General features: G+C 34.0%; 42 protein-coding genes and 1 tRNA gene (1 of these 43 cut by a window edge). 14 read left to right on the top strand and 29 right to left on the bottom strand.

The window, feature by feature from the left end; translation table 11 throughout:
- Positions 1 to 457 precede the first annotated feature (457 nt).
- The 4 genes from thrS (at position 458) to rplT (ending at position 3733) form a co-directional block, all read left to right on the top strand.
- A complete protein-coding gene (thrS, locus tag AACZ41_RS09590; RefSeq protein WP_339628199.1) occupies positions 458 to 2404 on the top strand; it encodes a threonine--tRNA ligase in 1947 nt (648 codons plus the stop codon).
- A 29-nt stretch (positions 2405 to 2433) separates the two neighbouring features.
- Positions 2434 to 2985 (top strand): translation initiation factor IF-3, encoded by a 552-nt coding sequence (infC, locus tag AACZ41_RS09585; RefSeq protein WP_339628204.1) that lies wholly within the window; start codon positions 2434 to 2436, stop codon positions 2983 to 2985.
- A 109-nt stretch (positions 2986 to 3094) separates the two neighbouring features.
- Entirely contained in the window at positions 3095 to 3292 is a 198-nt protein-coding gene (gene rpmI, locus AACZ41_RS09580; RefSeq protein WP_027064530.1) for a 50S ribosomal protein L35, read from the top strand.
- A 96-nt stretch (positions 3293 to 3388) separates the two neighbouring features.
- Positions 3389 to 3733, top strand: coding sequence for a 50S ribosomal protein L20 (rplT, locus tag AACZ41_RS09575; protein WP_091623188.1), 345 nt, complete (start codon positions 3389 to 3391; stop codon positions 3731 to 3733).
- A gap of 35 nt (positions 3734 to 3768) precedes the next feature.
- Here the strand turns inward: rplT and AACZ41_RS09570 are convergent, their stop codons facing one another.
- Complete coding sequence (locus AACZ41_RS09570; protein ID WP_339628198.1) at positions 3769 to 3921, bottom strand: hypothetical protein; 153 nt, start codon at positions 3919 to 3921, stop codon at positions 3769 to 3771.
- 164 nt (positions 3922 to 4085) lie between these two features.
- Positions 4086 to 4508 carry a secondary thiamine-phosphate synthase enzyme YjbQ gene (locus AACZ41_RS09565; protein WP_339628197.1) on the bottom strand — a complete coding sequence of 141 codons (423 nt, stop codon included), beginning with the start codon at positions 4506 to 4508 and terminating at the stop codon, positions 4086 to 4088.
- A 91-nt stretch (positions 4509 to 4599) separates the two neighbouring features.
- Between AACZ41_RS09565 and AACZ41_RS09560 the strand changes: the two genes are divergently transcribed.
- Complete coding sequence (locus AACZ41_RS09560; protein ID WP_339628196.1) at positions 4600 to 5394, top strand: HAD family hydrolase; 795 nt, start codon at positions 4600 to 4602, stop codon at positions 5392 to 5394.
- Between the two features lie 221 nt (positions 5395 to 5615).
- On the opposite strand, the gene AACZ41_RS09555 is transcribed toward AACZ41_RS09560, so the two are convergent.
- The 6 genes from AACZ41_RS09555 to tgt all read right to left on the bottom strand — a co-directional run bounded on the left by AACZ41_RS09555 (position 5616) and on the right by tgt (position 12870).
- Positions 5616 to 6878: an asparagine synthetase B gene (locus AACZ41_RS09555; protein ID WP_339628194.1), complete on the bottom strand. Its 1263-nt coding sequence runs from the start codon at positions 6876 to 6878 to the stop codon at positions 5616 to 5618.
- A gap of 174 nt (positions 6879 to 7052) precedes the next feature.
- A complete protein-coding gene (dnaB, locus tag AACZ41_RS09550) occupies positions 7053 to 8603 on the bottom strand; it encodes a replicative DNA helicase (protein WP_091623174.1) in 1551 nt (516 codons plus the stop codon).
- Between the two features lie 165 nt (positions 8604 to 8768).
- Positions 8769 to 9722 carry an acetyl-CoA carboxylase carboxyltransferase subunit alpha gene (locus tag AACZ41_RS09545; RefSeq protein ID WP_339628193.1) on the bottom strand — a complete coding sequence of 318 codons (954 nt, stop codon included), beginning with the start codon at positions 9720 to 9722 and terminating at the stop codon, positions 8769 to 8771.
- A gap of 49 nt (positions 9723 to 9771) precedes the next feature.
- On the bottom strand, positions 9772 to 10671 hold the full coding sequence (locus tag AACZ41_RS09540; RefSeq protein ID WP_339628191.1) for a DMT family transporter: 900 nt from the start codon (positions 10669 to 10671) through the stop codon (positions 9772 to 9774).
- Positions 10658 to 11740, bottom strand: a complete 1083-nt coding sequence (locus tag AACZ41_RS09535; protein WP_339628190.1) for an LptF/LptG family permease — start codon at positions 11738 to 11740, stop codon at positions 10658 to 10660. The genes AACZ41_RS09540 and AACZ41_RS09535 overlap by 14 nt, the downstream gene beginning before the upstream one ends.
- Positions 11740 to 12870, bottom strand: a complete 1131-nt coding sequence (gene tgt, locus AACZ41_RS09530) for a tRNA guanosine(34) transglycosylase Tgt (protein ID WP_339628189.1) — start codon at positions 12868 to 12870, stop codon at positions 11740 to 11742. Before tgt ends, AACZ41_RS09535 begins: the two co-directional genes overlap by 1 nt.
- A gap of 237 nt (positions 12871 to 13107) precedes the next feature.
- Here tgt and AACZ41_RS09525 point away from each other — a divergent pair, with 237 nt between their 5' ends.
- The gene (locus tag AACZ41_RS09525) at positions 13108 to 13698 is read left to right on the top strand and encodes a porin family protein (protein ID WP_339628188.1); all 591 of its coding nucleotides are present in this window, start codon (positions 13108 to 13110) and stop codon (positions 13696 to 13698) included.
- Between the two features lie 62 nt (positions 13699 to 13760).
- On the opposite strand, the gene AACZ41_RS09520 is transcribed toward AACZ41_RS09525, so the two are convergent.
- A complete protein-coding gene (locus AACZ41_RS09520; RefSeq protein ID WP_339628187.1) occupies positions 13761 to 14732 on the bottom strand; it encodes an FKBP-type peptidyl-prolyl cis-trans isomerase in 972 nt (323 codons plus the stop codon).
- A gap of 77 nt (positions 14733 to 14809) precedes the next feature.
- Here AACZ41_RS09520 and AACZ41_RS09515 point away from each other — a divergent pair, with 77 nt between their 5' ends.
- Both AACZ41_RS09515 and AACZ41_RS09510 read left to right on the top strand, forming a co-directional pair.
- Positions 14810 to 15235 carry an RNA-binding S4 domain-containing protein gene (locus tag AACZ41_RS09515; protein ID WP_339628186.1) on the top strand — a complete coding sequence of 142 codons (426 nt, stop codon included), beginning with the start codon at positions 14810 to 14812 and terminating at the stop codon, positions 15233 to 15235.
- 48 nt (positions 15236 to 15283) lie between these two features.
- The gene (locus AACZ41_RS09510) at positions 15284 to 15781 is read left to right on the top strand and encodes a phosphoribosyltransferase family protein (protein WP_339628185.1); all 498 of its coding nucleotides are present in this window, start codon (positions 15284 to 15286) and stop codon (positions 15779 to 15781) included.
- On the opposite strand, the gene AACZ41_RS09505 is transcribed toward AACZ41_RS09510, so the two are convergent.
- Positions 15773 to 16297 (bottom strand): shikimate kinase, encoded by a 525-nt coding sequence (locus tag AACZ41_RS09505; RefSeq protein WP_339628184.1) that lies wholly within the window; start codon positions 16295 to 16297, stop codon positions 15773 to 15775. The genes AACZ41_RS09510 and AACZ41_RS09505 overlap by 9 nt on opposite strands.
- A gap of 131 nt (positions 16298 to 16428) precedes the next feature.
- On the opposite strand from AACZ41_RS09505, the gene AACZ41_RS09500 reads away from it, so the two are divergent.
- A tRNA-Lys gene (locus AACZ41_RS09500) sits at positions 16429 to 16501 on the top strand.
- Positions 16502 to 17091: 590 nt separating this feature from the next.
- A complete protein-coding gene (locus AACZ41_RS09495) occupies positions 17092 to 17601 on the top strand; it encodes a GNAT family N-acetyltransferase (protein ID WP_339628183.1) in 510 nt (169 codons plus the stop codon).
- A 116-nt stretch (positions 17602 to 17717) separates the two neighbouring features.
- On the opposite strand, the gene AACZ41_RS09490 is transcribed toward AACZ41_RS09495, so the two are convergent.
- The 3 genes from AACZ41_RS09490 to AACZ41_RS09480 all read right to left on the bottom strand — a co-directional run bounded on the left by AACZ41_RS09490 (position 17718) and on the right by AACZ41_RS09480 (position 22290).
- Positions 17718 to 18560: a universal stress protein gene (locus AACZ41_RS09490; protein WP_339628182.1), complete on the bottom strand. Its 843-nt coding sequence runs from the start codon at positions 18558 to 18560 to the stop codon at positions 17718 to 17720.
- A 193-nt stretch (positions 18561 to 18753) separates the two neighbouring features.
- Positions 18754 to 20982, bottom strand: coding sequence for an FUSC family membrane protein (locus tag AACZ41_RS09485; RefSeq protein ID WP_339628181.1), 2229 nt, complete (start codon positions 20980 to 20982; stop codon positions 18754 to 18756).
- 141 nt (positions 20983 to 21123) lie between these two features.
- On the bottom strand, positions 21124 to 22290 hold the full coding sequence (locus tag AACZ41_RS09480; RefSeq protein ID WP_339628180.1) for a response regulator: 1167 nt from the start codon (positions 22288 to 22290) through the stop codon (positions 21124 to 21126).
- Between the two features lie 394 nt (positions 22291 to 22684).
- Between AACZ41_RS09480 and AACZ41_RS09475 the strand changes: the two genes are divergently transcribed.
- From AACZ41_RS09475 to AACZ41_RS09465, 3 genes are read left to right on the top strand one after another with little or no spacing between them, the layout of a single operon-like run.
- Complete coding sequence (locus AACZ41_RS09475) at positions 22685 to 25774, top strand: hypothetical protein (protein ID WP_339628179.1); 3090 nt, start codon at positions 22685 to 22687, stop codon at positions 25772 to 25774.
- A gap of 1 nt (position 25775) precedes the next feature.
- Positions 25776 to 27023 carry a hypothetical protein gene (locus tag AACZ41_RS09470; protein ID WP_339628178.1) on the top strand — a complete coding sequence of 416 codons (1248 nt, stop codon included), beginning with the start codon at positions 25776 to 25778 and terminating at the stop codon, positions 27021 to 27023.
- A 13-nt stretch (positions 27024 to 27036) separates the two neighbouring features.
- Positions 27037 to 28542 carry a cellulase family glycosylhydrolase gene (locus AACZ41_RS09465; protein ID WP_339628177.1) on the top strand — a complete coding sequence of 502 codons (1506 nt, stop codon included), beginning with the start codon at positions 27037 to 27039 and terminating at the stop codon, positions 28540 to 28542.
- 150 nt (positions 28543 to 28692) lie between these two features.
- On the opposite strand, the gene AACZ41_RS09460 is transcribed toward AACZ41_RS09465, so the two are convergent.
- From AACZ41_RS09460 to AACZ41_RS09440, 5 genes are all read right to left on the bottom strand, one after another.
- The gene (locus AACZ41_RS09460) at positions 28693 to 29922 is read right to left on the bottom strand and encodes a glycosyltransferase (RefSeq protein ID WP_339628175.1); all 1230 of its coding nucleotides are present in this window, start codon (positions 29920 to 29922) and stop codon (positions 28693 to 28695) included.
- A 34-nt stretch (positions 29923 to 29956) separates the two neighbouring features.
- On the bottom strand, positions 29957 to 31225 hold the full coding sequence (locus tag AACZ41_RS09455; protein WP_339628174.1) for a sugar isomerase: 1269 nt from the start codon (positions 31223 to 31225) through the stop codon (positions 29957 to 29959).
- Between the two features lie 39 nt (positions 31226 to 31264).
- On the bottom strand, positions 31265 to 32404 hold the full coding sequence (locus AACZ41_RS09450) for a response regulator (RefSeq protein WP_339628173.1): 1140 nt from the start codon (positions 32402 to 32404) through the stop codon (positions 31265 to 31267).
- A gap of 228 nt (positions 32405 to 32632) precedes the next feature.
- Positions 32633 to 32953: a hypothetical protein gene (locus AACZ41_RS09445; RefSeq protein WP_339628171.1), complete on the bottom strand. Its 321-nt coding sequence runs from the start codon at positions 32951 to 32953 to the stop codon at positions 32633 to 32635.
- A gap of 39 nt (positions 32954 to 32992) precedes the next feature.
- The gene (locus tag AACZ41_RS09440; RefSeq protein WP_339628170.1) at positions 32993 to 34240 is read right to left on the bottom strand and encodes an oligosaccharide flippase family protein; all 1248 of its coding nucleotides are present in this window, start codon (positions 34238 to 34240) and stop codon (positions 32993 to 32995) included.
- Positions 34241 to 34463: 223 nt separating this feature from the next.
- Here AACZ41_RS09440 and AACZ41_RS09435 point away from each other — a divergent pair, with 223 nt between their 5' ends.
- On the top strand, positions 34464 to 36524 hold the full coding sequence (locus tag AACZ41_RS09435; protein ID WP_339628169.1) for a tetratricopeptide repeat protein: 2061 nt from the start codon (positions 34464 to 34466) through the stop codon (positions 36522 to 36524).
- 203 nt (positions 36525 to 36727) lie between these two features.
- Here AACZ41_RS09435 and AACZ41_RS09430 read toward each other — a convergent pair whose 3' ends face one another.
- From AACZ41_RS09430 to AACZ41_RS09380, 11 genes are all read right to left on the bottom strand, one after another.
- Positions 36728 to 37438: a LytTR family DNA-binding domain-containing protein gene (locus AACZ41_RS09430; protein WP_339628168.1), complete on the bottom strand. Its 711-nt coding sequence runs from the start codon at positions 37436 to 37438 to the stop codon at positions 36728 to 36730.
- Positions 37439 to 37759 carry an Hpt domain-containing protein gene (locus AACZ41_RS09425; protein WP_339628166.1) on the bottom strand — a complete coding sequence of 107 codons (321 nt, stop codon included), beginning with the start codon at positions 37757 to 37759 and terminating at the stop codon, positions 37439 to 37441.
- Complete coding sequence (locus AACZ41_RS09420) at positions 37756 to 38820, bottom strand: ATP-binding protein (protein ID WP_339628165.1); 1065 nt, start codon at positions 38818 to 38820, stop codon at positions 37756 to 37758. The genes AACZ41_RS09425 and AACZ41_RS09420 overlap by 4 nt, the downstream gene beginning before the upstream one ends.
- Complete coding sequence (locus tag AACZ41_RS09415; RefSeq protein WP_339628164.1) at positions 38820 to 39953, bottom strand: FIST N-terminal domain-containing protein; 1134 nt, start codon at positions 39951 to 39953, stop codon at positions 38820 to 38822. Before AACZ41_RS09415 ends, AACZ41_RS09420 begins: the two co-directional genes overlap by 1 nt.
- An 11-nt stretch (positions 39954 to 39964) precedes the next feature.
- Positions 39965 to 42328 carry a PAS domain S-box protein gene (locus AACZ41_RS09410; RefSeq protein ID WP_339628163.1) on the bottom strand — a complete coding sequence of 788 codons (2364 nt, stop codon included), beginning with the start codon at positions 42326 to 42328 and terminating at the stop codon, positions 39965 to 39967.
- A complete protein-coding gene (locus AACZ41_RS09405) occupies positions 42321 to 42863 on the bottom strand; it encodes a heme NO-binding domain-containing protein (RefSeq protein ID WP_339628162.1) in 543 nt (180 codons plus the stop codon). Before AACZ41_RS09405 ends, AACZ41_RS09410 begins: the two co-directional genes overlap by 8 nt.
- A gap of 80 nt (positions 42864 to 42943) precedes the next feature.
- The gene (locus tag AACZ41_RS09400) at positions 42944 to 43345 is read right to left on the bottom strand and encodes a response regulator (protein ID WP_339628161.1); all 402 of its coding nucleotides are present in this window, start codon (positions 43343 to 43345) and stop codon (positions 42944 to 42946) included.
- Positions 43346 to 43470: 125 nt separating this feature from the next.
- Positions 43471 to 44721, bottom strand: coding sequence for an FAD-dependent oxidoreductase (locus AACZ41_RS09395; RefSeq protein ID WP_339628160.1), 1251 nt, complete (start codon positions 44719 to 44721; stop codon positions 43471 to 43473).
- Between the two features lie 8 nt (positions 44722 to 44729).
- Positions 44730 to 45920, bottom strand: a complete 1191-nt coding sequence (locus AACZ41_RS09390; RefSeq protein WP_339628159.1) for a glucuronyl hydrolase — start codon at positions 45918 to 45920, stop codon at positions 44730 to 44732.
- 19 nt (positions 45921 to 45939) lie between these two features.
- A complete protein-coding gene (locus AACZ41_RS09385; protein ID WP_339628158.1) occupies positions 45940 to 46947 on the bottom strand; it encodes a 4-hydroxyproline epimerase in 1008 nt (335 codons plus the stop codon).
- 7 nt (positions 46948 to 46954) lie between these two features.
- Positions 46955 to 48025 carry the 3' portion of a DUF885 domain-containing protein gene (locus tag AACZ41_RS09380; RefSeq protein WP_339628157.1) on the bottom strand. The gene runs 666 nt beyond the window's last position, so the window shows 1071 of its 1737 coding nt (coding positions 667-1737); the start codon falls outside the window, past its right edge — the gene reads right to left on this strand; its stop codon occupies positions 46955 to 46957.

Below are 48025 nucleotides of genomic sequence, written 5' to 3'. Positions count from 1 at the left end.
ACATTGTCAGCAACTTATATTTGGATTAGGAAAAGAAATTCCAGACCAAACCAAACCGAATTACAAATAATATATCTCATTTCCATGCAACCGTGTTCAACTAAATTGCACCATAGCTCATATAATTCTTCACATTCATAAGTATCCTAGAAAATCAATACCAAAAAGGAACTTATAAATACTTCCACAAAAACAACAAACACCATCACATATTACTACACTATAGTAAAAGCAAACACCGAACAAAATCCACGTTCATTTTTAAAACTATTATATGTATAAAACCCTAATTAAAAAATTCACTTACCATGACTATTCTTTTAGAATTCAAAACCAATATATATGAACTCAGTTCTATTTATCAATTCATCAATACTATCACCAAAACATAACAGTATACTATTGCGGACATGAATACAACGTAGTATCTTTGGCTCCCGATAAGATTTACAGCATTATGATCAAGATTACATTGCCTGACGGCTCGATTAAGGAATTCGAAAAAGGGGCAACACCTATAATGGTTGCAAGAAGCATTAGTGAAGGTTTCGCCCGAAATGTTATATCAGCAAAATTCAACAAAACAACCGTTGAAACGGTCACCCCTTTAGAGACTGATGGAAGTTTAATTCTTTACACATGGAATGACAAGGAAGGAAAAACAGCCTTTTGGCATTCTACTTCACATATTGTAGCTCAAGCCATAGAGGAACTTTATCCTGGTGTTAAATTAACCATAGGTCCTGCAATTGATAATGGGTTCTATTATGATGTCGAACTACCGGACGGTTCTATTTCCGATAAAGATTTTCCCGCTATAGAAAAGAGGGCTTTAGAAATAGCCAGAGGTAAACATGATTATAAGCTTAGAGATGTTTCTAAAGCAGATGCCCTAAAATTTTATAAAGATCAAGGCAATGAATATAAGGTTGAATTAATAGAAAACCTTGAAGATGGCACGATAACATTTTGTGACCATGATACATTTACAGATCTTTGTCGTGGTGGGCATATACCAAATACCGGTATTGTGAAGGCTATTAAAATTTTAAGTGTTGCCGGCGCCTACTGGCGAGGAAATGAAAACAACGCACAATTAACACGTGTTTACGGTATTTCATTTCCAAAGCAGAAAGAGTTAACTGAATACCTTGAACTTTTAGAAGAGGCTAAAAAACGCGACCATAGAAAATTGGGTAAAGAATTAGAACTTTTCACATTTTCTCAAAAGGTAGGTCAGGGTTTACCACTTTGGCTACCTAAAGGAGCAGCGTTAAGAGAACGTTTGGAGCAATTTCTTAAAAAAGCACAAAAAAAAGCTGGTTATGAAATGGTGTTAACACCTCATATTGGCCAGAAGGAACTATATGTTACCTCGGGACATTATGAAAAATATGGCGCAGACAGTTTTCAACCTATACACACACCAAAAGAGGGTGAAGAATTTTTATTAAAGCCCATGAACTGCCCTCATCACTGTGAAATCTATAATGCAAAACCTTTTAGCTATCGCGAATTGCCTAAGCGCTTTGCAGAGTTTGGAACAGTATATAGGTATGAACAAAGCGGTGAATTACACGGACTGACAAGAGTGAGAGGATTCACACAAGATGATGCGCATATATTTTGTACACCGGACCAACTAGACGAAGAGTTTAAAAACGTAATTGACCTATCATTATATGTATTAAGTTCATTAGGTTTCGATAATTTCACTGCTCAAGTTTCTGTTCGTGATTTAGAGAATCCTGATAAATATATAGGTACCCTAGAGAATTGGGAAAAAGCTGAGCAAGCAATTATTAATGCTGCCGAAGAAAAAGGCTTAGATTATGTTATAGAAAGTGGCGAAGCTGCGTTTTATGGTCCTAAGTTAGATTTCATGGTTAAGGATGCCCTTGGAAGACAATGGCAATTAGGAACTATACAAGTAGATTATAATCTACCTGAACGCTTTGACTTAACTTATAAAGGCAGTGATAATGAACTACATAGACCTGTAATGATACACCGTGCTCCTTTCGGTAGCATGGAGCGATTTATAGCCCTATTATTGGAACACACAGGAGGTAATTTCCCATTATGGTTAACCCCAGAGCAAGCAATAATTCTTCCTGTTAGTGAGAAACATGAAAAATATGCTGAAAAAGTTTTAAAATCCCTAGAAAATAACGAAATTCGCGCCCTTATCGATAGTAGAAGCGAGACTATAGGTAAAAAAATACGTGAAGCAGAAATGAGCAAAATACCGTTCATGCTAATCGTAGGGGAAAGCGATGTAGTTGCTAACACCATTTCTGTACGTAAACATGGAGGTGAAGATTTAGGAGCTATCAGCGTTACAATGTTTACAGACTTGGTTAACAAAGAAATAAATAGTACCTTAAAGTCGTTCAAAGAATAAAGTTTAACATAAAATATTAAGTCATAGCAATACGTAAAAGATTCAGACCACAACCTAGAAGGGAAAATAAGAATCCCCACAATATCAATGAAAAGATAACGGCCCCAAATGTTAGGTTGGTAGGTGACAATGTAGAAGTAGGTGTATATCCTTTTCCTCAGGCTCTTGAGAAAGCAGAAGAATTAGGTTTGGATTTGGTGGAGATTTCCCCAAAGGCAGACCCTCCTGTCTGTAAAATAATGGAGTATAAAAAGTTTTTATACGAGCAGAAGAAAAGGGAAAAGGCTATGAAAGCGAAAGCTTCCAAAGTTGTAGTCAAGGAAATTAGGTTCGGTCCTAATACCGATGATCATGATTATGATTTTAAAAAGAAACATGCTGAAAAGTTCCTTCAAGAAGGAGCGAAATTAAAAGCATATGTATTTTTCAAAGGACGATCAATAGTTTATAAAGATCAAGGAGAAATTTTATTATTAAAATTAGCTTCTGAATTGGAAGAGCTAGGAAAAGTAGAACAAATGCCTAAGTTAGAAGGAAAACGGATGACTATGTTCATTGCGCCTAAAACCAAAGGAAAATAAAGATTCGGCTTCGCTAAGCGACCGGTTCTTTTTATAAAATACTAAACGCTGTTTGCATTTGTAAGCAGCGTTTAGCATGCAAAGTGAGATAATTAAATAAATTAGGAAAATGCCTAAACAGAAAACAAAATCCAGTGCCAAAAAGCGTTTTAAGCTTACAGGTACAGGTAAAATTAAAAGAAAGCACGCTTTTAAGAGTCACATCTTGACTAAAAAGTCAAAAAAGCGTAAGCTTAAGTTAACACATGATGGTTTAGTTCATCAAGCAGATGTTAACAGTATCAAAGAACAGTTACGTTTAAAGTAATCTTTTCTTTAACAAGGTAAAATTATTAACCATGGAGTTAGGCTAAAAAAGTTCCTTAAAATATTGAGGGCGCCTACTACAAAAAATTAGAAAAAAATGCCAAGATCAGTAAATGCAGTAGCTTCTAGAGCCAGAAGAAAAAAGGTGATGAAGCAAGCCAAAGGTTACTTTGGAAGACGTAAAAACGTTTGGACAGTAGCCAAGAATGCGGTTGAAAAAGCAATGTTATATGCTTACAGAGACCGTAGAAACAAGAAAAGAACTTTCCGTTCATTATGGATTACCCGTATTAATGCAGGTGCCAGACAACACGGAATGTCCTACTCTCAATTTATGGGAAAAGTAAAAGCTGAAAACATAGAACTTAATAGAAAAGTTCTTGCAGATTTAGCAATGAACCACCCAGATGCCTTTAAGGCGGTTGTAGATCAGGTAAAATAAATTAATAACAATCTCACTTTTTAAAAATCCGATTCTTACGAATCGGATTTTTTAATTTTAGCAATTACCAGTTTAAATTCTTCCCAATCAATTAGTTCATCAGGGTTTTTATCATAGCCCTCTATTAACTTAGAAGATACAATACCCCTTATAAAACCACTTATCTCAGCTTCTTTCAAGAGCTTCACAATTTATCCTTTGGTTAGTTTCCGGTCATTATCCTCGTCAAAGAAATTGAAAGCCAATTATGGCGTAGCAAAATGATTGGTGATCAATATCTATATCTTATTTAAGATAGATTCTTCGGTCGTTATACTATATATTTATCGGTTTACTCAATTTAAATAAAATTTCATACTCCCCACGCGGTCAAAACCAAGTTTCTACCCGTTGCATAATTTCTATGCTCACAAAGGTAAATACCCTGCCATATACCCATATTCAATTTACCGTTGGTAATAGGTATTTGTAATGAAGCACCCATTAATGAAGCTTTAATATGCGCTGGCATATCATCAGATCCTTCATAATCATGTTTATAATAAGGTTCATTTTCAGGAACCATAATGTTTATATGGGATTCAAAGTCATCACGAACTGTAGGATCGGCATTTTCATTTATGGTTAAACTAGCCGATGTATGCTTAATAAAAACCTGTAGAAATCCTTGATCTATATTTCTGATTTCAGGTATATTTCTAATAATCTGGTCCGTAATAATATGAAAACCTCTTTTATGTGTTGAAAGGGTAATTTCTTTTTGAACTAACTTCATTCGATAAATATTATTAAATAAAGGTAAAACTTTAACAATCCTTACATTACTTAATATCATTGAAATATCTTTACCTATAAATAAAAGTTATATGGATTTATCAAAGATAAAAATGGTAGTAACCGATATGGATGGAACACTTCTAAACTCCAATCATCAAGTTAGCGACCACTTCTTTGACCTTTTTAAAAGCTTGAAGTCTCAAGGTATTATTTTTGTAGCTGCAAGTGGCAGACAATACAATAGCATCATAGATAAATTAGATTCTATAAAAGATGATATTATAGTAATTGCAGAGAATGGTGGTTTTGCTATGCAACAAAAAACTGAACTTCTAGCTACACCACTTGAACAACAACACGTAAATGATATTCTAAAAACGTTAAATCAGATTCCAAATATTCATCCTGTACTTTGCGGGAAGCATAAAGCTTACTTAACGGGGAAGTCTAATGAATTTGTAAGCAAATTAGCTGAATACTATACAGAATTTGAAATTATAGATGATTTATCCTCCTTTGAATCTGAAGTTATCAAAATTGCCATATATCATTTTGAAAGTTCAGAGCAACATATTTATCCATTTGTAAAACACTTTGAAGATGATTTGAAGGTAAAGGTTTCAGGTGAAAATTGGCTGGATATTTCCAATAGCAACGCACACAAAGGTTATGCCTTAGAGAAAGTTATGAAAAGCTATAATCTTAAGTCAGATGAAGTAATGGTATTTGGTGATTACAATAATGACCTTGAAATGCTGGCCTTATCAGATTATGGTTTTGCAATGGAAAATGCTCATCCTAATGTAAAAAAAGCAGCTAAATATAGCACGCTAAGTAACGATGAAAATGGTGTTGAGCATATTTTAAAATTACTCATCAAATAATTGCATGTTTAAACAATAGGTGTTTTTTGATCAAGTCCTATATTTAATACTTCTTTTATAACTAGAACATATTTATTTTATGCTTAACTTTTTTTAACCTAATAAATATTTGTTCTTATACTAGCCCTCATAGATTATCACATTTTCTATGTTAATTGAACGTAACGATTTAAAGAAATATTATTGTCTAATAAATTCAGCAATCAAGCTTTTAATTAATATTAGGTTTTCTGTTTCTTTTTTCTCGCTGCCGGAAACAATACGTTATTTAAAATTAAACGATACCCTGGCGAATTAGGATGCAACTCAAGTTCAGTCTTAGGGTCCCCCACTCTATGTTGATAATCTTCTGGATCATGCCCGCCGTAAAAAGTAAAGAATCCTTTTCCCTTAATACCGTGAATATAACGTGCTTCTTCATTGATTTTATTTTCACCTAATATCAAGACTGTCGGCTTAATTTCAGAGCGTATAAAGGCTGTTGTCTGCCCCATGAAACCTTTTACCAATGAAGTATGGTTTTGACATAACATGGTAGGCACAACGTCCCACTTTGCAGAAAAATCCATAAGGGAAAAGTAATCCGATTCTTTGGCCACGTTTCCTCTTTTATTGGTCATATCAATAGAAGAAAACTCATATTTTAACGGACTTCTTTCTAAAACAAAATCAGTGAAAGCAAAAGTTTTTCCAAAATCTAAACTTGCTTGATAATTAGGATCAGATGCATCACCATCAAACATAGGTTCTACAATATCTACACCATCAGCAGCCAAGGCAATATCAAAACTATCTGTTGCAGAACACATGGCAAACATAAAACCGCCACCAATAACATAGTTCCTGATTTTTAATGCTACGGCTCTCTTTTCTTCGGATACTTTATCAAAACCTAGTTTCTTTGCCAGCTTCTCTGCATTTTTCTTTCCTTCAATATACCAAGGTGTAGCTCTATATGCACCATAAAACTTACCATACTGACCCGTAAAATCTTCATGATGCAAGTGTAACCAATCATATAACGCTAGTTTATCACCTAAAACTTCCTCATCATAAATAGTTGTATAAGGAATTTCGGCATAGGTTAATGCCATGGTAACGGCGTCGTCCCAAGGCTGTTTGTCTTTTGGAGAATACACAGCAATTCTTGGTGCTTTCTCCAATATTACAGCATCCTGATTTTTTGACGGACTACTAATCTCATCTAAAATTGAGTTTGCCTGTGCATCCGATAATATTTCAAAACTGACCCCTCTTATTTGACATTCTTTTCGAATACTTTCTCCATCTGGAAGTAAAAACGAGCCCCCACGATAATTAAGAAGCCACTGTACTTTTTGCTGTTTAGCCAAAACCCAATAGGTCATTCCGTATGCTTTCAAATGATTCTTTTGCGTATCCGCATCCATCGGTATAAGAATAGAAGTTGCAAATATTTGAATTGAGCAAAAGAGAAATAAAAATGAAATTGTAATTTTAGACATATATTATTTTCAAGGCATTGACTCAAAGATAAAGTAAAATCTTTGGTGCATAATTTAAGTAATCGTTAAAGCTATTGTAAAGTAAATAACGATAAACAGAAGAAATCACTAGTTTATAAACAAAAAAAAAGTCTCCTTTATGGGAGACTTTTTTACTTATATCAATTTTATAATTTAAAAAGGAACATCATTGTCCTCTTCAAAATCTGGACTGCTATTCATGCTACTACCAAAGGCGTCATCTGCACTCGGTAGATTTTTCGTTACAAAGGGGTTTTCTTCATTTGCGTTCATTTTTGATTGGAATTCGAATGGAGAATCGAAATCGTCCAAGTTATCGAACTTACCTTGGTTACCGATAAACTTCAATCTTATATTCTCTAAACCTCCATTTCTATGCTTCGCAACAATAAATTCTGCTTGACCTTGGGTCGGTGTATGTTCCTCATCATCCCACTCGTCGATTTTATAATATTCAGGTCTATATATAAAGGACACAATATCGGCATCTTGTTCAATCGCTCCAGACTCCCTCAAATCCGATAAAATGGGTCGTTTACTACCTCCACGGGTTTCAACGGCACGAGATAACTGTGATAAGGCAATAACTGGCACGCTTAATTCCTTGGCCAAAGCTTTTAAGTTCCTAGAAATAGTTGAGATTTCCTGTTCTCTATTCCCTCCTTTTTGACTACCACCTGCTGTCATCAACTGTAAATAATCGATCATAATCATTTTAATACCATGTTGAGAGGCAAGTCTTCTTGCTTTAGCACGTAGATCGAAAATAGAAAGTGAAGGCGTATCATCTATAAACAGTGGTGCTTTCTCTAAAGATTTTACTTTAACGTTTAATTGCTCCCATTCATGTTTTTCAAGCTTACCCGTTCTTAATTTCTCAGAAGACAAGCCGGTTTCTGATGAAATTAATCTTGTTATCAATTGAACCGATGACATCTCTAATGAGAAGAATGCCACAGGAATATTAGAATTTACAGCCATATTTCTGGCCATGGATAAGGTTAAAGCTGTTTTACCCATACCAGGACGAGCTGCAACAATAATTAAATCACTAGGTTGCCAACCAGAGGTAAGTTTATCAACCTTGTCAAATCCGGAAGGAATACCACTCATGCCCTCTTTACCAGCAATTTCTTCAATTCTTTTTTTGGCCTGAATCACCAAATCTTGAGCTGTCTCTGCAGAACGTTTTAGGTTTCCTTGAGTTACATCATATAATTTAGCTTCAGCAGCATCTAACAAGTCAAATACATCGGTTGCATCATCATAGGCATCCTCAATAATTTCCCCTGAAATTTTGATTAAACTACGTTGAATATATTTTTGAAGAATAATACGTGCATGAAACTCAATATGAGCAGATGATGCAACTTTTTGGGTAAGTTTTATTAAATAAAAATCACCTCCACAAACCTCTAATTTACCCGCTTTCTTCAATTGTGACGAAACGGTTAATAAATCCACTGGTTGGGACTCTTCGAAAAGAATAAAAATCGCTTCATAAATGAACCTGTGGGCATCCTTATAAAATACATCTGGATGTAAAATATCGATGACTTCATCTACACCTTTCTTATCTATCATCATCGCACCCAATACAACCTCTTCTAAATCAATTGCTTGCGGTGGTATTTTACCTCTCTCAAGGTTTATAATAGTAGATTTGTCAATCTTACGACCGACAAAAGGTTTCGTGTTCTCCATAGTACGAAAGTATACAATTAACCTTTAGTTAACCACAAAAACATTGTTTACGATGTTCACAGTTAACTAAAATTTCTTGTTAATAAATTACAATTTTCTGTTGATAACATAAAAAAACCGAGAAATAAAATCCTCGGTATATATTGAAATTGCCTAAAATGTAGATTAACCGTTGAATACACCCATTTGGGCATACTTATCCATGCGTTGATTTACTAGTTGTTTTGGTGATAACTTTTGCAAATCCTCAAAATGAGAGGTGATTTTATTTTTAACTATTTCAAAAGTTTTCTCACGGTTGGAATGAGCTCCACCTGCAGGCTCACGAACAATTTCATCGATAAGCTTTAGCTTCTTCATATCGGTAGCTGTTAATTTAAGCACATCAGCAGCTTTTTCTTTATACTCCCAACTTCTCCATAAAATAGAAGAACAAGATTCAGGAGAAATCACAGAATACCATGTATTTTCTAACATTAGCACCTTATCACCTACACCTATACCCAATGCACCACCTGATGCACCTTCGCCGATGATCACTACAATAATCGGAACTTTAAGACGAGTCATTTCTAAGATATTACGAGCAATCGCTTCACCCTGTCCACGTTCTTCAGCTTCAATGCCTGGGTATGCACCTGGTGTATCTATTAAACAAACCACTGGTACTTGGAATTTTTCAGCAGATTTCATTAATCGCAAAGCCTTTCTATACCCTTCTGGGTTGGCCATACCAAAATTTCTATACTGTCTTGTCTTGGTGTTGTATCCCTTTTGTTGACCAATAAACATATAACTCTGATCTCCAATTTTACCCAAACCACCGATCATGGCCTTATCATCCTTGACATTACGGTCTCCGTGCAATTCTAAGAATGTTTCACCACATATAGCTTTTATATAATCTAAAGTATAAGGTCTATTCGGATGTCTTGAAAGCTGAACTCTTTGCCAAGCGGTAAGGTTCTTATAAATTTCCTTTCTAGTATCGGTAAGTTTTTTCTCAATCTGCTTACAAGTCTCTGTAACGTCTACATCACTTTCCTCCCCAATTACCATACACTTGTCCAATTGCTCTTCCAATTCTTTAATCGGAAGTTCAAAATCCAAATATTCCATATTTCAATAAAGTTTCATTAGTTGTGGCTCAAAGATAAAACTTTAATACCTAAATCTTAGGTACCCTTTTTTTAATATTCTCTCTTTGCTTTAAAATACCGTTAGCAATGACCGTTGTGAGTATAATTAAGGCTCCCACATAAAACATAGGCTTCATTTTTTCTTCAGACCCGAATATGAACCACGCTAATAGAATACCATAAACTGGCTCTAAATTGGTAGTAAGCATAACGGTATATGGAGTTAAAACACGCATTATTTTTACCGAAGCAATAAATGCGTAGGCCGTACAAACTATTGACAGTATTAGTAAATAAACCCAATCCAAAGTAGGAAGTGTAACCAAAGACATATTCCAATCCCCTTTTAAAATCAAAATAATTGATAAAAAAATCACTCCTACACCTAATTCATAAAAAGAAATAATTGATGGCCTATGATTTTGCACTAGTTTTCCATTAATCAGAGAAAATACAGCAGCTAAGAAAGCAGATATTAATGCTATTCCCATACCAAATACATATTGGGTTTCTACTTTAAAAATTAGATACAGACCTGCAACGACCAGTAAACCAAAAACTATTTCATATCCTATTACTTTACGACCATACCAAAATGGCTCCATCAAGGCAGTAAAAAATGCGCCGGTAGACATCATAGCCAAGGCCACAGAAACCGTAGAAACCTTTATGGCCAAGAAAAAGGTAACCCAATGTAATGCTACTACAATACCTCCACCCAAAAGCCAGAAAAAAGTTTTTTTAGAAACCTTTAAACTAAATTTTGCGAAGTAGATATACATTGAAATAAATACTGTGGCCAACCCCATTCTTATCCATACAAGTGGTAAAGATTCTATTGATATCAGCTTTCCTAAAATAGCCGTAAAGCCCCAAATAAAGACAATAAAATGTAAGTGCAGTAAACTGAGAATTCTATCTTTTTGCATTTTGAAGTAGATAAAATGCTAAACATCCAAACACAACATTAGGTATAACTACTGCAAGTAAAGGGGAAAAGCCTGACTGCTCTGCCAAAACACCGAATACCTTATCAAAAAAGATAAATATAAAAGCAATTAAAATACCGAAAGCTAAATTTGCTCCCATACCCCCTCTTCTTTTTACCGAAGAAACAGATACTGCTATTATGGTTAAAATAAAGGCAGTTAATGGTAATGCCCAACGCTTATATTTCACTAAAATATAGGTGTTAATATTAGAGGCTCCTTTTCTTTTTTGATCTTTAATAAAAGTGTCCAATTCAAAAAGATTCTTAGTCTCTGCTACATAAGAAACAGGAGTTAAGTCACCTATATCGAAGGCAAAAATAGTATCTAATCTTCTTTTACTTTCTATAATGGCAGTATCGCCAATTATTTTTCGCTTCTTATACGAAGTCAATCTATAATTAGAATCCTTTTCAACCCAACGAATATTTGCTGCAGAGATTTTAAAGTCCAATTTATTATTCTCATTAAATCGTTCGAAGGTGAAATTATGCCCCAATTGTCTTGCGGGATCAAAACTGCTTACATAAATGAAATCGGTTTCATTTAACTGATTGAAAATATTATTGGTGACCCTATCTTGTTTTCCTTTTTTCAAGTATTTGTACTTGAATTCATTGAAACCTACACTAGCATTGGGCACAATAAACATGGTCATGAAAAACATTAAAATAGCAATCAAAGTAGCCCCTATAATATATGGTCTTAGAAATCTACCATATGAAACCCCTGAGCTCAATATTGCTACAATTTCAGTGTTATTGGCTAATTTGGAGGTGAAGAATATTACAGATAAAAATAGAAAAATAGGAAATAACAGATTGCCTATGTAAATTGTAAAATTCACATAATACATCACTATTTCATTCAACGGTGCTTCATTATCAATCATTTTACCGATTTGCTCGGCCAAATTCACCATAATACCAATGGGAATGAATAGCAAAAGCATTAAAGAAAATGTCGCTAAATATCGTTTTAGTATATATTTATCTATTATCGAAAGCATTATAGCCTTTTATCCATTTGTTTAACCATGATATCTTTCCATTGCCTAAAATCTCCTGCTATAATATGCTTTCGTGCTTCACGAACAAGCCACATATAAAATCCTAAGTTATGAATTGTAGCAATTTGTTTACCCAAATATTCATTGGCAGCAAACAAATGTCTTAAATATGCTTTAGAATATTCACGATCTACAAAAGTAGTTCCCATCTCATCTAACTGAGAAAAATCATCTTCCCACTTCTTATTCTTAATATTAATGGTGCCATGAGCTGTAAACAACATTCCGTTTCTAGCATTTCTAGTAGGCATTACGCAATCGAACATATCTATACCTAATGCAATATTCTCTAAAATATTAATCGGGGTACCAACACCCATTAAATATCTTGGTTTGTCTTCTGGTAAAATTTCACAGACCACTTCGGTCATGCCATACATTTCTTCTGCTGGCTCACCAACTGAGAGTCCACCAATGGCATTACCTTCTGCACCTGCATTTGCAATGTACTCTGCCGATTGTCTTCTTAAATCTTTGTATGTTGACCCTTGTACAATTGGAAAGAACGTTTGCTCATAATCGTACTCAAAAGGTGTCTTTTCTAAATGGTTTATACAACGATCCAACCACCTGTGTGTCATATGCATGGACCTTTTTGCATAATTGTAATCACAAGGGTAAGGTGTACATTCATCAAAAGCCATAATGATATCAGCACCTATAATACGCTGAATCTCCATTACATTCTCTGGTGTAAACAAGTGCATAGACCCATCGATATGAGATTTGAACTTTACCCCTTCCTCTTTTATCTTTCTATTTGCAGATAATGAATACACCTGGTAACCGCCACTATCGGTAAGAATATTTCTATCCCAACCCATAAATTTATGGAGTCCGCCTGCTTTTCTTAATATTTCAGTTTTTGGCCGAAGAAAGAGATGATAGGTATTCCCTAAAATAATATCTGGATTAACTTCTTCTTTCAATTCTTTCTGATGCACTCCCTTAACTGATGCTACAGTGCCCACGGGCATAAAAATCGGGGTCTCTATAACGCCATGATCAGTAACCACGGTTCCTGCTCTAGCTTTTGATTGTGCGTCGGTAGTGTGTAATGTAAACTTCAAATTTTCTAAATCTAGTTGCAAATATAATGAACTGCTTGTGGGAAAAACTTAATAAAAACCAAAGATATTACTGAAATTATTAAACCTAACTCCCCCTTACAATAACTCAATAAAATGAAAATTAACCCAAAACAAACCTAAACAATAAAGGTACAACACCTACGTTTTGATGGTATAACGAGGAATAGAACCTTTGGTATTGTATTTACTGAATGTTCTACTTTAAATAAAACAGATATGAAAAAAACAATTTTAGTAGCCTTTATGGCACTCTCAGGGCTATATAGTATAGCGCAGGGCGATTCTAGTTTTGGAATCAAAGGAGGATTAAACTATAATGCTAATGGTGATTATTTTGAATCTGCAGGTGATGTAGCCGAAAACCCTGATCGTAATATAGGATATCACATAGGTGTTTTCGGAAAAATCGGAGCATCTAAAGTTTATATAAGACCAGAGCTTGTTTATACCAAGACCAAGTCTGATTATGAGAACAGTGAATTTGACATGAGCAAGTTAGATGTACCGGTATTATTGGGCATCAAAGTAGTAGGACCATTGCATGTATTTGCAGGACCAGCTTTTCAATACATTCTAGACACCAAGTTTGACGGTATAAAAATAGATGATGTTGAAAACGACTTTACCGTAGGAATAAACGTAGGTGCAGGTGTAAATTTTGGTAAACTAGGTGTTGATTTGCGATATGAGCGCGGCTTTAGTAATAATGAAGCTACCTTTATAAATACAGAAATTACTGCTGTAGGGCCAAGCAGGATAGACTCAAGACCAGACCAACTAATTTTAAGTTTGTCATTGGCCCTTTAAACTATGGTTCGAAAATTAAAAGCCCTCTTAAGAGGGCTTTTTTGTTTAGTCAAATCTATAACTTATAAATCATTGTCAAGATGATCAGGTATACCGTCACCGTCCGTATCAGGAAATATTATAATTCCGTTTGCATCTTTTTTAATTACTCCATCTATTTTAATTTCATCAATGGTTAAAATACCATCATTATCATCATCGGTATCATTAAAATTCGCCAAATAAACCCTCACTCCTTCTGATTCGCTATCCGTGTTATCATCATTTAGGTTGCCATTTCCATTTAAATCTTCTTGAATTGAAGGAATACCGTCTCCATCAAAATCAGAATCTGGCTCATAATCAAAAGCATCAATTTTAAAAATCAATGGTGAATATGCCGTAATAGATGAATTTGATGAACTATCAAAATAACCTAGACCAGCAGGTATAAATATTGCACCTATACCATAACCATCATAGCTTATGGTACCATCTGCATTATCCAAAGGACCTGAGCCTGTTTGAAAATTTTCAACCCCATTACCAAATCCTCTAACAACTGAAGAAAGATTAAAACGCACAGGTTGATTAGAAGAAGCATCGAACAATGTACCGTCCATTAAAGAGCCTTCATACCTCAAAATGGAAAAATCACCAATAGTAGGCTTACCTTCCTCAATACCTTGCCTAACTACCAAAGTATATAATTTATGATCTATTACTTCACCGTCAGTTCTACCAAAGCTCGATGACTCAACAGAAATCGTTTCAGTAATTAAAAATGGGCTATCATAAATAGATTGCTTCGTGCTATTGGCACCAGCGATAGTATCGAATTTTATTTTAAAATCGAATCCTTCAACCGCAGCATCAAACTCTTCCTTATTATAAAAATGTGTTTGTAGGAATTCAACAATTTCTGCATCATCCTCAATGGCAACTTCACTTAATGTTCTTGGTGGTATAACTTCACCTGGAGAATCATCATCCTTTTTACAAGAACTTATAATTATTAGTCCGGCTATTAATAAATAGGCATATTTCAATTTCATCAAAAATCTATTTTAAGCGCGCAAGATACAATTTTCCCCTATTTTTGCTTGGAAGTTAACAAAGAATTGTACCCGTAATGCGCATAGATAAATTCTTGTGGAGCACACGTTATTTTAAAACTAGAAACATTGCATCTACGGCATGTAAAAAAGGCCATGCCAAAATCAACGGGCAAACTGCAAAGCCGAGCAGAGAGGTCTATCCTATGGATGAAGTTATTATTCGCAAAAACCAGATAGATTATACATTTACCGTTCTTGATATACCCCCCAATCGCGTAGGGGCCAAATTGGTAGATATTTATCGAAAGGATACGACTCCAAAAGAAGCATTTGAGCACAATGAGCTTTTGCAATATTCGAAAGACTACTATCGAAAAAAAGGTATCGGCAGACCTACAAAAAAAGATAGGCGCGATATAGATGACTATCTAGAAACCCCTTCTGAAAATAAAGATGCAGATACAACATCATCTGATAAAAATATTAAAGAAGAGGAATAAGGTAAACTTTTGAAAACATAACTATCTTTATTCGTTTAAGAAAAATTCATGGAACAGACCATACTTTCACACTTACAGATTCAGTATAAGATAGAACGCATAGCCTATCAAATCTACGAAGCCAATGTTAATGAAAAGGAAATTATCATAGCAGGAATAGATGGTGGCGGATTACAGTTTGCAAAAAAAATTGTTTCGAAGCTTAAAAAGATAACGGAAGCAAAAATTACACTATGTAAATTATCGATGGATAAAACCAATCCTTTAAAAAGTGGTGTTTCTACATCTATGTCAGAAGAGGAGTTTGTCAATAAATCGGTAGTAATCGTTGATGATGTGCTTAACTCGGGCACAACCTTAATATATGGTGTTCACCATTTTCTTAAAACTCCTTTAAAGCAGCTTAAAACTGCTGTACTGGTTAATCGAAACCATAAAAAGTATCCGGTTAAGGCTGATTATAAAGGTATTTCTTTGTCTACTTCTTTGCAAGAACATGTAAACGTTCGTTTTGAAACGAAAAACGATAGAGTCTTTTTAGACTAATGCATTGATAATCATTTCTGCAATTTCAGTGGGTGTATTATTATTCCCCTTTACTTTTTTATGTGCTTTATTGTAATAGAAGCTTCTTTCAAATAAATGTTTACCAATAAATTCTTGCATTTCATCACCTTTAACATGAGCAATTATAGGTCTGTGATTCTTTTCGAGCTTTAAACGTTCTGAAAGTTCACTAATACCTATGTTTAAATAAAATGAATTAGCAGTTTTTTCATTTACCAGCTCCATATTATCTCCAAAACACGGAGTTCCTCCGCCTAACGAAAGGACAAAATTGGTTTCTGTTAAAAAAATTTGCGAAAGGTATTCCCGTTCCTTTTTTCGAAAATAGAGCTCTCCCTTTTTCTCAAAAATTAAACCAACCGACATATTTTCTTGCTGTTCTATATAATCATCTAAGTCTAAAAATTTAATATTTAAATGGTTAGCAACAATTTTACCAATAGTTGTTTTACCACTTCCCATGTAACCTAGTAATACAATTTTCACATCTTTCATTTATACAAAATTGAACTAAATTTAAAGGAATTCAAAAAAAAAGAAATTTATCTTAAAAAGGGTTTGGATAATAAAGTAATCGACTTATATTTGCACCCGCATTGAGGGATATTACTTCTTAAAATGCTTTTGACCTGGTAGCTCAGTTGGTAGAGCATCTCCCTTTTAAGGAGAGGGTCCTGGGTTCGAGCCCCAGCCCGGTCACTTTTATATTAAAGCCTTCCCATAAACGGAAGGCTTTTTTGTTTCTTCTAATCTTCTAAAAACACACCAACTTAAGGAATAAAGAAGCTATTTAGAAACGACTTGATATATTTTTGTTCGACCTATTTTTTCTTATATAACGCCTATTCTTATTGGTATTGGCTCAAAATTGTATATTTCGTAAATATAATCTCAATTACACATATTTATGTTTTGTACTTCATTATCATAAACCGCAATCCAATGATAAGATTCTTTAGAAAAATTCGCCAAAAGCTATTTATGGAAAACAAAACTGGATAGTATTTTAAATATACAATCGGAGAAAATATCATTGCCTTAGTTGTTTGGTATACTTAAAAATGGCCTAAAGAAAAATCAGAGCTCTAAATGGTCGAAAATCAATTTAATGAGAATCAAACTTAAGCCGTAATTAATTTATTGTTAGTTCTAGCCTACTTACGAAAATTCTCACGGTTCAGATAGCTATCTGCATGCAATTCGATTTGTATTTGTTAAATTAGGCCCTTAAACAAGCAATGGCAAATACACGAAAAGGTTACCTCCAAGCTGACAAAACGCAAATTTAAGTGTACATAAACATAGAAACAGAAAGATTAATAATAAGACCAATAAATTTGAAGGATACTGAGTTTATTATCGATTTGGTAAATTCTGAAGGTTGGTTGAAATTTATCGGTAACAGAAATATATCTGATATTAATGATGCTAAGAAGTACATTCGAAAAATACTTGATAATAATAATTTTTATTATAATGTTTTTGAATTAAAAGAATCTCGAAAGCCAATTGGTATAGTGACATTTATGAAACGAGAAGATGAGCAGTACCCTGACATTGGATTTGCGCTATTACCTGAATTTGAAAAAAAAGGATTTACGATTGAGGCAAGCAAAACATATCTTGAAAAAATTAAAAATTTAAACAAGTACGAAAACATTATTGCAATTACTATATCTGATAATCAAAAGTCAATTAACTTATTGCTCAAGCTTGGACTTAAATATACAGGTAAGTACGAAAAAGATGAAGACACTTTATATTACTATAGTTTAAAAAATGAAAAAGCCAAGGGTTAAACTTTTGTAAAACATGGCTATTACAGGCTTTTCGAAATATTTTAATAAGATTGTGAATTTTTTGAATTTGGTTATTTAAAAAATATTATGGATTTATATACTATTTTCAGATAGTTCTAAAGTGCGCTTGCGTTAAGACTCAGCATTGGTATCGTTATTTTAGACTCCATTTTCTTAATCAAATCTTTATGGAACAGCTTTTTTAGAAAGCCATTTTGTTCACGTTCCAATAAAGCAATCATATCGGCATTCACAGTATCAATATTTACCCGTAAACCTTCATATGTGTTATCATTAATTCTTACATCAAAAGTCATGTTTGTGTAACTGGTTTTTTCGAATAACATCTCTTTAAACCATGCCATCTTATCGTTTACTGCATATTCGTCTTTGTTTGTAATATGTACCACCTTAATAATGGCATCAAAAGGCTTGGCCATACTTATCAATTTTTTAATAGCCAAAAAATCGTCCTCTTCAAAGTCAGTGGCATAAACCAATGTCTTTATCTTTTGAAACGACTTTGTACTAGGAACAATAAAAAGCGGTGCGGCTACTTTTTTAATAAGTGCTTTGGCAATACTACCTGTAAATGACCCACGTGCCGTGTGTTCATCTTTCATTCCAATAATCAGCAAATCTGGAGACAAAGCTGCTGTTTCAGACAAAATTCCGTTGGTGACCGAATCATCTTCTCTTACCTCATATTTTATCAGTACATCGGTCACATTATCTTTTAAGTTATTCGAGCAATAATCCTTTAAAACGAGTAATTGTTCATCGTACGCATGCTCACTTAGATATTTCTTAGGGCGTATGGTCTTAACCGAAATCGGGGGAAGACTAAATATATGTAGTACCGTAAGATTCGCTTTTAGAATATCACTCAACATTAATGCATATTGAAGCGTATTAGTATCATGCTTTGAACAATCGGTGGCATAAAGAATATTTTTCATCTCAAGTATATTTTTATGGGAATGAAATTAGGGTTATATATCTTAGTTAAATATGACATATGTCAGTAGTAGCCATATATTGCTTATGATTTATGTTCAATACTATTGTTCTTCATTTCATATTTGGACAATAGTTTACATCGCACGTGATTACAGAACTTTGCTTAAATATAAAAATTCAATAACTGCGCTTTTATTTTAAATTTGAAGTAAGTTTTAGCATATTTGAACTCAACGAGAACAATAACCTTAATTGCTCTCGCACTAATTGTTCTTCTTGATGGTGACGCTTCATTTCAGTATTTTCTTGGTCACTAAAATTTACACCATTTGATTCGAGTTTCGGTAGCTGATTTTCAAATGAAGAAACATCTTGCTCAAAGCGTTTTTCATCTTTGGGTTTGTCACTATCTAATGTTTGCAACACCTTAGATAAATTGTTATCTATCTTAGAAATAACAGCATTAAACTTATCAGAAGCATCAGTAGTATTTTGATGTTGTATATACATACTTAATGATGATAAGGACGATAGAAAATAATGGTTCAATTCTACCAACTCATAAATCTTATTTAGATTTCTCTGTTTAGAATGCGGTTCTTGTGTCATTCGCTGAAATGCCGAACTTAGGTTCGCTGTTTCGACAAAGGCATTTTTACGAGACAGTCTATAACTTGTTGACACTTCGCCTTTTCGATTATAAAAATCTGCAATTTGAAAAAGATACCCTCGGTTGGCGGCTACACTCTTGGCAACAATTTTCTCTATTTCTTCAAAACCCCAACTAGGCCATAAAAATAGAAATCCGATATAGGACAATCCGGAACCAACCAAGGTATCGAGAATTCTATATTGAATAACCAGGAAAACATTTGGCTGTAAAATCCCATAAACAAAAACAATTGTTAAGGTGATAAAAGTTGCAGATGCTTTATAGTTCTTTTGAACCATAGATAAGGCTATTATAAGCGATACTAATGCCAAACCAACATAAACATAGATATCTTGAACTAAATACACTATTACACCTGCTATTGCCCCTCCTATCAAAGTACCGATAATTCTATCTTTAGAACGGGTTTTTGTTAGACCATAATTTGGTCTCATTATCAATATAATGGTCAATAATATCCAATACGGATTTTGAAATGAAAACACATTACCCAAAACAAAACCTATCATTAATGTTATAGCTAGTCGTAACGAATGTCTAAATATGGTTGACTTAAGAGTAAAATTTTGCAATAATATTTGCGGACTATAATCTTGTGAAATTAAAAACCTTTTTAATATCTTCTTATCGATAAATTCGTCTGATGCTACTTTATTATCACTTAATAACCACTTAATTCTTTTTAGTTTTTGGAACTGTTCTTCTTGATATTCCAATACATTTTGAAACATAATGAAAGCTTTGTAAGCATTTGCTTTATCACTCTTACGTAAGTTCAAAAGCTTGGTTCGTATTTCATCAAAACAAGTCGATAAAGAATCGTGTTCTGGAATCTGTTTTGGCTTATTTCCTACTACAGAAATTAACTGTAATTGATTTGCCATTTTAAAAATCAGATTTTGAAATAGCTGTGTAAATTCAGGAAAGCCCTCGAATTGCTCGTCCATCTTGGGGTAATCTACAGGGTTAGCACCAGCAGTTTCTAACATTTCTATTAGTTGAACCAAAACCAATAATCTTTTACCATTATAAACCGACCTTCCTGAGTTTTTACGAGATAGTATTAGTATTTCACGCAACATCTCGTGTTGTTCGGTCAATTCGCTTTGCAACACAAATAAGCTCGCCTGCAGTTTTTTTCGATTATTATTCCGGTCTATTAATTTACCTCTTATTTCAAGTAATTTACCCGTACGCCCAATTGTCTCATATAAAATTTCTTCGGTTTGTCCTTTAGGGTTGATTGAATACCAAAACATGGACAATGCTAAATACCAAAGTCCACCAAGACCAACTAAAAGAGAATACTCAAATATTTCTAATTCATCTGGAGTGTGCGCAAAACTCAAAACCAATGCCAACAACCCAGAAAAACCAATTAAAGAAGCTCTGAAACCGTACGAAGAAATAAGCGCTATGACAAAACTTGTAACTCCTAATATAATCATTGAAAGCCAAGGCTGATAATGTAAATAGCCACCAATAAAACTCACGACCATAACTAAAGCAGCCGAAAGGAGGATACCTACTATTTTATGCTTTTGACTACCATGAACATCACTTGGAGAACTCCAAAATGCACCAAAGCCAATTGCCAAACCTATTTCTGCATGTTTTAACCACACACCAAGTGCTATGGGAGTAACCACCGCAATTACCGTAATCAGTGATTTTGAGAAGTCAGTACTTCCTAAAAAACGAACCAGTTCTTTAAAGTTAAGTGCAATAAAGTGATAAATCTTATTCAAGTCCAATAGTATCGATCACAAAGATACGCTTTGGTTGTAAGCGGTTATTTAAATTGACTTAAAGTAAAAAAGTGCCGAGGTATACAAACCTCAGCACTTTTAAAATACTTATTGAAAGTTGAACCTAATCTCTAGGTACTATTATCTATAATAGACAGCTATTTGAGCAAGTTGACCAACTATTTTCACTGAATCTTTCATGGATAGTTTAGAACCATCTGCATGTATCCATCTTTTTAGGGGTTGTTCACAAATCAAGCTTTTCACTTCTGTTTTACCAAAATACCTTATCATTCTCATAAACAACTCTACATCGAATAACCATTTGGTAACGAATTTTTTATTGAACATTTTAGAGGCAATTTCACGATCCATAACTTTTGCACCGCACTGTGTATCTTTAAAAGGCATACCTAAAATAGTTTGAATAATAAGATTTATGGTCAAGCTAATAATCTTACGAGCAGACTCTTTAGTAATATCGGCACTCATTCGTGCAATTCTAGACCCACTTACAATTTTAAAGTCTGAGCTTTCAATCGTTTTTACCAAATCATTAAAATCTCTAAAGTCAGTAGATAAATCTGCATCTAAAAAGCCGATGTAATCGAGTTGTGCATCTTTTATCAGATGTAAAATACCTTGTCGAACCGCTTCTGCCTTACCGCCATTTTGTTTACAATTATAAATACTAATATTTTCTGGATTATCTTCTTTTAATTTTTCAAGAACAGTTAGTGTATTGTCCGTACTACCATCATTTACAAAACAAAGATGATAGCCCAAATTCTTATGTGCAAATTCTTTGAACTGATTACTTATAAGTCGCTTCTCTTCGTTATAGCATGGTATCACCACCCCAACACAATTTTTCTGCAACATTCGTGTGTTAGATAGTTTTGTTTTTGTTTCTTCTGTAGTTTCAGGCGCTCCGATAATTCTTTTTATCCTGGCCGCCATTTCATCTAAACTTACCGGTTTTTTCATGTAATCATTAACCCCCAAATCAAAATTTCTCATAATAACCGTCTCATCTGTATTACCGGACATAACGAGTATAGGTGTATTATTATTCATAAATACCCGAATATACTTTACTACTTCTGTACCGGTACATGATACCAATTCCAATCCAGACATTTCTGGCATATTCATATCTAGTAAAACCAAGTCGGGTTTAAATGAATCGAATAGTTTAATCCCTGTTTCAATCGAATTGGCAGTTCTTACCTCATACCCTAATTCGGTTAATCGCCTTTCAACCGAAAGTAAAATTAGTTTTTGGTCATCTATGGCTAAGATTTTCATTTATTAGATTTAAGTGAGATACTGGTTATTTAAAGTTTACACCATCAAATTTACTTTACCATTTCCGTGATTTTGATTGTAAAAAGATAGATGACACTTTACTATAGACGAATGGTTTTTAAAGTTCGATAGCTGATTGTGAAGTACATGAACAATAAAGCTATCTTTGTTTTGTTATATTTTCTTACAGATATTGATAACTATAAAAGACGAATGTCTTATTATAAATATTTTTTTTGAAGGATTTGACAAATAAATATTAAACGGATTTCAAAATTACAAAGTAATTTATTGTAGGTATTCTATTATTAAATTGTTAGCTGTTCACTTTTTATTGTAATCTTCATCTCATATATTTAATACCTTTAGGTAGAACTTGATTCTAAAATAAACTTTGGAAAAAAAAACCAATACCCTCTTAATATTAGCTTTAATTGTAGGGCTAGCTTTTCATGGTTCTGCTATTTTCTTCACGTTAGAATCTACATATGATGCATTAATTCATTTATTTTTTGCTGATCATTACGCTAACAGTTGGTTTGACCCTTGGGAATACAGATGGTATACCGGTTTTACGGTACAATCTTATCCACCGTTGGTACATCAACTCATTGCTATACTTTCTTATATAGGTGGTCTAAAATTCGGAATGTATACCGTTGCATTAATTGCTATTGTATTATTTATAACAGGAGCGTATAGATATACCCTGTTAATGACCGGTAGTAGAAGAATAGCTGGCTACGGTGCTGTTATGGCAGTTTTCTCATCAACGTTCGTAGAAACTTTACACATTTTCGGGCAGTTACCAAGTATTATGGCATTATCCATTCTTCTGCATTCCATGACAGAAATTTACTTATGGATAAAAACTGGTAAATCACGGTACTTTATTACCTCTGTAACTATGTTAGCTGTAACAGTAACTTCTCATCATGTTACGCCTATTTTCGGTATGGTATTTTTTATAGCGCCATTAATTGGAATGGCAGTTATGGATGCTGCCAAAGAAAGAGTAAACTCCTACAAAGGGCTTACTTTCAAAGTATTCTGGAGCACTACTTTGCAGCATTTTTGGCGAATTGCAAAATTTGGAGGTAGTGCTATTTTTTTAATTGTTTTCTGTATTTTTCCTTACTGGTACAACTCCAAAAGAAACCCGATTACCCAAGTTGCTATTCCGCATGGATCACGAGATAATTTCTTGGAAATAACGTCATCTGGTCTGGTCTTTTTTATAATCCCATGGGGTGTATTCCTTTTTATCCTTCCCTATTTCTTTTATAGATATTTTAGTAAAAGATATATATTCTTCGGATTATCTTTTGCTTTACTTACCATTTTAGGAACGGGTGGCACTACCCCCATTCCACTAATGATGTTGGGTGAAACAGCATTTAATATTCTTACTTTAGATAGGTTCACCTTATGGGCAACAATTATGGTCCTCCCTATTTTTGCCGAATTCGCCTATAGAATGGTAGAAGGTGATTTAAAGACTTTAATACAAGAAAAATTTGGTGGGGTTTACCATAGGGTCTTAGGGGGATTAATTGCTGGTGGCATGTTATTTATGGTGGTTTTCACAATGACTCTGGGTTATTTTAGGCCATCGCAACCAGCAAAGATTAATATGCTACCCATTGTTAACTTTTTAGGAGCAGATTCACATGATGCTTGGCGCTATTTACCGTTAGGTTTTGGCGACCAGATGGCTTGGCTTTCTGCACAAACCGATGCCATGACGGTCGATGGAAATTACCACTCTGCCCGTAGATTACCGGAATTGACAACAAGGGCTATTGAGCGTATAGAAAACTCCAAATTTAGGGGTGTAGAAGGTATAGGTTCATTACAACAATTTTTAACCGTACCCGAAAAATATAATTTAAAATACATTTTCTCCAATGATAAATTCTATGACCCTATACTTTATTATTGCGGCTGGCAACGATTACAACAATTAGAAAATGGTATTATGGTTTGGGAGAAACTAAATGTGGCCCCCATACCGCAAATAAAACCCAAGCAAGATGTACCTACCATAATGAAAATTATGTGGGGCATAATACCTTTATTAACTGTATTAATAGCCATTTTTGTAAATATTCAAATGATTTGGGTAAGGTTATTAAAATCTAGAAAAGTAAAAGAGCATTCTTTTATGAAACTAGATTTACCCTATAATAAATTTCCATCTAAGCTTTTAACCTTTTCTCATTGGTGGGCATTGGTCATGCTTATTTGTTTAGGGTATGGTATGTATATATTCTATGTAAAAAACGTTACACAATTATCACCTAATAATGTAGTGGAGTCCTATTACGATGCTTTGGATTTTAAAGAATTCTCCAGAGCCCACTCTTATATTGATCCAGAAGAAAATATTGATATCGCCCAATATATGCTAGAGGTATCGGTAACCGATGGCATATTAAGTTCATATGCTAAATTAGACTCTCTAGGTATTGAGATTTACGATAAAACCGAAAATAGTGCAAAAGCCAAGGTAGCCACAAGATGGATTACACCATTAGAAAATGTATTCAACAATGACTTTCATGAACTGGTAAAGAAGAAGAACAAGTGGTATATAAAATCTTCAAAAGTAGATAATGATATACCACCAGACCAACTTTTCACTGCTAATAGCACCACCTATTACAATCACGGTAGAAGAAAGATTACAACCCAAGAAACGTATCATGAAGATGTTTTAAAACAACCCGTATTAGAAATTCTATCGGCCAAACTGGTTAAATACAAAGGGCAATATAGCATTATTGGTGAGCTACAAAACGTAGATAATACACCGGCAGATATTGTTATTAAAGCCACGCTATATAACGACAATAATAAAGAGCTTGCCAATTACAATGCTAAACATCAAATTAAGCATAAGTTAATGCCCAAGGAAACTACTACCTTTAAAATAAATTTTGAAGGTATTGCATGGTCTTCTACCAAAGACACCTTACCACCTACCTTTGACCCTGATCAATTTACGCCAATAAGTTTTGAAGAGCAACCCACTAAATTTAATTTACAATCTGCAGGAAATACGGCAAATACAGACTTATATAAGCATGTAGCTTTGCAAGACTTAGAATATACAGACCAAGGATTTAACGGTGTTCTATTTAATTCGGGCGTACAGGAAGTGACCATTCCTCAATTGATAATTTCTTATTATGATGCAGATAGCCAACTACTTTGGGTAGATCATAAATTTGTTACCGAAGGTGTTCGAATACAACGAAAACAATTTTTCAATTATAAACCTCTAGAACTCGATAGTCTAGAAATTATTGGCAGCAGCTTAGAAAATTGTTTTGTAAACGGTTTGCCTAACAAAGCTATTGCCGATAAAATATTTCCGAATAGAAAACTTATCCATGGTAAACAGCAAACCCAACCTTTTAAAGGTAAGGGCTATGAGTATATAAAATTTGAAATAAATAGTTATATAGGTAATCCTAAATAGTATGCACATTAAAATTTTAATCGTTTTAAGTCTTATACTACTTGGTTGTTCTGATAAAAAAGAAGAACGACCAAAAGAATTCAGCTACCCTAAAGTAGAACTGGTATCCCAACCAAATTCTAGTATAGCAGGAAATCCTATTACCCTGTCATTCAAAGCAGATGGTGCTATAAAAGATCTGAAACTACAGGTGAAGAATGCCTATGGAAATGTAATACTGGAAACGGAGAATGCATCTAATGAATTAATTACGTTCAACATTCCCACAAATTTCACTAGAATTGCCGGTCCCTGCAGATGGAAGCTACTATTAAATGGTCATACATTACATAATGGCAAATTTGATATTACAACAAATACCCTCAAGGCCACTTATATTGAGTCTTATTTCGGACCTCGAAGCGTCACCGCGGGGTATAATGATTATTCAATGCTTACGATATCTCCGACCGATGCCTATGACAATCCTTTAGATAATGGCACTGAAGTCACTGTTAAATATCAATTTTTAGAGAATATCAATGAACTAAAAATCACTACAGAGAGTTTTTTCGCTTTTTACAATGTGAGGTCAACCTTGCAATCTGGTAGAATATTAGTCTCATCAGAATGTAACGGCATTAACTCTAAAGAACTTGCAACTATTGTTTACCCTTCCAACGCAACTAATTTTGGCATAACCGCCTCTAGCGCTCATAATTTTGCAGACGGTAATCAAATCATCACTTTTAAATCGGATATCATAAAAGATGAATTCGGCAATATGGTTACCAATGGTACGTTGGTTACTTTCGTAATCAAAAATGAGAACGACTCATATTTATATACTATTGGTACAACGGTAAATGGTATTGCAGAAGCGAAAACCTTACACCCAGATAAAGCAACCAATTGGGAAATTCAGGCATTTGTTACCGGTGCAGCCGAGAGTAATACTACAGAATTCTCATTTAAAGCTGCTGTTAAAGACTATCCCGTTCATTTTTCCAAAGGAAATAGAAATATAGATATTGGTCCGTTCGAAAGTTTTATGAAGCAGCTAATTCCCGATGGTCTTCTTTTGCAATTAGATATTTATGATGCCGACGGAATATTCATCACATCTAAAAAAACAACCACTAAAAATGGTGCATGTAATATATTTTTGGGCGAACACTTTCTTCCTGAAGGAAATTATCAACTAAAATTGTTCGCAGCAGGAATTACAAAAGAATTTACAAAGAACATTCATGGCGATACAATTAAATAAAACATTATACAGAATGGTACTAATAGTCACATTTTTGGCTATTAACGGACTGGTCATATATGGAATTGGAGCTGCATGGTCCTTTATGAATACCGGTGCGGACAAAACCTCTATGCTGCATTTAGAGGTACCCATGGAAGATGTGTACAAGCCAAATGTAGAATGGATAAACTTGGAAAACCCAGGAAGACCAATGGAGGAGCAAGCGTTGGGAGAAATTACAAACGATTATATGAATGCATGGCACGTTCGCAATATAGCATATAAGAAAAATGACCGTTACGGTATAGAAGATTTTTATACCGATAGCGCCAGGGTACGATTGTATGATAACATTGATTTAAACAAAAAGAACAATCACTGGTATAAACGAACAACGCTAAACCACAATTCTTCTTTAGACTTTTATACGGCAGATGGTACAATGGTCGTCTTCAAAGATTATAATGTTGAAGAGTACCAAGAAGTTTATGAAGGCGAAACGCTATTGTCTAAAGAAAAGGATACCACCAGTTACCAAGTTATGATGCTGTTAGAGGATGGATTTTGGCGCATTAGACACCTAAAAGAAATACCTACACCAGGAGATACCACTAAAAGAAAGCAAAGAAAAATACGGAGTAAACTTAAAAAAGTTGAGAACATAAAAGGAATTAATTACTACCCTAAAGACTCCCCGTGGAATACATTCGGGAAAAAATTTAACGATACTATCATTAATCAAGATTTTGAAATCATTAAAAATATGGGGTTAAACACCATCCGCGTATTTATTCAGTATGATGATTTTGGAAAAAACAGGGTTGATTATAAAAAACTACAACTCTTAAAAACCCTCTTAGATAGTGCTGAAGAAAACGAGTTAGATGTATTAATTACTTTATTCGATTTTTACGGCGATTATGATGTTTCTAATTGGACGCTTACGCATAGACATGCTGAGACCATTGTAAATGCTGTTAAAGACCACCCAGCTCTTTTAGGTTGGGATATAAAAAATGAACCCGATCTAGATTTTGATTCCCGTGGTCGTTTGCGTGTGCTTGGCTGGTTAGAACAAATGATCGATAACATTAAGAAATGGGATAAAAATCACCCAATCACCATTGGTTGGTCTACACCAGAAGCTGGTGTTGAACTAGCCGATAAAGTAGATTTTGTGTCCTATCATTATTACAGGGATATAGAGGACTTTAAAAGTACATACGACACCCTAAACGCTAAAGTACCCAACAAACCTAAAGTGCTTCAGGAGTATGGCATGTCTTCGTATAAAGGAGTATGGAACTTGTATAGAGGAGCAGCCGAAGAAGGACAAAAAGAATACTATAAAGAAATGCAACAATTATTGAAAGATAATAACATACCGTACATGTTCTGGACGTTATATGACTTTAAAAATGTACCTAGTTCCGTGGCAGGAAATTTACCTTGGAAAACCAAAAAGCAACATTTCTTTGGTTGCCTAGATTCCTTAGGAAATAAAAAACCCGCATACTTTGAGTTAATTAATCAATAATAAACAAGGTTACCCTACAGTGTATTTAGTGTCTATAGTTTTCTAACTTTCTACGCCGCCACAAACATTCATGCCTAAATTGAACTAGACCTTCTAGAATAAAAAAAGGCTGGTTAAAAACCAGCCCATAAATATTAACCATATCGATCCTTAATGAACCAATTTCTTCTCTATTGTTGAAATATCAATATTGAACCCCGTCTCTTTCGATTTCTGAATAGCTTTAAAGTAATCTATATACATTTGGGTAATTGCAGACATTGGCAATGAACATGCCGCCTTATAATTTTGCTTTCCGAGTTGTATTCTATACGCATCGTTTGTTAGAATTTTCTCAATTGCCGTTGCAAGAGATGACGTATCATCGGCTTCAAAAAACTCACCTTTATAACCTTCTTCCTCAACTAAAGTGCTTAAGTCACCAAGGTCTGGCAAAGCTACTGCGTTACCATAACTACCAGCTTGATGTAAAACTCCTGAACTACCCGTTGTAGAGGTATATGGAAAAACGGTCACCGCACTTTCACCAAAAAGTTTCGGCACATCTTCCTCTGCAACATAACCTGTAAAACGAATTTGTGGGACATGGCTATATTTCTCTTTCATTTCGTCCAAATAACCCGGTGTGTTCGGGCTATCTGTACCTGCAATAACAATTTCTATATCTTCATTTAATCTAGACCTGATTTCCTCCACCGCCTCTATCAATATTTCTACTTTTTTATACGTACCAAACTTGCCAAAAGCCATAACCTGCTTTGGGCCCGCTGGTAATTTATAATCTGGCTCTGGAGGAGTTTCAAAGGCGCCATGCGGAATCAATGCTACATTTTTAACCTTATATTTTTCTTCTAACGTAGACACGTATTTACTTATGGTAACAGCTAGTATATCTGATGCAAGAACAAATTTGGTTAACGTGGTACCTATAAAATTATAAATACTTTGAAGTATTTTATTATTGGTAAAGCCTGCATTCTCCAAATCTACTTTTTCAAGAATATTATGAAGCAATGATATCGTTGGAATTCCTTTCATTTTACAGATAAAAGGAAGCATTAAGCCCAAGGCTGCAGGTACTTTTTTATCCCCAAATTTTAAAAATTGTAAATTGAATAAAACAGCATCTGGCTTAGTTTGCGAAATAGTTTTACTAATATTAAAAATGTTAGTATAACTATTAAAACTCCAACATTCTTTAACGGTAATCTTACAGCCGTTTTCCTCAAAATTTAAATCTTTTGGTTCTTCGGTACGATCGGTAATCAATATCAATTCTGTAACTTCTTCTTGAAGTCTAAAATGTTGCACCAAATAGTAACCATATTCTGTTAAAGTTACTTTACTAGGTGGGTATGCGGTTACAATTGCTAATTTCATTTTGGTTAAGTTTTATTAAAATATAATTTGATGGTTAAAGCGTGTTATTAACAACCATATCCATTTTAGATGATGAATTTTTTATGATGAAAAACAATAGCTGTGCAACCAATAGTATAACCATTGCAATTATTTGCATATGCACTACTGTTTCAAGATTGTCATGGTATAGCATTATGAGTGCCACTTGTGAAAACCCTAATAAGCCAGATAGTATTACAGGTGAATATTGGTTTAACGACAGAAAGTAATAAGCGAAAATATTAGAGACTGCAAATAATGATGTTGCCAAAGCATATTTCCAAAGTAGGTGTGCTATTGATAAATAAGCATCACCAAACATTAAGGTGATTATCAAATTTGGGAGTAAAAAGCAAACAAATACTATGAAGGTTGATAAGCCACCAATAAAGAATACATATTTAAAAAGTACAGGTGCAGTTGGTTCTCCATCTTTTTGCTTCTGAATTACCGTTGGCATTAATAACATAACAAACATCCAAGCAACGAAATAAACAACCCTACCAATCAACGCTAATGATGAGTATAGACCAGCATCTTTATCATTAAAATAATGCTTTACCAGTAGAATGTCGCTATTATTTATGATAATCTGCGTGAGTTCATAACCAGCGGTAAGCCCAATAAAAATCCAGACTTGTCTTAAATCAACTGCAGCTAGTTTACTTTTAGAAAAAACTTGAACTCCTTTAAAATCCGAAGGAAAAAGTCCGAAGACAAACGATAGCGCTATACCTGCTGCAATTAAAATTCCCGGTTCAAAAGGCATCAATAATAGCAAAGCAAAAGTAAGCAAGAGCCTACTCCACATTTCTGTTTGATAAGTGGCCGCTAATTTTCCGAAGTCATGCCTTCCTTGAAACCTTCCTCTATTTACACTCATAACAAAGTACAAGGGTATGGCCACAGCAAAAATCATGAACATGTAATGATTCTGTGTATTAAATAGCTCTTGAAGATTCTTTGAAAAAGTAAGCACAAGAATTCCTGTAAACACACCAAAAACCAATGCATACCGATACATGGTATCCTTAAAGACAACCCACGTTTCATCTGAAAATAACACTGCAAATTTGGTGGTGGCGAGCTGAAATGTCATCCCAACGAAAGACAAAACCAATAACAATGTTACCAACAATGCCGCATCGGCAAACGCTTCTGGCCCTAATAATCTACCTAAGAGTAAATTATATAAATAATTACCACCATTGACCAGCAAGGCGCTACCCATAAACAAATGCTTAGGGGATACTTTCTTTAAAGTTATTTTTATTGCTGACATGAATTTAGGTCTTATCTAGTTGATTTTAAGTTTCAATAATTACCTGTAGACAAAGGCGATTTTTGCCAACTGACCAACAATTTTTACTGAATCCTTCATAGATAATTTAGACCCATCGGCATGGATCCAACGTTTAAGAGGTTGCTCACAAATAATTTTTTTAGCTTCGGTTTTACCATAATGTTTTCGCATTCTGATGAACATTTCAACATCGAACAACCATTTGGTAATAAATGGCTTATCGAAAAGTAATGGTACTACAGAACGGTCCATAACTTTTGCGCCACATTGCGTGTCATTGAATGGCATTCTTAAGATGGTTCTGATGATAAGGTTAATGGTCATACTAATAATCTTACGTGCGGATTCTTTAGTAATATTAGCCCCCATTCTACTCATTCTAGATCCACTAACTATTTTAAAATTAGATTGGTCCAATGTTTCCACCAAATCATCAAAATCTCTAAAATCTGTAGATAAATCGGCGTCTAAAAAGCCTATATAGTCTAATTGCTCATCTTTAGCCAAATGCAACATACCTTGACGTACAGCTTCTGCCTTACCACCGTTTTGTTCGCAATTATAAATACTGATATTGCTTTCGCTACCTTTTTTCAATTTCTCTAAAACCTCTAAGGTTTTATCGGTACTACCATCATTAACAAAACAAAGATGGTAACCAAGATTCTTATGCGCGAAGTCTTTAAACTCAGTGCTTAAAAGACGTTCTTCCTCATTATAACAAGGTATTACAACGCCTACACAATTTTTTTGCAACATTCTAGCGTTAGTAGAAACTTGCGAACTGTCACTAATAATAGGAGCACCAACAAGTCGCTTTATACGTGCCGCCATTTCATCTAAACTTACAGGCTTTTTCATGTAATCATCGATGCCTAAAGTAAAACCGTCCATGATGATGTTTTCTTGGGTATTACCAGACATTACCAAAACCGGAACACCTTTTTTTGTACCAGATTTAATATGTTTTACCACCTCTAGACCAGACATGTCTGGCATATTAATATCAACAAGCACTAAATCAGGCTCAAAAGAATCGAACAGTTCTATTCCCATTTGACCAGTATTAGCGGTCTTAACACTGTAACCTAATTCAGAAAGGCGTCTTTCAACCGATAAAAGAATAAGTTGTTGATCATCAATAGTTAGTATTTTCATGATAATATTTAAGTAAGATTTAACTTACATATAACGTATTATTCAAGTAATATTGTAAGAAAATCGTAAAATAGTTTAAAAATAGATGTACCACTTTAAACGAAAACCCTATGATTTGTTACCACTTGTACTTTAATATATATACTATAATCAACATGCAATGTTTAAAAATTAAAAGGGAGCAGCTAACCAAACTACTCCCTTTCTCACTTAACCTAACCAAATAGTTTATAACATCAATTCATTTTCAACAAGTGGTACATCTAAATTGAATCCTTTAGACTTGGCCAATTGTAAAATTTTAAAATATTCTATATACATTTTTGTAATATCTGAAATAGGTAATGAACTTGTTGCATGATAATTGGCTTTCGCTAAATACATTCTGTATGAATCGTGCAGCAAAATATTTTCAATAGCAATTGCTAACGACTCTACACTTTCAGGTTCAAAAAATTCACCTTTATATCCTTCTTCTTTAACTAATATACTTAGGTCTCCTAAAACTGGTAAAGCAACGGCCTTACCATAACTACCAGCATGGTGCAATACGCCAGAACTACCGGTTGTTTACCAAGTACCTGGGTATTAGGTAGCCTTATTTAAAATGCTATAGTGTGCAAAATAAAGAAGTTGTGCTACAAGTAATGCTACCATTGCCACAATTTGTACTTGAACTACAATATATAAGGTACTATGGAAAAAAGTTATCATAACAATTTGAGAAATCCCTAGCAATCCGGAAAGTATTACCGGAAAGTATTGATCCAAAGACAAAAAGTAATAGGCAAAAATATTAGAGATAGCGAATAATGAAGTTGCCAAGGCGTACTGCCACAAAAGAGGAGCCATAGAAATATATGCTTCACCGAACATTATTTGAATTATCAGTTCTGGAATAACCGCACAACTGAATACGATTGCGATTGCCAATAAACCAATGTAACTAACATATTTAATTAACACAGGTGCTGTAGCTTCACCATCTTTCTGTTTTTGTACAACCGAAGGCAACAGCAGCATAACGAACATCCAAGCAACTAAATAAACTACGCGACCAATCATCGCCAAAGAAGAATAAAGACCTGCATCTACTGTATCAAAATAGTGTTTTACTAAAAGTACATCACTATTATTTATTACTATTTGAGTGAATTCGTAACAAGCTGTCAATATTAAGAAGTTTACTACTTTTTTCTTATTTACTTTCGATAACGAAATGGTTTTGGTGAAATTTTTAAGATTGATATTGGTAGGAATCAATCCGAAGATAAAAGAAAGGGCTATACCTAATGATACAACAAAGGCAGGTTCTTTTGGCACCAACCAAAGTAGACCTAACGTTAACAATAATCTACTCCACATTTCTGTTTGATAGGTAATGGAAAGACTTTGATAATGTTGTCTACCTTGATACTTACCGCGATTTACAGACATAAAAAAATACAACGGTACTGTTACAGCAAATGTCTTGAACATTAAGGCAGATTGTGTGTGAAATATTTGCTGAAGACTATCGGCAAATGCAAATAGTAAAATACCGATTGCCGTACCAAAAGTAAGCGCATACTTATATAAAAGTTGTTTTAGGGCTACCCATTCGGTATCAGTAAATAAGATGGCGAATTTTGCAGTGGCAAGTTGAAAAGTCATTCCTAAAAAGGATAGAACCAACAGCAATGTAATAAGCAAAGCAGCCTCGCTATATGCCGCCGGACCAAGCAATCTACCTAAGACCAAATTATAAAGATAATTACCTCCATTAACCAGAATTACACTACTCATAAAGAGTTTTTCTGGCGAAACCTTGTTCAGTACTACTTTAATTGCTGTCATGGTTATTTTTTTAATATCTAAACTTCTACCAATTTATACGTCAAATATCTTTAAGCATACCCTTGTAATTTCGCTGCTTTAGGCCGATGACCAGTTGCTGTAGACGAATGGCAATTATCTAACTCCCGTAACCGTAGCTCCAGTTTTATCTTTACATTATTGATAATGACAAATAAATTAGAATAATTACCGTTAGGTATTTGTAGTATTAATCTCACTTTAAATGATTCGTAGAGTACTTTTTATTTTTTTGATTACAACTTCTCTTTTGAGGGCACAATCTGATATGTCAAAAGGGTTTGATATGTTAGAAAAGGGAAACTTTCAAGAAGCCGAACTTTTTTTTGGTGAATACCTAAAAACCGACCTTGATAATAAAACTGCCAAATTATGTTATGGGCGGGCTGTTGGGCTTAGTGGTGAACCAGAAAAAGCAACAAATTTATTCTCAGAACTTTTAAAAGATTATCCGGGTGATTTTGAAATAGAAATTAATTATAACGAATCGTATCTATGGGCAAAAGAATATAAAAAAGCTAAACCTTTATATGCTGACTTGGTAGAGAGAAACCCTAGGCAGTTTGCAGCAGTTTTAGGGTATGCAAATACCCTTAGTAACCTAAAGGAGTATAAATCTGCTCTAAGTTGGGTTGAAAAAGCTATAGCACTTCAACCAGAAAATAGCAGTGCTAAAACTTCCAGAAAGTTCATGAGATTGGGCTATGCCAATGAATATGTAAATAACCAGGAATATGGAAAAGGTGAACAATTGTTAAAAGAAATCTTTAATGATTTTCCAAATGACAAAGATGTTCTAATCAACTTGGCAAATCTTTATCTAATTACGAAGCAAGTAGATAAAGCAAAGAGCATGTATTTAAGGTATGCAACAACACCTAAAGATTCTATTACCTCATTAAATGGTATTGTGTTAGCAGAGCATATAGATGAAAATGACAAAGAAGCACTTACTATTTCAAAAACAGCCACTTTAAAAGCTATTAAACTAAATGATACTAAGCTTACCGAACAAACCTATGATCGTTATATACAGGCACTGATTTGGAATAGAAAATTTATTACGGCAAAAAAACAAATTGATAGTCTTGAGAAACATTACCCAAATAGAAATTGGATTCACGCATTAAAAGCAACACGTGGTCTTTACACCGGAGACCCAAAATCTAGCTTAGAAAGTTATGATAAAATTTTAGTGAATGATAGCGCTTCTTTCGATGGTAATCTGGGTAAGGCAAATGCATTATTTGCGGCAGACTTAATTATACCCGCCTATAACATGGCCAACCAAACTCTTAAATTTTATAAGAATCAAAAAGATGCAAAAGGTTTCATTGAAAAACTTAACTTAATGCACACTCCTACTATCGAAGAACATGCCGCTTATACTTTCGATAATGGTAATAACGTTGCGTTTTTTACCAATACTACAATCGATGTTCCTTTTACTACAAAGTTTAGAACTACGGTATCTTACTTTTTTAGAACGACTGAAAATAGTGTTACTGATAACAAAGCAACCTCTCGTGTGTTATTGGCCGGTTTACAATACAAGTTATTTCCTAAAACAGTTTTAAGAACGGTTATAGGTTTAAACAATTCTCGATTTTTAGATGAAGCATATACACAACCTGTTTTAGATATTAAATTAGATTTACAACCTTTTAAACTACAAAACTTAACACTTGGGTATCAGCGAGAAGTGCAAAGTTTTAATGCCGAATTAATAGAGCGTGAAATTATACAGAACCATTACGGAATTAACTACAACTTAGGCACCAATGTAAATTTTGGTTGGTACACCCAACTAATGCACACCCAACAAAGTGATAATAACGTTCGAAATCTATTGTTCACCTCTTTATATTATAATGTTCTTCGTAAACCTGCACTAAAAATGGGAGTTAACTACCAGTATATTACTTTTAAAGATCAAGTACCCACCATATACTTTAGTCCCGAAAAATACAAGGCCGTTGAATTATTTGCAGATATACGTGGTAAAATCTCAGAAAAAACAACCTATATGGCTAGTGCAGCCACTGGTATTCAACAAGTAGAAGACGACCCTAAAACGACTATTTTCAGAGCAGAAACTTCTGTACAACATCAATTTTCTAAACGTTTTAGCATGAGCGTTTATGGCAAGTATAGTAATATTGCCTCTGCTACTGCCGCTGGTTTTGAGTTTACAGAAATTGGATTAAAAGCTAAATGGCTGTTTTTGAAGAAACCTTTATTTTATAAAAAACTAAATCTCGATTAATTTTTATAAAACTACACTTTGTAAAAAGCTAACTCTTCAACATATTTTGAAAATCAGTCATTAGACTAATGAAATATACTTTAACTAGATTTCAAAATCATAGTTCAAATTTCCAATAAATTGAATAGTAATATGTTGATTGACAAAAATACTAATCAATCAATTCTTCTATATAAGATTCTACCGAAGTGTTTAAAAATATTTTATAAAAGATTCAGGCGCCTCATTAATTCTGGTCTATTAGAGCGACTAATAGGCACCACATTTTTTGCGATTAACACACTGTTATCTTCAATATCAATAATCTTTATAAAATTAATAATGTAAGATCGGTGTATCTGCAAAAATAATTTTTCAGGTAGTTTTTCCTTTATTTTTTTCAATGTTGTATGTACCCTATATTCTTCCTTTTCAGTTTTAACCTCTATATAATCTCCTTTAGCTTCAATAACTAAAATTTCATTTAGCTTAAGCTTTACGAGTCTTCTATCAATATTAATATATAAATCATCACCTTCAACCGAATCTTGTTTGGATTCAATTATGGATTTTGGTTGATTGGTCGTTAACCCCGATATTTTCTTTATACTTTTTTCGAATCTATCTTGTGTAATGGGTTTTACTAAATAATCTACGATACATTCATATTCATAAGCGGCTATGGCAAAATTGGTGTCCGATGTAGTTAAAACAATATTCGGAGGGTTTTTTAATGTCTGTACAAAATCAACCCCGCTAAAGCCTGGCATATGAATATCTAAAAATATGACATCGATATTCTGTTGGTTTAAAAACTTAATTGCTGAAATGGCATTGTCAAATTCTTCAATTACATCGAGTTCTGGAATTTTTGAACACAACTGCCTCACAATTGCTCTTGCCGTAGCTTCATCATCGATTATAATACAGTTCATTTAAATTGTTTTTATATATTTTTCAATGGTTTCTAAAATCTCATTAAATTTAGATTCACTACCATTTTTTCCATCTAATAATTCCATCTCATACGTAACTGCTAGTTTGTATGAATTCTCCATTCCTAAAATATTGAATTTATGTTTAAGCTTATGAACAATCTCTGCAGTAGCTTTTACTCTATTATTAGATACATGGCCCTGATATTCTACCTTTTCTAAAGGAAACTCATCTTTGATAATCGTGATAAATTGATTTCTAAATTCAATATCGTCACCTGCAAGCTCATCGACGTAGTTAAGGTTTGGTTGTTCTATCATATATTCTTTTTTAAGGTAATAAAAAAAGTGGTTCCTTCGTTTTCCTTAGATTCTAACCATACATCACCTTCATAAAGAACTGCAATTTTCTTAACAATTGCAAGGCCGATACCAGTGGCATTGTTAGTAGTTTCTAACTTTTTGAACATTTTAAAAATTCCTTCTTGATGCTTTTCTGGTATACCCCTACCATTATCGGTGACACTAAATTTCCAAAAAATCTCATCTGGTTCATAGCCAATTTTGATAACGCCATTTTCTACATTTTCGGTAGCCGTAACGGCATTAGTAAACAAGTTCATGAACAATTGCTCTAACCTTGCTCTTTCAAACAACATTTGCGGTAAATTATCTGCATATGCAAATGTTATGTTCTCGGGCACATAGATAGTTTGCACGATTTCTTTTAAAACATTATCAACATCGAAAGAAACTCTATGCTCTTCGGTTTCACCCATTGTAGCATGGTTTAAAATGCCAGTAATCAATTTATCCATCTTGGTTAGATTCTGAGATACCAATGAGCAGTTTTCCTTGCTGGCATCAGAAAATTTTTCCTTTTCATCATCCATGATCCAACTCATCAAAGCATTGATATTTCGTATCGGAGATTTTAAATCATGGGAAACCATTTGAGCATAGTTATTCAACGATTGGTTCTGATTCTCTAAGCTTTTAAGAAGTTCATCTTTTTCTGCGGTCATCTCAGAAACCTTTGTCGCTAAATTACTAATGTAGGTAGCCAGATGCTCGGTATTAAATGCGTCTTTAATATTCTGTCCGAATAGTTCTTCTTCATTTAAGTTCTCAGTTAAACTACGTATGGCATTTTCTAGAGATACTAAAATATTCTTCTGTTGTAGAGCTTCTTTCTGTAATTTTCTATTCGCGTCATATAACTCGTCTGAACTTATCATTGATGCTCTTTGTAGCATGGACAACTTTTCATCATGATTTTCATATGACTTATCTATCGCCTCTAAAAAACGTTCCATATCTGGATGTCTTTCAAGGTCTGACGATAGGTATTTTCTAAGTTGTCTTTTTAATAAAGAATGCATTATTCGCTAAATAAAGTTAAGGTCATTGTTTGATTGTGCAATTTACATTCTTGGTGACCGCTAAATGGTGCCATTTCGCCATAGGAATAAAAACCACTAATAAAAGTATCATCTCCTATAACAGATTTCACTTCCTCAATTTCTTCTTCAGTTCTTTGGTCCATGACCAATTTACGACCAATACAACTTATTAATATTGCCAACTCAGGATTTTTTTCGCGCCCTTTCATTGCCAACTCTGCGGCATGAAAAGCACCATTTGCAATATCTTCTACCGATGACATCATTAATTGGACCTTTGACCCTTCTGGCATATCACCAGCCAAAATCATCGCGTTTTTATCGTTATCTATATTTAAAATGGTTCGAACCAAAGGTTCTGAATCTTCTTCTATTCGAACACTTAATGGATAAAGTAATGCAGATTTAGGTAATTCGTTAGCTTTTTCACCTAAATACGTTTTATAAAGGTCCAAAGCGGGTTTACCATCAAGTTCAAATAAAACATTACCTTCAGATTTTGTTATTATTCTTTCAGGACCAAACGGAGTCCATCCACCATAATTAGAACTTGTAATTTCTAAGGTCTCACCATAAAAACCTATTGCAATTATCTCGCCTTCCTTAGGGTTTTCATTATACGAAGCCAAAGTTCTTTCAAAACGATCATCATCTCCACAAAGTCCTCCAGATAGGCTTGTACCGGTATTCTTTACTTTCTCTAATCCACTAATTAAAGCACTACCATTAACCGAACTACCTTCTGAAATAACTAATAGATGTTTTAAATTCTCTTTAGGAAATTTTGCCATTAGGCTCTCACCTAACTTAATATCATTATTCTTATAATCATTAATATTACTTCGCTTAATTACCACAGAACTTTTTTCAAATTCAATAGCCGTTAAAACAATAGTACCATCTAAAACTTTGTCGTCTATAATTTCGCCAGAAGTAGTACCGAAAACTATATTTGCATATGGAAATAAGTCTTTCACCTCATCAAATATATGTTCACTTTCTAACATATAACGATTTCCGAAAACCAAAACTAAAGGTTCTCTTAATGATATTCTTTTCTCATTAAATACAAAAGGTTCATTCGATTTTTTAATTGCTTGAACTATTTTCATTGGTTATTTTTTCAAATTTCGTTTTTCTTAATGGTAAAATGGAATTGAGTTCCTTCTCCAACGATACTATCTACCCATACGGTACCATTGTAACGATCAATAATTTTTTTAACTATTGAAAGTCCAATACCCGTTGATCTTTCATTATTACCTATAGATTGAAATATGTCGAAAATCTTTTTATGATACTCTTCAGGTATGCCAACACCATTATCACTAATCGTAAATTGCCATTGATCAACCAAATCTTTAAATAGCACTTCTACTAGCCCTATTTCTCTTTCTATATGAACAACGGCATTACCGATAATATTTTGAAAAACTTGGTGCATCTTAATACGATCGGCAACAATTGTAGGTAGCGTTTTAGGCACTACTAACTTAACATGTTCGGGAATGTAAATTGTTTCTCCAATATCAGAGATAACAGTATTTAAATCTACTTTAGAATCATCCAATTCAGAACTGTTTGCTGTGGAGTATTCTAAGATACCGTGGATCAATTTATCCATTGAGGCTACTTTCTCTTGCATGAGCTCTAAATTTTGCTTTCCACCTTCATCTAAAACATCTTTATAATCTTCATATAACCAAGTAGCCAATGCGCTGATGCTTCTTAAAGGTGATTTAAGATCATGAGATACTATATGCGCATATTCTTGTAGACCTTGATTACTATTTTCTAATTCTGAAACAAGATTTTCTTTCTGTAATTCTAATTCTTTTTGATCAGTGATATCTAAATGAATACCTATAGATCCTATTACCGTACCAGAATCGTTATATCTAGGTGCTCCACTAATTAGCCAGTGCTTTCTATTTCTTTGTTTGTTGAATACCTCTACCTCATAAGAATCAGATTCTCCTTTCAATCTTCTGATATTCTTTTCTAAGAAAAATTCGTTCTTTTTAAAAATAATAATATTGGATAATACCTGGCCCAACAAATCATCCTCATCAAAACCACTCATTTGACAAAAGCTTTGGTTTACCATTTGTATAATATCTTGATTGTCTACTTCGACAATACCAAGATTCATATTCGCTATGATACTGCTATATTTTTCTCGTTGTGCCTCTAAATTTTTCCTGTAATTCTTACTTATCGTTACATCATGATATGCCCATAAATGCCCCTTATAATCTCCATCATTATTAATAGGTATATAGTCTCTTTCTAAGATTCTACCATCGATCATTTCAAGTTCATCTGATAATACAGTTTCTCTTTTTGTTAGTATTTCTTCTATTCTACTTATAAACTTCTCAGAATTTTTAAAGAACTTTTTATTATGCTCTTCAGATTCAACACAATCATTACCAATAAGCTGAATTGGAGTTTGTTCAATATTAAAAAGATTGCAGAACATTTGATTCGTCAAGGCTATTTTACCGTCCTCATCTTCTAAAAGCACACCTGTTTGCAAGTTAGATATCAATGCCGCCAATCTATTTTCAGAGGCCTTAAGCCTTCTATCGGCATCAAGTTCTTTTGAAATATCTTCGATCATAGCCACCTGATAATCTGTCTTAACCTCATTATCTAAGATTGCAGTCATTCTGGTTTTAGCCATAAAATTAGAGCCATCTTTTTTTAAGAACTTTAATACTGTAGTAAACTTATCTAATTTACCAGCATGCATGAGATTAATTTGGTCATCTTCACAAGTATCATTGTCTGGCTCAGAAATAGCTTTTAAAGAAATATTTTTAAGTTCATCCTCACTATAGCCAAGCATGTCAACAAATGTGTTATTGGCTTTGATGATTATACCATCTTTAGCCAAAATAATACCTAAAGGAGAATTCTCTACGATAATATCTAATTGTTTCTTCTGTTCAGAAACCAGCTTTTTTACTTCGTGTTCACTTGTAATATCTCTAATAATACCCTGTGCTGCAATAGGTTTACGATCTGTATTGTAAATAAGACTGGCGTTTATTTGAACAAATTTTTCTGTACGATCATCTAAGATGAGTTTTGCACGATAATTTGATAGCGTACCAACTTCCATCATAGAACGCATCGATTCGTTCGTATATGATAAATAATCGGGATGAATAAATTGTGAAAGGTTTACAACTTTAGTAGTGTGATCGAATCCCAAAAATTCTTTCGCCGATCTATTCATATTGATAACATTAAATTGAAGGTCCATAACTACATATGGGTCAATAATGTTAATAAATACACCATCTAATTCAGAAGATTTCTCACTTAGTAAATTTTCAAGCTTACCGTTTGCCTCCCTTAAATGATGGGAAACATCGTAAAGCTCTTTAGATTTTGCTTCTAAAATTCTCTCTGCTTGTTGACGTGCTTTTTTTTGCCTTTCTAATGCCTTTTTCAGGAGAACAACTTCCTTATTATCCATTCTGTACGATATCAAATTTTACTTCCGTACCGTCCTCTTTTAAAAGTTCGTAGGTTATTTGAGCTTTACCATTAAAGTGTTCAAATGCTTTTTCAATTAAGCCTTCTGCTAATCTATATAGCCCTCTAGTTGAGGTATAGATCATAGATATGGACATGTCAGTCTTTTCAAGAATCTTAAAAGTTGGTAACTCTGCCTCTGGATATAACTTTTTAACGTGTACGTGTATGTGGTCTTCTATAGAATATAACAAAGCAATTGGTGATCTATAACTTTGTATAACTTCGGGATGGGCATTTTTTAAACTAGAAAATAAATAAAGCCCAAAAGCATAGATTAAATCTCCTGCCGGTAAATTCACCTCTTCACTTAATTGTGTGATTAGGGCAACCATTTCATTAAATTCATAGGTTGCTACCGAGGTATATATGCCCTCTGATGGTAAGTTTGATTTTTCAATAATATTGTCAACGGTTTCTAGACCAAATTCGGACTCAACCATTTCCAAAAACTCAGTAAATACAATTCCCTTCATTTGAAACTTTTAAATCATATCTCAAACGTAGGAAAATTAATACGTAATTAAATAAAAATGTTGTGAAATGAGCTTTTTTGTTAGCCTTTCACTAGTTGATTAACACTCCAGTACTCTAAAACAGCGTTTAACTTGTACTCGTAATCTTCATATTTTAATGGCTTAATCACATAACCAGCAATACCAGCTTGGTAGCATTTAAGTAAATCGGCTCTATTTTCTGATGTAGTTAAAATTATCGTTGGCAAATACTGCAACAATTCATCTTTCTTTAAAATAGATAGAAATTCTAGACCATTCATTCTAGGCATATTTAAATCTAATAGAATAATATCTGGTAATTTCTCTCCAGAACTAAGGTAGCTCAATGCTTCTTCACCATTTTTTGCTTCAATGATTGAATGCTTTAAATTCAGTTTAGAAACAGTACGTTTCAACTTCATCACCTCGATTAAATCATCTTCTATTAATAGAATATCCATTGCATAAATATATTGATACTATAAATGTCAAAATTAAGGAACCATTAAAATGTCTACTGTAGATGAATGAACAGTTGCTGTCGGTGAATGGTAATTTAGTAACGATGAATTTTTAAACGATTTACTTAAAATGTTCTTTCTGGGCTAAAAGCAGTTAAATTCATAGAAGTCTTTTTATCATTTATTAACTCAGAAACTAACTTACCGGTTGCAGGCCCAAGGCTCCACCCCATCATGGCATGACCCGTAGCTATAATTAAGTTTTTGATACTTGCAGACTTACCTATATATGGTAAGCCGTCGGGAGAAACCGGTCGTAATCCTGTTTTGGCACTTTCTATCTCAGCGGAATTAATATTCAAATCGGGATAAAATGAATGTGCGCCATTGGCAATTGCCAACACACGTTCCTTTCTAACTATATTATTATTCCCAGAAAATTCCATTGTACCTGCGAAACGTGTAAATCCATTCATGGGTGTCACCGCCATTTTGGCTTCCATTAGTATAGCGGGCATTGATATACCAGTATTACGCACTACATTAATACGATAGCCTTTACCGCCTTGTAAGGATAATTTTAGATTTAGTTTTTTTGAAAGTTCCCCACTCCAAGAACCTGCAGCCAAAATGACTTCATCTGGTTGGTAGTTATTTTTATCGGTTATTACTTCCTTAATTACGCCGTAACCAGTTTTTATATCGAGAACTTCTTCGTCAATGCAAATTTTAACGCCAACGGTTTTAAGATAATTCAACATTTTGGGCATTATTTCGGTTGGCGTAGTATGACCGTCACATTCATAATGAATGGCTCCCTCTGCATCGATATTCACATTAGGTTCTATCTTTTTCAATTCAGTTTTATTCAAATCTGAAACTTCAAGACCCAAAAAACTAGCTCTGTCGGCAATCTCCTTTTCATGTAAATAACTTGATTCAGTTTTATATAACATTAATAAACCTTTACGTTCAAGTTGAAACTCACCTAAATCACCCGAATTTCTAATATCAGTAAATAATTCTCTACTAATGAGATTAATTTCTTTAATTATGGGGATCGCTTTTTCAACTTTAGCTTTTGTCGAAGACTTATGAAAATACCATGACCATTTCAAGAATTCTGCATCTAGTCTTGGTTTCATGTAAAACGGACTTGCAGAATTGAACATCATTTTTATGCCTTTTGCAATCATACCAGGTGATGCCAACGGTATAATATGGCTAGGTGTTATGTAGCCTGCATTTACAAATGAAGCTCCAGAAGTAATATCTCCCTTATCGATTATCGTTATCTGATGGCCATCTTTACTCAAGTAATACGCAGAACACAACCCTACGATACCACCGCCAATTATTACTATATTTTTTGCCATACCAAATATTATTTAACCATTTCACGTTGACGCATCAAGGCTTCTAAAAAGTAGTAATCAGCGTAATTTATGGGCACATCTATTTCAGAATCATCAGGTAGATGACCTGTAGAATGCTTTAAAAGAAAACCTTCGTTCGTTCCCAACTTAGCCAAATAAGGCTCTTTGCTTAAAGTTTCTACAATTGTAGTAGCTTCATTTTTATAAGCTAATTTTAAATCACCTTCAACAAAGGTACTGAGTTCATACAGTGCCGATGCCGTTATTGCCGCTGCAGATGCATCACGAGGTGTTTGCGCTGTAACGGGCGCATCGTAGTCCCAATAAGGAACTTTATCTTTTGGTAGGTTTGGATGGTTCATTATAAACCCTGCAATTTTTTTTGCATGATTTAAATATTTAGGATTTTTAGTTTCCCTGTACATTATTATAAAACCATACAGGCCCCATGCCTGGCCCCTAGCCCATGCAGATTCATCTTGATACCCTTGAGCTGTATTTCGCTTTAAAACTTCTCCTGTTTCGGTATGATAATCCAATACATGGTACGAACTATAATCTTTTCTAAAATGTTTGGACATAGTCGTATCTGCATGTGTTACGGCTATATCGTAGAAAGTAGAATCACCAGAAATCTTCGTTGCTTCGAACAACATTTCTAAGTTCATCATATTATCAATAATTACAGGACATTGCCAACGATCATTGGATTCCCAAGATTGTATAATCCCTGCTTTTGGTTTAAAGCGCGAAGAAAGTGATTTAGCTGCTTGAACCATTACTTTTTTATAGTCTTCATTATTCAAATACTTTAAAGCATTACCATAACTATCCCCTATCATAAAACCCAGGTCATGTGTACCCTCCCAATATTGTATCGTATCTAAAAGTTTTGTGTAGTAGGTGGCCCTATTCTTCCATTCTTCATTTTTTGTTAGTCCGTATAAATTCCACATAGATCCTGGGTGAAATCCACTGGTCCAATCATAAATACCAACTGTGTGCAACTTACCATTCACGATAGTTCTAGGCATTGGTTTTTCTGTATCGACAAAAGGAATTGCATTTTCATATAAATACTCATACTGTTCTGAAACTTTATCTATAATAGAAAGAGGTTTATCAGGTTCTACCTTTTTATCCTTGCAACTTCCAAGAAAGAGTATGATTAGTACGAAATACAGATTAAAATTTTTCATTGGTTGCTTATTTATACTTTTAAATTACTTGAAATCCATAAGCGTAGGGATCATCATCGTCAATCGTAATAGTATTATGACCATAAATTTTGGCCCAACCTTTTATACTGGGTATAATTGCTGGTATACCAGCTAAAGTTGTTTCTTCTTCAACACGACCTATAAATTGCGACCCGATAAAACTCTCATGTATAAAATCTTCTCTTAAAGCTAACTTTCCTTTAGCGTACCATTGTGCCATTCGAGCAGATGTACCAGTACCACAAGGTGAGCGGTCAATAGCTTTATCTCCATAGAAAACTGCATTTCTAGCGGTTGCGGTTTCAGAAATAGTAGTACCTGTCCATAATAGATGACTTACATTTCTAATTGTTGAATCTATTGGATGAATAAAAATATCTGGATATTTATCATTGATTTTCTCCCTAATTTCCTGACTGAACTGAATTAATTTACTTGCAGAAAAATCTTGTATTCCTGAAAAGTTTTCTTGCGGGTCGACAATAGCATAAAAATTGCCTCCATAGGAAACATCAAAAGTAAGCTCGCCTAAATCTGATGATACTATCGTTAAATCTGTAGCTGCTAAATACGATTTTACATTCGTCAATTTCACCCAATCAACTTTAGAATTCGTCTGCTGATAACTAATTTTAACCAAACCTGCAGGGGTTTCCATACGGACTTCACCCGGGGTTTTAGGATTAATCAATCCTTCTTCAATACCTATTGTAATAGCGCCAATAGTTCCGTGACCGCACATGGGTAGGCAGCCACTTGTTTCAATAAACAAAATTCCGAAATCATTGTTTGGATCACTTGGAGGGTAAAATATACTACCACTCATCATATCATGGCCTCGCGGTTCATACATTAACCCCTTACGAATCCAATCAAACTCTTTTAAAAAATGTTGCCGCTTTTCGCTCATGGTAGTACCGACCAAATCTGGGCCGCCATGTTTTATTACCCTAACAGGATTGCCACACGTATGGGCATCGATACAAGCAAATGTATTTCTCGCCATAAAAAACTTATTTCGTACGATTAATATAAGCGTTTACCCTACGCTCTAAAATAGGTAATGTTACCGTACCCTGTTCTAAAACGATTTCATGAAAATCACGAATACTAAACTTAATACCTAAAGATTCTTCAGCTTTTTTCCGAAGTTCCCTAATTTTCAATTCTCCAATTTTGTATGAAATAGCCTGACCTGGCCAAGCGATATAACGATCCGTTTCTGTGTTTATCTCATGTTCAGATAATGCCGTATTACCCATCATATAATCTATTACATCATCTCTGCTCCACCCCTTGGCATGAATGCCGGTATCTACAACCAACCTACACGCACGCCACATTTCGTAAGTCAATTTACCGAACTCTTCATATGGTGTTCTATAAATACCAAGCTCATTCCCTAAAAACTCGGTGTACAGTGCCCAACCCTCACCATAGGCAGACAAGTACATATTTCTTCTAAAATTCGGTATACTATCACCCAATTCCTTATTTAAACTTCCTTGTAAATGATGACCAGGTACAGCCTCATGTGCAGTAAGTGAAGGTAACGTATACAATGGTCTACTTTCTAATTTAAAGGTATTCACCAAATAATATCCTGGTTGTGTTTCTGATGAAGGCCCAGAGTATCTTCCACCAGTATATTTTGGTGCGATGGCATCGGGCACTTTTATAACACCATAAGGGCGGCGCGGTAAAATTGAAAAATATTTTGGTAATTCGGCATCGATACGTTTTGCTATATCCCGTGCATTCATCAAAAGTTCATCACCTGTTTTTGCATAAAATTGAGAATCCGTTCTAAGAAAGGTTAAAAATTCTGAAAAGCTTCCTTCAAAATTCACCTCTTCGATAATAGCATTCATTTCAGACTTAATACGGGCGACTTCAGAAATGCCTATAGTGTGAATATCATCTGCTGAATATTCAGTTGTAGTTGTATAATAATTGATTCTATTTTGATAAAACTCCAAACCATTGGGGGTTTCAGATACACCGATAGCATTTCGTGTATTCGGTATATAATCGGTTTCAAAAAAAGTTTTGATCTTTTTGAATGATGGCACAACCTTATCCAT

This window comes from uncultured Maribacter sp., assembly GCF_963974015.1.
Lineage (GTDB): Bacteria > Bacteroidota > Bacteroidia > Flavobacteriales > Flavobacteriaceae > Maribacter.
This window is presented reverse-complemented; position numbering and strand designations above follow the sequence as displayed.

Bases quoted from the DNA above. Each gene is read 5' to 3' on its own strand.
- AACZ41_RS09490 (WP_339628182.1), bottom strand. From the start codon at position 18,560: ATGAAAAATATTCTTTATGCCACCGATTGTTCAAAGCATGATACTAAT.
- AACZ41_RS09520 (WP_339628187.1), bottom strand. From the start codon at position 14,732: ATGAAATTGAAATATGCCTATTTATTAATAGCCGGACTAATAATTATA.
- AACZ41_RS09545 (WP_339628193.1), bottom strand. From the start codon at position 9,722: ATGGAATATTTGGATTTTGAACTTCCGATTAAAGAATTGGAAGAGCAA.
- AACZ41_RS09440 (WP_339628170.1), bottom strand. From the start codon at position 34,240: ATGACAGCAATTAAAGTAGTACTGAACAAGGTTTCGCCAGAAAAACTC.
- AACZ41_RS09565 (WP_339628197.1), bottom strand. From the start codon at position 4,508: ATGAAGTTAGTTCAAAAAGAAATTACCCTTTCAACACATAAAAGAGGT.
- AACZ41_RS09480 (WP_339628180.1), bottom strand. From the start codon at position 22,290: ATGAAAATCTTAGCCATAGATGACCAAAAACTAATTTTACTTTCGGTT.
- AACZ41_RS09535 (WP_339628190.1), bottom strand. From the start codon at position 11,740: ATGCTTTCGATAATAGATAAATATATACTAAAACGATATTTAGCGACA.
- AACZ41_RS09560 (WP_339628196.1), top strand. From the start codon at position 4,600: ATGGATTTATCAAAGATAAAAATGGTAGTAACCGATATGGATGGAACA.
- AACZ41_RS09470 (WP_339628178.1), top strand. From the start codon at position 25,776: ATGCACATTAAAATTTTAATCGTTTTAAGTCTTATACTACTTGGTTGT.
- thrS (WP_339628199.1), top strand. From the start codon at position 458: ATGATCAAGATTACATTGCCTGACGGCTCGATTAAGGAATTCGAAAAA.
- AACZ41_RS09400 (WP_339628161.1), bottom strand. From the start codon at position 43,345: ATGGATATTCTATTAATAGAAGATGATTTAATCGAGGTGATGAAGTTG.
- AACZ41_RS09395 (WP_339628160.1), bottom strand. From the start codon at position 44,721: ATGGCAAAAAATATAGTAATAATTGGCGGTGGTATCGTAGGGTTGTGT.
- dnaB (WP_091623174.1), bottom strand. From the start codon at position 8,603: ATGGAGAACACGAAACCTTTTGTCGGTCGTAAGATTGACAAATCTACT.
- AACZ41_RS09410 (WP_339628163.1), bottom strand. From the start codon at position 42,328: ATGGATAATAAGGAAGTTGTTCTCCTGAAAAAGGCATTAGAAAGGCAA.
- AACZ41_RS09450 (WP_339628173.1), bottom strand. From the start codon at position 32,404: ATGAAAATACTAACTATTGATGATCAACAACTTATTCTTTTATCGGTT.
- rpmI (WP_027064530.1), top strand. From the start codon at position 3,095: ATGCCTAAACAGAAAACAAAATCCAGTGCCAAAAAGCGTTTTAAGCTT.
- AACZ41_RS09430 (WP_339628168.1), bottom strand. From the start codon at position 37,438: ATGAACTGTATTATAATCGATGATGAAGCTACGGCAAGAGCAATTGTG.
- AACZ41_RS09540 (WP_339628191.1), bottom strand. From the start codon at position 10,671: ATGCAAAAAGATAGAATTCTCAGTTTACTGCACTTACATTTTATTGTC.
- AACZ41_RS09525 (WP_339628188.1), top strand. From the start codon at position 13,108: ATGAAAAAAACAATTTTAGTAGCCTTTATGGCACTCTCAGGGCTATAT.
- AACZ41_RS09435 (WP_339628169.1), top strand. From the start codon at position 34,464: ATGATTCGTAGAGTACTTTTTATTTTTTTGATTACAACTTCTCTTTTG.
- AACZ41_RS09455 (WP_339628174.1), bottom strand. From the start codon at position 31,225: ATGTCAGCAATAAAAATAACTTTAAAGAAAGTATCCCCTAAGCATTTG.
- rplT (WP_091623188.1), top strand. From the start codon at position 3,389: ATGCCAAGATCAGTAAATGCAGTAGCTTCTAGAGCCAGAAGAAAAAAG.
- AACZ41_RS09405 (WP_339628162.1), bottom strand. From the start codon at position 42,863: ATGAAGGGAATTGTATTTACTGAGTTTTTGGAAATGGTTGAGTCCGAA.
- AACZ41_RS09505 (WP_339628184.1), bottom strand. From the start codon at position 16,297: ATGAAAGATGTGAAAATTGTATTACTAGGTTACATGGGAAGTGGTAAA.
- AACZ41_RS09460 (WP_339628175.1), bottom strand. From the start codon at position 29,922: ATGAAATTAGCAATTGTAACCGCATACCCACCTAGTAAAGTAACTTTA.
- AACZ41_RS09425 (WP_339628166.1), bottom strand. From the start codon at position 37,759: ATGATAGAACAACCAAACCTTAACTACGTCGATGAGCTTGCAGGTGAC.
- AACZ41_RS09515 (WP_339628186.1), top strand. From the start codon at position 14,810: ATGCGCATAGATAAATTCTTGTGGAGCACACGTTATTTTAAAACTAGA.
- AACZ41_RS09420 (WP_339628165.1), bottom strand. From the start codon at position 38,820: ATGCATTCTTTATTAAAAAGACAACTTAGAAAATACCTATCGTCAGAC.
- AACZ41_RS09465 (WP_339628177.1), top strand. From the start codon at position 27,037: ATGGTACTAATAGTCACATTTTTGGCTATTAACGGACTGGTCATATAT.
- AACZ41_RS09555 (WP_339628194.1), bottom strand. From the start codon at position 6,878: ATGTCTAAAATTACAATTTCATTTTTATTTCTCTTTTGCTCAATTCAA.
- AACZ41_RS09510 (WP_339628185.1), top strand. From the start codon at position 15,284: ATGGAACAGACCATACTTTCACACTTACAGATTCAGTATAAGATAGAA.
- AACZ41_RS09415 (WP_339628164.1), bottom strand. From the start codon at position 39,953: ATGAAAATAGTTCAAGCAATTAAAAAATCGAATGAACCTTTTGTATTT.
- AACZ41_RS09390 (WP_339628159.1), bottom strand. From the start codon at position 45,920: ATGAAAAATTTTAATCTGTATTTCGTACTAATCATACTCTTTCTTGGA.
- AACZ41_RS09385 (WP_339628158.1), bottom strand. From the start codon at position 46,947: ATGGCGAGAAATACATTTGCTTGTATCGATGCCCATACGTGTGGCAAT.